Origin of the sequence: Actinomadura chokoriensis (assembly GCF_039529475.1) — a bacterium.
Taxonomy (GTDB): Bacteria; Actinomycetota; Actinomycetes; order Streptosporangiales; family Streptosporangiaceae; genus Spirillospora; species Spirillospora bangladeshensis.
In genome coordinates this window covers 451,403-506,856 of sequence record NZ_BAAAMW010000004.1, presented here as the reverse complement: position 1 = coordinate 506,856, position 55,454 = coordinate 451,403, and the positions used below count along the sequence as shown (strand labels likewise).

Sequence of the window (55,454 nt, the reverse complement as noted above, 5' to 3'; positions counted from 1 at the left end):
ACGGCCCGATCGACCTGTTCATCCTGCGCGCCGGTTCGGGCGTGTGGACGTGGGGCGACATCCACTTCCGTCCCGCCCAGTTCGCCGCAGCGCACTTCACCGTGCGGACGCTTCCCAACGACACCGTGATCGCCATCCGGCGCTGACCCATGGTCGGTGCCCGCTCAGCGGCGTCGCGCCGTGTTGAGGCGGGCGGCTTGCCGGGTGAGGTGGTCGCGTTCGGCGAGGTTGGGAGCCTTGCGCGCTGCTTCCGCATAGAGCCGCGCGGCCGTGGCGAGGTCGCCGTCCCGCTCATGGAGGTAGGCGGCGACGGCGGCATAGCGGGGCAGCATGTCGTCCAGCTCCGCGAGGGCCGCCAGCCCGGCGCGCGGCCCGTCGGCCTCCGCGACGGCGACCGCCCGGTTGAGGCGGACGATCGGGCTGCCGGTCAGCGTCTCGAGCTCGTCGTACCACTCGACGATCTGCACCCAGTCGGTCTCCTCGGCGGCGGGCGCGTCGGCGTGCAGCGCCGCGATCGCGGCCTGCGCCTGGAACTCGCCGAGCCGGTCGCGGGCGAGGGCGGCCTGCAGGATCCGGACGCCCTCGGCGATCGCGGCGGTGTCCCAGCGGCCGCGGTCCTGGTCGGCGAGCGGGACCAGGCCGCCGTCCGGCGCGGTGCGGGCGGCGCGCCGGGCGTGGTGCAGCAGCATCAGCGCGAGCAGCCCGGCCACTTCCGGGTGGTCGATCGCGGCCGCGAGCTGCCGGGTGAGCCGGATGGCCTCGGCGGCCAGGTCGACGTCCCCGGAGTACCCCTCGTTGAAGACCAGGTAGAGGACGCGCAGCACGGTGGAGAGGTCACCGGGCTGGTCGAGCCGCACCCCGGACACGGTCCGCTTGGCGCGGCTGATGCGCTGCGCCATCGTCGCCTCCGGCACCAGGTACGCCTGCGCGATCTGGCGGGTCGTCAGCCCGCCCACGGCCCGCAGCGTCAGCGCCACCGCCGACGACGGCGTCAGCGACGGATGCGCGCAGAGGAAGTAGAGCCGCAGCGTGTCGTCCGCCGAGGGCGCGGGGCCGGGCGGCGGCTCCTCCTCCAGCCGGTCCTCGCGGCGGCGGCGGGACGCGTCGGCGCGGGCGGCGTCGAGGAACCGGCGCCAGGCCCGCGTGATCAGCCAGCCCTTGGGGTCGCGGGGCGGGTCGTCCGGCCAGACGCGGACGGCCTCGACCAGCGCGTCCTGCACCGCGTCCTCGGCCGCCGCGAAGTCGGCTCCGCGGCGGACGAGGATCGCGAGGACGGTCGGGGTGAGGCTCCGCAGCAGGGCCTCGTCCATCAATGGCACTCGGCGGTGGTGCTGGGGGCGGCGCTCAGGAACGGCCGCAGCTCCAGCCATTCGTGGATCGGCCGGCCGCCGGCGCCGGGCGCGGCCGACAGCTCCCCGGCCAGCTCGACGGCGCGCTCGTGGCTGTCGACGTCGATCACCATCCAGCCGGCGATGAGGTCCTTGGTCTCGGTGAACGGGCCGTCGGTGACCGGCGGGCGGCCCTCGCCGTCGTAGCGGACCCAGCTGCCCTCGGGCGCGAGCGCCTGCCCGTCGACGAACTCGCCGGTCTCCTCCAGCCGGGCCGCGAAGTCGTTCATGTACTGGATGTGCGCCGAGACCTCCTCCGGCGTCCACTGGTCCATCGGCACGTCGTTCACCGCTGCCGGCGCGCCGCGGTAGTGCTTGAGCAGCAGGTACTTGGCCATCGTCGTTCTCCTCGATGCTGGTGCGACCCATTCTGGCCGCGTTCGCACCGGGGACGGAGTCGGCGGCGGATTCTCGACATCGCCGCCAGAACTTTTTTGAACTTTCGTGGACGGGCCCGGATCAGGGGCGGGGAGTGGGGACGGTGGCGAGGACCGCGGCGACCGTGGCGCAGGCGGTCAGCAGGAGGAAGAGGTTCGGGTAGCCGCCGAGGGCGGTGGCGAGTGCGGCGCCCGCCCAGGGGGCCAGCGCGGTGGCCGTGGTGACGGGTGCGGCGAGGATGCCGGAGAGGGAGCCGTAAGCGGCGGTGCCCCAGCGGTCGGTGACGGCGGTGGCCTGCAGGAGGGTGGTGATGCCGCGCGGGGCGCCGGCGAGGACGGCGATCGCGGTGAGCAGCGCGACGGGTCCGGGCAGGACGGCCAGGCCCGCCGTGGTGGCCGCGCCGAGGGACAGGATCCAGACCGTCCGGGCCCGGACGCTGGTGCGGCGGGCGAGGGAGCCGTAGCCGAGCCGTCCGGCGACCTGGCCGACCCCGCCGAGGCCGAGCGCCCACGCGGCGGTGGTGGAGTCGGCGCCGCGCGAGGTCAGCAGCGGGATGAGGTTGGTCATGACCGCGTACATCGCGAAGGCCGAGAGGGTGAAGGCCAAGGCGAGGAGGATGAACGGGCGGCTCCGGACGGTCGCGCTCACCCTCTGCGGATCGCCGCCGTCCCGTGGGTGTCCGGTGCGGGCGGGCGGCCAGGGGCGGCGCAGGGCGAAGCAGTGCAGCGGGATCGTGACAACCGCCAGGACCACCGCGAGGACGAGGTAGACGCCGCGCCAGTCCATCACGTTCGCCAGCGCGTCGGTGAGGGGCGCGAAGACGGTGCTGGCCAGCCCGGCGACGAGGGTGAGGGTGGTCAGCGCCGGGACGTGGCGTGGCGCGTAGTAGCGGGTGAGGGCGGCGAAGGCGGGCTGGTAGAGGACGGCGGTCATCGCGACGCCCGCGAGCACCCAGCCGGCGGCGAACCAGGCGAGACTGGGCGCCGAGGCGATCAGGACGAGGCTGAGGGCGGCGACGGCCGAGCCGGTGGTCATGAGGACGCGGGGGCCGTGCCGGTCCAGCAGACGTCCGGCGGGGATGCCGCCGAGCGCGGCCACGACCAGGGCGGCGGAGAACGCGGCGGTGGCGGTGGCCATCGACCAGCCGGTGTCGGCGGCGATGGCCGGCGCCAGCACCGGGAAGGCGTAGTAGAGGACGCCCCAGCTGGTGATCTCGGTGAGGCACAGGGCGATCAGGGGCGCGGGTGACGCGCGCGCCGCCCCGGTCCCGGCGGCGGGAGGCGCCGCGGGGACCGGGGCGGGGAGGTCACGGCTCATCGGGTCAGACGTGGGAGGTCTCTGCGCCGGCGTCCTCGGCGGCTTCGGCGGAGCGGCCGTGCAGGTGACCCGTGGCGAAACCGACGCCGGCCGGGGCGCCGAACCCGATGGAGACCGGCTCCGGGGCCGTCCCACCGCCCCCGCAGCAGCCGCCGCCCGCCTCGGCCCCGCCCGCCTCGGCCTCGCTCGCCGGGTCGGAGGAGCAGACGCCGGTCTCGGGCAGGTCGAGCTGGACGGTGTCGGCGGCCTCGCGGTCCCCCGCCAGCGCGGCGGCGATGGAGCGGACCTGCTCGTAGCCGGTCGCCATCAGGAAGGTGGGGGCGCGGCCGTAGCTCTTCGCCCCCGCGAGGTAGAACCCGGCCTCGGGGTGGGCGAGGTCGCGTTCGCCGTGCGGCGGGACCGTCCCGCAGGAGTGGAAGTTCGGGTCGATCAGCGGGGCCAGCTTCACCGGCGCCTCGGTGGCGGGGTCGAGATCGAGCCGGACCTCGCGGAGCATCGCCAGGTCGGGCCGGAACCCGGTGGCGGCCACGACCGTGTCGACCGTGAGCGTCCTGGCCCCGTCCGGGGTGGTCCCGTGCACCTGGACCTGGGCGCCTCCGGCGTCGAAACGGTTGATGCCGAACCCGCGGACCAACTCGATGGCGCCCGCCTCGACGGCCTGCTTGAGCCGCGATCCGAGCGCGCCGCGCGCGGGCAGGCCGTCGGCGTCGCCGCCGCCGTAGAGGCGGGCGACCGAGGCGCCGCGCACGGCCCAGGTGATGCGGGTGGCGGGGTCCTCGGCGGCGAGTTCGGCGAGGGCGAGCAGGGTGTTGGCCGCGGAGTGCCCCATGCCGACGACGAGCGCGTGCCTGCCCGCGAAGCGGTCGCGGTCGCGTCCGAGGACGTCCGGCAGCGGGCCGGCCAGATGGGCGGCCGCCTCCGCTTCGCCGGGGGCGGGCAGGCCGGAGTGGCCGAGCGGGTTGCCGTGGCCCCACGTCCCGGAGGCGTCGATGACGGCGCGGGCCCGCAGGTCGGTGATCGTCCCGTCCTCGTCCTGGACGCGGACGAGCAGCGGGTGGTCGTCGCGGCCGACGGTCCGGGTGGTGTCGACGCCGTCGCGCGTCACGGCCAGGACGCGGGCGGACGTGCGGACGCGTCCGGCCAGCTCCGGCGTCCGGGCGAGCGGGACCAGGTAGTCGCGCACGAGTTCGGCCCCGGTGGGGAGGACGCCGGCGGGCGGCGCCGTCCAGCCGGTGGGCTCCAGCAGGCGGCGGGCGGCGGCGTCGGTGTCGTACCGCCAGGGCGAGAACAGCCGGACATGTCCCCATTCGGAGATCGCCGCGCCGACGGTGGCGCCGGCCTCCAGGACGAGGAAGTCGAGCCCGCGCTCGGCGAGGTTCGCGGCGGCCGCCAGCCCGACCGGCCCGGCCCCGATGACGACGACGGGGAGCGGTTCTCTGGTCTCGGACACAGTGGTACCTCCAGGCTCAGTCTGCTGCTTCGATGGGCATCAAAGCAAGGGCCAGGTTGCCTCTCGTTTCGATAGATGTCAAATTAGATGTATGTCTAAGTTCTTGCGCATCGACGACGACGTGACCGGTCAGCCGTGCTGCGCACCGCTGAGCGGACCGCTCTTGGGCGAGGCGGAGGCGGCCGAGCTGGCGAAGGTGTTCAAGGCCCTGGCCGATCCGGTGCGGCTCCGGCTGCTGAACATGATCGCCTCGGCGGAGGGCGGCGAGGCGTGCGTGTGCGACCTGAACGTGGCGTTCGAGTTGAGCGCGCCGACCATCTCCCACCATCTGAAGGTGCTGCGCCAGGCGGGACTGATCGAGGGTGAACGCCGCGGGACGTGGGTGTACTACAAGGTCGTCCCGGACGCGGTCGCTCGCCTGTCCGGCCTGTTCGCCATCCCCGTCTTCACCCGGGCCTGACCGGTCAGCCCCCGGCGCGGGTGAGGCGGATCTTGGACTGGCCGTGCGGGAGCCGCTCCCAGTCGTCCATGAAGCGGGCGGTGAAGCCGTGGCGCTCGGCGAGCCCGGTCAGCGTCTCGGTGCGGTAGTAGAAGTCCTCGCGGAGGACGTGGTGCTCGGTCCCTTCGGTGCGGTCGAAGGTGAAGTCGAAGAGGCCGTCGGGCGCGAGGACGCGGCCGACGTGGGCGAAGCACTCGTCGATGACCTGGATCGGCGAGTGGCTGAACACGCTGTGCGCGTGCACCACGGTGAAGTGCCGTGACGGCAGGAACCCCAGCTTCAGGTCGTCGACGAGCGCGAGGTGCGGGAGCTTGTCCTGCAGACCGTGCCGGGTGAGGGTGTTCTGCGCGGCGAGCAGGATGTCGGGCGAGATGTCGATGCCGTAGTAGTTGCCCGTGTCCAGGTAGTCGATGAACCGCCAGCCGGCGCGCAGGTTGCCGCAGCCGATCTCCAGGATCCGGTCGCCGGGCTTGAGCCCGTGCTTGACCAGGTAGTCGAACTGCATCTGGCCGAGCTTCAGCCAGCGCTCGCGGGTCGGGCTGCCGACGGCGGCCTCGGGGCTCCTGGCGGCGTCCGCCCGCATCACGGCCCGGTAGTAGGCGACGTGGCCCCGGTTGGCCACGCGGAGCTTCACGTCGCGGGCCAGCCTGGCGAGGTACGCCTGAACCTTGTCCGGGTTCTGGGCGGCATAGCGGAGTTTGTACGGCAGGCTCGCGCGGTTCCTCTGCACGCGCGGCGGCGGTTTCGTCATCTGGTTCGTCCCCCGTGGGCGTTCCGGCAGGTCCGGTGGGTGCCCTACCCCGGCGGCCGGGCACCCTACCCACGGCGACGGACCCGCTACGGCTGGATGCCATAGCCGGACGGCCCCCGGCTACGGCCGGACGGACTGGCCGTTGCGGAAGACGTTCAGCGGATCCCAGCGGCGCTTCACCTTCTGGAGGGTGGCGTAGCCGTCCTTGTAGTAGAGGGTCGGCGACTTCTGGCCCGAGGTGTTCCATGCCCCGTCGTCGAGGTCGACGTCGGGGTAATTGATGTAGCAGCCGTCGGTCAGCGCGTCGTTCGGAGTGGAGGTCCCCACTTCGGGGACGCCGCCGGTCGCGGCGAAGGTCGCCTGATAGGTCTTGCGGATCCAGTCCAGGTAGGCGGACTCCTGCGGGTCGCCCTTCGTCCAGTAGACCTGGTACTGCATCTTCATGATGGAATCGCGCTGCCGAGCCGCCGTGTCGAAGCGCGGCTTGTTGATGGCGCCGCCGTAGGAGTCGATCTGGATGAGCGACTGCTTGTTGTCGTAGTCGCGGTAGGGCCCGTCCTTGCTGAGATGGGACCACATCGCGTCTATCTGCTTCGGGTCGAACGGCTTGCGCATGTAGGCGGACTTGTACTTTCCGCACTGGTCCTCGCCGCTGCTGTCCAGGACCTGGGTGGCCGTCAGCCACGGCATGTCCCTCGGAATCTTCAGATGCCCGAGGGTGGGGCGCTCCCCCATCGGGGCGTGCATCGACTTCGCCTCGGCGCGTATCCCGCTGTCGATCCGTTCGAGGAATTCGCTCATGGCGGCGCGTCCCCCGGGGTCGTCGACGTCCACCTGTGCGGTGAGCCCGATCTGGCCGTTGCTGTGGTGGTTGAGGGCGAGCAGGGCGAACAGTTTCCCCTGGGGCGTGGACGGGTCCTGGTGGTCGCGGAAGTACGTCCCGAACGCGGTGAGCAGGTGGACGAAGTCGTCCTTGGTGAAGTCGGCCCAGTCCCACGCGATGCCCGCCAGGCGGACCATGCTGGGCGGTTGCGGAAGGTCCCTGAACCAGAACTTGGTGATGAGCCCGAAGTTCCCGCCACCGCCGCCCGTATGCGCCCACCACAGCTCCTTGCGCTCGTCGTTCCAGTCGTCGCGCCGCGCCACGACGAGTTCGACGGTGTGGTCCTTTCTCACCACCGCCACTTCGACCGCGTAGAGGTAGTCGACGGTGAGCCCGAACTGGCGCGACATCAGGCCGTATCCGCCGCCGGTGATGTGCCCGCCGAGGCCCACGGAATAGCAGGAGCCGCCCGGCAGGGCCCGTCCGCTGATCGGGTAGAGGTGGCTGTAGGCGTGCCAGTTGCTGGCGCCGGCCTCCACGCAGTACGCGTCCATGCGCGGGTCGTAGTACATCCCGCACATCTGCGAGACGTCGAAGATGACCCGCACGTCGTCACCGCAGACGAAGTTCTCGTAGCAGTGCCCGCCGGAACGGACGGTGATGCGGGTGCGCTCGGGGTGCTTCGGCTTCTGCCGGACCGCCTCCTCCAGCGCCTCCCTGGCTTCTTCGGCCGTCCGCAGCATGCGGACGTATTCGGGCTGGGCGATCCACCGCTGGTTGAATCCGCGGCTGAGCGACGGGTACCGCCTGTCGTGCGGCTGGACGATCGGCGAGGGCTGGGGGCCGTTGCTGGTCATCGGAACACCACCTTCTCGGGGGAGGTCGGGGGCCGCTCACGCGGACCATCTGACTACCCTCAGCTTCCCGACGCCTACTCTCCGGAAACAGAAAGTGACAGTCATGTGGCGGTGGGCTGATCGTCCAGGCATCGTCCAGGCGGCGCCGCGCACCGGGATGACGGGAATGGGATCTTCGCTAGACTGCCCAATTCGTCTCAGCACGTCCACGATGGCGGAGGTCTTGATGAGTCCCGGGGATGGCGCGGATCGCAAAGCCGCACCGGAGCGGATGACGCAGCACGGTAAGAACCTGCATCGGAACGTCAACGAGTATCTGCAACTGGCGTGGAACAACCTCCAGGGCGCGCGCGGCATCTCCCAGTCGAACTTCACCGCCACCTCCTACGTCCTGTCGATGGCCTATGTCGCCGCCCTCGACGTCGCCGAGGAGGACCTGGAGACGAAGAAGAAGGTGCTGAACAACTTCCGGGACCTGCTCGCCGTGTCGGCGACCAATTGGGAATCCGCCGAGGTAAAGAGCACGCTTTCGCGTCCGTGACGCCGGAGAGGTCCTCCCGCCTCTTCCCGCATTCGCAGCCGTAGCCGTAGCCCTCGAAGTCAGGAGTGTCATGGGTGGCCCCACACCGGGCGGAAGCCCGGTCGCCTTCGCCGGAGCGACCGCGTTGACGGTGACCCAGGTCGCCGCCGCGCTCATTCCCCCCGCCTGGACGACGTCCATCGTCATGTACCTGAACCAGTGCGATCCGCAGGCGATGCTGGACGCCGGCCTGAAATGGGCCGACAACTACGACAAGCTCGGCAACGCCCAGCAGGCCGCCAACAGCACGAACCTGCCGAAGGACGAATGGCAGGGCAAGGACCGCGACGCCTATGACGCGCGCATCGACGAATACCGCTCCCAGATCACCGGTTCGAAGCAGCTCGCGTTCGCGGTGGGCTCCGCGATGAGCATCACGGCCGCGCTGTGCTTCCTCGTCGTCGTCGCGATGGTCGTCATCGCCGCGCTGATCGCCCTGTACGCGGTGTACGTCGCCGCCGCATTGGCCGGGCTGTTCACCTATCCCGCGGTGCTCGCCTCGGCGTCCGCGTTCGCCATCGAATGCACGTCGTTCCTGGAGAGCGTTTCCGGGCTGGTCGCGTCGGTCGCGGCGGGCGGCGCCGCGGTCATCACCGGCGCGATGGCGCTGGACATCGGCTGGCAGAAGGCGCACGGCAACGACGCCGCCCTCGACGATTTCAAGAACGGCCTGCGGGACGCGTCCGACAACATGGTGTGGGGCACCATCTCCCGCCTTGAGCGCATCGCGACCGCCGCGCTCATGAAGGTCGGCGGCGGAACCCCGCTCGGCCGGAACGACCCGGCCCTGCGCATGCCGAGCCCGGTCGGCAACCCGGCGCGCAGCGGCGGCTCGCTCGGCACGAGCGGCGTCTGGACGGGCGGCAACATCACCGACCATTTCGCCGGCGCCGCCGGAGACAGGAACAAGCGCGACGAGGGCCTTTTCGAGGACCCTCCGGCCGAATAATGCCCGGCCCCCGGGGCCGCCGTTTCGTGCGGCGGTTCTTCTTCTCGGCCTGCGTCGCGCTGCTGGCCCTGCCCCTGCTGACCGTGTACACGCACCTGTTCGGCCGGGAGGTGCCGCTGCGGGTCGACCGGTGCGAGCGGCAGGTGCGCTACGGCTACGAATGCCACGGCTCGTGGACGGACTCGGACGGGCACCGGCATTCCGCGAAGGTCGCCCATGTGGGCCCGAAGGACGTCGGCCGGACCGTCAAGGCGAGGCTCGGGCCGTGGCCGCTGAGCGCACACGCCGGCGGCCTCGGGAGCGAGGGGATCATGCTCGCCCCGGGGGCGCTGCTGCTGCTCTGCGTCCCCGGCTATCTCGTGCTCAGGCGGCGGCTCAACCGCGAGGTGGGGGCCACGGCGCGGCACCTGCTGGACGCACCCGAAGATTTCCTGGTGCTGGAGGTGGACCGCGACGGCGCCGTCCGTCCCGGCGGGGAGCCGCATCTGCGCGTCCAGTTCGGTGACGCAGACGTGCCGGTGCCGGTCGGGGCCGATCGACGGCGTTTCGCGTCCGCGCGGCGTCCGGATGGGGAGGTCGCTTTCCTCATCGAGCGGCGCACCGACGAGGTGCTGATGCTCGGCTCCGATGGCCGCCCTGAGGCCGTCATCCCCCATCTGGCGCTCCAGTCCGGCCGTCCCAGGATCGAACAGCAGGACGGAACGCTGCTGGGCGAGATCACCCTGACGCGGGGCCATACCAGCGACGTGCACTCCATCGTCCGCCCGGACGGCCGGGAGGTCGGCCGTTTCGCGCGGCTGCGCCGCCGGACATGGGCGCTGTGCCTGTCACCGGAATGCTCACCCGCTCTCGCCTACACGGTCCTCGCCTATCTCTTCACCGAGGGCCGCGCCGACTGAGGGTTTTCGCCGCTACTGGCCCATCCTCTTGCGGAGTTGGTCCATGAGCGCGGTGGCGTCGCGGGAGACGCCCGCGAAGGCGGCGTTCATGTCGCGGAGCGCGTCCTGCATCACGGCGGGGTCGAGGGGCGTCTTGACCTTTTGCGCGTCCTCTCCGTAGACCTCGTCGGCGGCTTCCCGCTTCTGCCTGTCGAGGTCCGCGACGGCCTCCTTGGAGAGCTGCTCGATCAGTTCCGCGAGTTCCTCGGACCCCATGCGCATGGCGCGCGGGTCGATGCGCACGCCGGTCAGCCCTTTCTCCGGAGAGAAACCCAGACCGACCCGGCCGTCGGGGGATTCCGCGCGGCCGACCATGTCCGCCAGCCGAGCACTGAACTCCGCGGACTTCTCCGCCACGCGCCGCGCCTGCTCCGCATGCGCGCCGAGGTCGATCCCGAGGGTCCGCTCGATGTCGGGGAACTCGCTCACTCTCACCAATCCTTCGGACGGGCTTCGCGTAAACCGCCCACCCTAGGGGTTCCGTCGCCCGTCCGAGGAATCGAGCATGCTCGCGAATCAGGTCGGCAGTGTGGCCGTGTAGTCGGCGAAACGCTCGTCGACCTCTTCCGGGGTGAGGCCGAAGTCTTCGAGCGAGTACCGGTGAGCTGGTTTCGCGGCGCCGGTCGTGCTCTCGTTGTGGAGTTGCGTCATCGCGGTTCTGGCCTCGTCGGTGAACGGGAGGCCGAAGCGGGTGTAGACGGCCTCAACGGTGCCGATCGGGTCGCGGACGAAGTCGTCGTAGTGGACGTCCGCAAACTGGTCGGGGTTATGGCGCGCCCGCACCTCGCGGAATTGGTCGAGGCCCCGGCTCCAGAGGTCCAGTTGGTCGCGGCCGAGGGTGGCGCCGGTGAAGACGTCCGACCATCCGGCGGTGGCGTGCGCGGCGAGGCTGCACATGGACGCCATGGCGGTACGCGGCTTCCGGTGCGTCTGGATGATCAGGGCGTCGGGGTAGACGTCGAGCAGCGCGTCCAGTGCGAAAAGGTGACTGGGATTCTTCAGCACCCAGCGCCGGCCGGCGTCGTTGAGGCCGATGAGCTGAAGGTTGCGGCGGTGCCTGCGATAGGCGGGCGTCCAGTCTTGTTCGGCGAGCCAGGACGAGTAGGTCGGCAGGTGCGCCAGGCTTTCGAAGGAAATGGAGAGCATGCTCTGGCGAAGGAGTTGCCAGCACTCTTCGACGGAGTCCGCGGAGATGTAGTGGACGCCCATGAACTCGGGGTTCTCGACATGGTGACGTCGATATCCGGCGTCGATCGCCTGGAAGACCGCGTTGTCGGCCCAGGTCTCGCGAGGAGGACGCGGCTGCGGCACTTCGGCGAGCCAGAGGTCGAGGCCCTGATGGGTGGGGTCAGCAGTGAGCAATCTGTGCAGTGCAGTCGTGCCGGTGCGGGGCAGGCCCGTGACGAAAATGGGCCGCTCGATGGGGATGTCCGCGTGCTCAGGGTGCTGTTTCCACGCGGCTTCGGAGAACTGCCGGGCGGCGAGCGCGCCCCGGAGCATCGCCCTCTGAGCTTTGTTTCCGAACGGGGTGAGCCCGGCGTCCTTCACGAAAGACTCTAGAAGAACCTTGAGGCCCTCCAGATATTCGTCACCACCGAAGTCGTCCATGCCGGTGACCTTGCTGGCGGACGCGTGGAGGTCCTCGACCGTCCCGACGCTGTCGCGGCCTGCGCTCATCGGTACGCCCCTTCCTAGGGTGCCTAGTGGTGCCACTCGCCGGAATTGACGTCCAGGCATTGCCCGGTGACCGCACGGGCCAGCGGCGACAGCATGAACACGACGGCGTCGGCGACCTCGTCCGGCTCGGGGAGTTTCCGCAGGTCGGTCGTCGCGGCGTTCTCGTCGTAGATGTCCTGCGCCGTGACGCCGCGCTTCTTGGCGAGATGGTTGAAGTACCACTGGAGGTTGTCGGCCCAGATGTATCCGGGGGCGATGGTGTTGACGCGGATGCCGCGCGGGCCCAACTCGGTGGCCAGGTTCTGCGCCATGGCGAGGAGTGCGGCCTTGGCCATCTTGTAGGCGCCGAACGTCCGCCGTGAATGGCGGAGGACGGCCGAGTTGATGATGACGACCGACCCGCCGTGTTCTTCGAGCGCGGGGATGAAAAGTCTGGTGAGGTGCAGGGCAGCGAGCACATTCGTCTCGAAGCCGGCCCGTACCCCGTCGAGATCGACCTTGGTCAGGTCCTTCAGAGGCGGTGTCGCGAAGGCGTTGTTGATGAGGCCGTCCACACGCCCGAAAGCCTCATGGGCCGTCTCCGCGAGCCGCTCGCACGCCGCCGAATCGTTGATGTCGGTCGGGACGGCGACGGCGCGCCGCCCGATGTCCTCGACTTCCTTGGCGACCTCGGCGAGCCGCTGCTCGTTCCGCGCCGCGAGCACCACATCGGCACCGGCCTTGGCGCACTGAACGGCAAGCCCGCGCCCCAGGCCAGGCCCGACTCCCGAAACGACGACGACTTTATCCTTGAGCAGGTCCGCCATCAGCCGAGCATCCTCTTCGCAACGGCGACCTGACGGGTCGCGATCTTTTCCGACCATTCCTGCGAGGTGATCCGCTGTTTCTCATAGAACGGCAGGACGCGGGGCAGTTCGTCGAACTTCACGACCTCGACCTTCGGGCCGTCCTCGGATGTGAGGTCACGGCCGACGCGCTGCCACCGGAACTGGAGGTAGCCGCGCCGATGCCCGGTCCGCTCGATCCAGTTGGCGAGCCCGGGGTCACGCTCGCTGACGACGTACCGGATCATCCCGTCCTCGTCGACGCGGGCTTGGTCGGCGGTCAGGCTCGTCTGATGGTTGATGTAGTCGAGCGAGATGTACCACATGCTGCCGAGCTGGAAGCCCTGGTAGGGCGCCACTTCCCGGTCGGCGGCCGGCGCGGTGATGACCATGACCTCGTCGTCGTCCAGGTCGTAATGCCCGACGGACGAGAACTGCGTGGCCAGGCCGCCCGGGGTGAGCCGCGGCTCGGTCATCGTGTTGACCGGCAGTTGCAGGTAGTGCCATTCGGGGAAGGCCAGGAAGGTGCGAATCCTGGAGACCAGCATCTTCCCGGCGATCTGATACCGCCGAGCCATCCGCTCGGATGGCACCGACAGCGGCGAGGTGCCGAGCGTGTCAGCCCGATGAATACGAATCTCGCCAGGCCGCTCGTTCTCCCAGTCGCTGAACACCTCCCGCACAATGAGCATGGCCGCGCCCGACGGAAGCGTGACGTACCCAGGCCCGGCATCATCCTTCGGCGGCCCGAACCTCAACTGGAACGACCCGTCCTCGGCGATATCCAGTTCGCGGTCATCGAACGCGGTCAGACTGTCGGGCGACTGCGTAGGCGAGTAGTCGCCGTTCATGACCTGGAAGCTCAGATCGGCGGTCGTCCCCCGCCGTCCGGTCACCACGTACTCGGCGTCGTCCCGGATGTAGGCGTGGAAGTACAGCGTGTCCGGGTTGTCGAGCCCCAACTTGGTGTACGGCCCGGTGGACGACGCGAAGAACGGATAGTCCTGCTGGTAGGCGCCGACCATGTGCAGCGAAGCCTTGATGCTGCCGGCGAGGTAGTCGAGCCCCTCGGCCAGGTCCTGGTCGGTCTTGACATGAGGCGCGTTGCGGATGATCCGCTCGGCCTCGACAACGGCGTCCGCGAACGAACGCGTGGCCGCTTCGAACGAATCGGTCTTGCCTTCAGCTGAGTCGGTGGCCACCGGGCTCTCCTGGGGACGCGGGGCGCGAACGCCGTTGAGAACGCGACACTGAGGACCAGAACCTAGAACCCGTTCTAGGCCCTGGTCAACGCTCGGTCCCGATCAATGGGAGGTGGTGAACTTCAGGCTCGGGGCGTCGTCCAGCGAGACCATGTACTCGTACGTCCGCCGGTGCCCGGTCTTCTCGACCAGCCACCGCCCGTCCTCGCCGCGCCGGTAGACGTCGTGGTAGAACGCGGCACCGCGGATCAGCAGCTTGTGCTCCGGGATGATGATCGTGTCGTCCAGCGACCAGATGCCCGTGGCCCGGTCCCCGTCGATGTCGATCTCCGGGCATCCGGCCGTATGCGCGCTGATCTTCCCGCCGTCCAGGTTCTCCCGCATGTACTGGACGATCGCGTCCCGCCCCTCCAGCCTGAGGGTCTTCTTGAGCACCGGGGTGTCGTACTCGGCGACGGCATCCTCAGTGAACACCTCGGCGAACTCGTCCCACAGCTTGAGGTCCACACACCGCAGGTACCGGTGCTTGAGCCGCCGAATCTCTTCCAGAGCAACCAGATCCATGCGCCAAGACTGGCCGCTACAAGCCAATTAGACAAGAACAGGTTCTATTTTCCCCCTGCAGCGCCCACCAACGCCACCGTCCAGATGGTCCTGGTACAGATCGCCGACCACCCCGCGCAAGCATGGCCGCACTAGCCCGCACCGTCATAGCGCGAAGGATTCGGGACGGGTGTAGTACCTCTCCGAGATCCTCTTCGCGGTGGCCCGCGCTGCCGGGTCGGTCCCCGGCGTCGGGACGACGCCCCCGGTCGGGTTCGAGAACCAGCACAGGAAGGCACACCGCTCCCGGGCACCGCCCGCACCCGTCCGCGCGGCGTAGGAGACCTGGCCCTTCATCCACGAAGTGTCGATAAAGTCCACACACCCGAGCTCGGCGATTCCCCAGGGGACATCCTTCGAGGACGCGAACTCCACAGCAGGCCCCCACAGTTCCTCGCCGCTACCGGTGTTGGAGTAGCCGTCCACGGCGTACAGATCGACGTAGTCGTCACCGGGCCACAGATCCTTGTAGCTGGTGCCCTTGGTGGGCCGCTGCCCCGACCAGGCCTCCACGATCTGAGCCGTGTACACCCGCGGTTTCCCCACCGACTTGACGACCTCGCAGAAGCGCCGAAATGCCGGAAGATACTCCGCAAGCGTGAACTGGCCCCTGCGAATCTTCCCGTCCGGCTCATGCCAACAGGTCAGGAACGCCGCATGAGAGTCCGGGACGGACCGCACGAACTCCCGCAGCCTGTTGTCAAGCTTCCTTCCCGAGAGTTGTGCCAGGTCGGGCTTGCACGACCACACGGAGACGCGCTTCCCGACGTCGATCCCCGCGACCGACTCGGCCCAACTCCTGGGCAACCCTCTGTCATACGACCGCCGAACCGTGAACGGCCCCGCCGCCGCGTCCAACTCCCCGAAGTCCTTACCCTTCAGAGACACACTGCTCGCCCCGACGAGCATCCCGTCCCGCTTCGTCATCCCGGCCCTCCCGCGCCACGGACGTAAAACCAGGACCCCCGCCCAGGCCGCCGAACACCGCCACACGGCCGGTTCCGCTTCGACCAGAAGCTCTCCCAACCAGCATCGCAGGCAAGGAAGGGACCGTTCCATAACCTCCCCGTGAGACTCCCGAACACCCTGGCCAACCACCTCTCGCCCCTCCACCACAAAGCCCACTACGCAACGACCGCCCCGGCCCTCCGACCTGAACTACCGAGAAACGGCGGACCCACAACGGGGCCACCCCAGCCACCTGATTCGCCGACACGCGGGCTCATCAACTCCGGCTCCGACAGCATCAGCGGCCACGCAGACTCAACTTCAGACCGTCGGACGACCACTCTGCCGCAGGGGCCGGCAAGCGAAGATTGCGCAGCCAACGCCCCGCCCCTCCGCCCCCCAGAACGTCGGCCGGCGGACGGCAAAACTACGGCGATCGGCGTTGGTGCACCGTCCGGGCTATCCTCGCGGCGGCCTCGGTCGTGTCTTCGTGCTCCCAGACGCGGATGACCGTCCAACCGGCGTCCCCGAGCAGCCGATCGGTCTCGGCGTCGCGCTCGCGATTGCGCTCCACCTTGTCCGCCCAATAGGCGGCGTTCGTGGCCGACTTAGTGTGGTGCTCAGGGCAGCCGTGCCAGAAGCAGCCGTCCATAAAGACCGCCACCTTCGCCTTGGTGAAGACGAGGTCGGCCGTTCGGCGCACCTTGGGAAGCGGACGCGTTGAGACCCGGTATCGCAGCCCGAGTGCGTAGACGGCTCGACGCAAGGCCAACTCCGGCTTCGTGTCCCGACTCTTGTTGCCCTGCATGCTCTTGCGAACGCCGGCGCTCGACGCCCGGGTCGGCCTCTGCACTCCCACGGCCCAACCGTACGCAAAAGGAATGACGGCCGCTGCCGGTCAGGTGATCTCGACGCCGAGGTTCCCACTTGTCCGCGCGACCTCTAACCTCCGTGGTGATGACGACGGGACGGGATTACACGAGTCTGGAGATCTGTGCTGGCGCCGGGGGACTGGCGCTCGGTCTGGAGCAGGCGGGCTTCCATCCGGTGATGCTCTTCGACGAGGACGCGCACGCCTGCGAGACGCTGCGCGGCAACCGGCCCGAGTGGGATGTCAGACAACTCGACCTTTTCGAGTTCGTGGGGCACGAGCACCCGAAGGTCCTGGACGTCGACCTCTTGGCGGGCGGTCTTCCGCGCCCCCGCGCCAGGCGGCCGGTGAGCGAACAACGTGATCCGCTGCGTGCGGCGATCTGGTTGGCGACGGAAGTGCGTCCTCGTGCGGTCATGCTGGAGAACACCCCCGGCCTCGTCACCGACGACGACTTCGCGGACGTGCGCGCCTTCGTCGAATCGGAGCTGGGGGCGAACGGTTACGAATGCGCGTGGAAGGTCCTGGACGCCCAGGACTTCGGCGTCCCGCAACGTCGGCCGCACGGCGTGCTCGTGGCGCTGCGATCGGAGAACATGGCCCGGTTCCGGTGGCCCGACCCGACCGGTGGCGCCGCCACGGTGGGCGAAGTGCTCTGGCGCTCCATGGCGAGCCGGGGATGGGACGGCGCCCTGGAGTGGCGATCACGGGCGAACGAGATCGCTCCGACGATCGTCGGCGGCTCGAAGGACCGAGGCGGAGCCGACCTCGGTCCCACCGGCTCGAAGAAGACGTGGGCTCGCCTCGGCGTCAACGGCGGCAGCATCGCCGACGAAGTCCCCGGCCCCGACTTCCGGATGACGCCCGAGATGAACCCGGCGGACCGCAACGGACTGCCGAAGCTCACCGTCGAGCAGGTGGCCCTGCTCCAAGGGTTCCCGCCCGATTGGAGGATCGCCGGACGTAAGACCTCGCGCTACAGGCAGGTGGGCCACGCCATCCCGCCGCCACTCGCCGCCGCCGTGGGCCGGAGCATTGCCGCCGCACTGGACTGAAGACGTCGACGCGACCGGCCGCGACCGTCACCGGGACGAGATCGTTCGCGACCCTCCCGAACCCCTCGTCTCGCTAAGCTGACCGCATGGCCGCCGATCACATCAACATCGTGGACCTCTTCGCGGGGTGCGGCGGTTTCACGCAGGGTTTCCACGAGTTCGTCCCCGAGGACGGCGACCGATCGCCCTTCCGAACGGTCGGCGCCGTGGAGATGGACGTGGCGGCCGCGACGACGTACGCCGCGAACTTCGCCCAAGAGGCCGGGGGCGCCGGGTACATCTTTCCGGGCGACATCAAGGACTGGAATCCCGGCGACGTCAAGGAGGACGTGGACGTCATCCTGGGCGGCCCGCCCTGCCAGGGCTTCTCCGGGCTGGGCCGGGAGGACCCGGAGGATCCTCGCAATCAGCTCTGGCGCGAGTACATGCGGGTGGTGCAGAAGATCCGGCCGAAGATCTTCGTGATCGAGAACGTCGACCGGTTCTTCTCCTCGATCGAGTACGCCGCCCTCAAGGCCGCGGCGGACGACGGCTCGCTGAAGGACTATCACCTGGAGTCCCGCCATCTGGTCGCGGCGGATTACGGAGTTCCGCAGGCGCGCAAGCGCACCATCGTCCTCGCCACCCATCGGGACCTGATCGCGGCTCACCCCTCATCGCTTCCGTTGATGCATCCGGAGGCCACGCACTCCGAGGTGAAGGGCGGACGCCATGACGACCAGGGAGCCCTTTGGGAGGACGGCGATCCGTCTTCCGGCACCCTCGCGAACGGCCTGCGGCCCTGGACCCCGACCAGCACCGTCTTCGGTACGAAGCGGGAACCCAAGACGCCGCTGAGGCCTCGGACCACTGAACTTCCGGACGCTCGCATCGACCTGTTGGGCAAGTCGATGCCCGGCCCGTTCAAGACGACCGAGTTGCACATCGGCCGGAACCCGACGGAGTTGTCAAGGCTCCGTTACGCCAGCATTCCCGAGGGCGGCAATCGCTGGAACATTCCGCCCGAACTCTCGACCCAGAACTGGCTCAACCACCGCAACGGTTCCGGTGACGTCATGGGCCGGATGTACCTGGACCGCCCGGCCGTGACGATCCGCACCGAGTTCTACAAGCCGGAGAAGGGTCGATACCTCCACCCCTGGGCGGACCGGCCGATCACCCACTACGAGGCCGCATTGTTCCAAGGGTTCCCCGAGGACTTCCTCTGGTGCGGTTCCAAGGTGCAGATCGCGCGCCAGATCGGCAACGCCGTTCCGGTCGGCCTGTCCCGCGCGATCGCGGGACAGGTCTACCGATACCTCGAGGACGCCGGCGAGGTATCGGACGTCCGCTGAGGGTCGCTTCACTCATGCTTCGGCCTCGCCCTGCTCCTTTCCGCGGATCGGGGCTTCGGTGAAGAGGTTCTTGAAGAGGGGTAGCAACGCGTCCACGGCGGCGTCCGGCACCTGAAAGTCGTCCGGGCCGTCCGGCAGCGACTCGTACTGGACGTGCGCGGCGCCCGCCTCCGCGACCCAGGCCCGGTGAGCGTCGGCGTCCCACGGTTCGTCGGGCGCCATCACTTCGAAGAAGAGCGTGCTGCCCGCGGCGTTGACGGCCTTGAAGAAGGCGTTCGCCTCGCGCGTCGTCCGTACGGTGCCGTCCTCCATGAGGCGCGCGATCGTCCGGGCGGTGGCACGGTGGTAGACGATCTCCAACCGGAGGAGGCTGTTGAAGGTCTCCTGGTTTCGGCAGACGATCTCGACCGGACCGTAGTCGGGCCCGTTCCTGAAGAACTCCGCGGCCCACCACAACCGGGAGAACGTCTGCTTGTGGAAGGACCCGATGAAGTGGTTCTTGTTCACCTGGGGCACGGGACTGGTGCCGGACGAGCGCGGAGGGTTCCGCCAGATGACGTAGTCGGGGGCCAAGCGCAGCGCCAGGAAGTTCCACAGCCGCGGATCCGCGGCCTCGCGCCGGCTGAGCCGCAAGGTCGCGTGGAGCCTCGGCGGCAGCCAAGCGTCCGCCCTGGTCGGCTCGTCGTCGAATCGATCCATCGCCTCGTCGAGGAGTTCCCGAACGGGCGCGGCCTCCCAGCGCACATCACCCGGCAGCGGTTCGCACGCCTTCTCCAGGGCGGTCTGCGGGAGACCCTCCAACCCCTGCAGCACGGCCGAAGTGAGATGCTTCGTCGCCTCGCGCTCGGCCAGCAGCGCGAGACGCTCGATCGGTCCGGCGGGCCTCTGCACGGTCACGAGTGCTCCTTACGGTTGGTCGTGCGGATGAACCCGCCGAGTCGCCGCGCGATCCCGGCCTGCCGGCCCGCCGCGTGGACGAGCCTTGTCTGCAGGTCGCCGCCGTCGCCGTTCAGGCGTCGCGTGACCACCTCGATCAGTGCGTCGTCCGGGGAGAGATCGGGGAAGACGTCCGGGAGCATCCGTCTGAGGACGACGCCATGCCAGCCCCCCGGCCACAAGGGCTGCCCGTCCTCGATATCGGCCGAATAGACGGCCGCGTTGAACAGCGCCGTCCAGGCGTCCGCGGCGATCTGCGCGGCCAGTGCGTCGCGCGCGACGCGGTCTCCGCCGTTCAGCAGCGGCACCAATCCTTCGAACCTGGAGTTGAGGTAGACGACGGGCTCCTCCCCCACCGCCTCCACCGTCCACGGGTCGTCCTTGTAGGGGTGGAGATGAGGGTGTTCGGCGTCCCCGAAGTCGATCGTGCGGATCTTGATGCCGTGCTGGCGGGCGGGCGTTCGGGCCTGCAGGTCCACCGTCCAGGCCCGGTCCGTGGTGCCGATCGCCCTTCCGGCGACGCCGTCGACAGTGGCGATCACGTGCCCGCTGAGCTGCGCCTGACCGAGGTGCCGGTCGCCGTGCAGGACGATCGCGCCGGTCCATGTGCCGTCCGGCTCCCGTGAGAGGGGCGTCACCGACCTGGCGTTGGTGCGGCGTTCCGCGAGCACGGCGACACAGGCCACGTCCGACCAGACGGAGTTCTCCAATTCGTGCCGCGGCGGGTGGAGCCGAACCGAGAGCCTCGCCTCCTCCCACCCCTCGCGCTCGACCTCGTGGAGGGCCACGACACGGCGCGCGGCCGAGATCATGTTGAGGTTGAGCGGCACGCCGTCGAGCCGGACCTCCCGTACTTCGAGGGAGATCTCACCGGCCAGGGTCGGGTACGGGATCAGCCTGTTCACGCCGACGTCTCCTTCACGCGTCGCAGGTCCACGTCGGCGGCGGCCATCGTGGCGGACACCGGGTGGCTGGAGACGTCGCTGACGCCTCGGAAGGCGGCGGTGCGGGCGCCCGCCGCGAACCGCAGATGTCCCGCCTCGGTGAGTTCGCAGTTCGACTCCGGGACGAGCTCCGCCCATTCCGCCATCGGCTTCGGTCCCGAACGGGTGGCGAATCGGAGAGTCGGGCTGAGCAGCCACGGATCGTCCCGCCGCGGCAGCTTGACCTCGACGCGCACCCGCCAGGCCCCGGAGGCGTCCACGGTTCCGTCGACGTGCTTCACCGTGGGGAAGCCGGGGCTGCGCGGTGCGGACGGCGGTTCCAGGCTGAGGAGTTCGCGCAGGGCGGCCGGCCCCTCGTCGCTCTTCTGCTCGTGGGGGCGGAGCAGTCGACGGACCTCCTCCATCATCGCCGTACGGAAGTTCCTGATGGCGGTGGCCGCCCCTCTGGCGTAGGTGGCCGTCAGATCGTCGGTGCGTTTCCAGTCGTTGTGCTCCGGGGGTTCGGCCGTCCGGAGGAAGTGTTCGGCCGCGTCCGCACCCTGGGCTCCGGCACCGGCGGCGTGCCCCGCGAGCAGGACGCCCTGCACCCGCTGCGCTCCGAGCGGCAGATCGGTCATGGGACGGGCCATGACGACCATGCGGTTGCTGCGCATGCAGACGAGCTGGTTGGCGTCCACGTCCTCCTCATCCGTCGGAGTGATCAGCAAGACCGCCCGATGTTCGATCTTGGGCGTCTTCCCCGCGCTCTTCAACGGCGGCACGTAGAGCGGCACGGAGGCCTGAAGGACGTCCTCCGTGGACGTGAGGGTCTCGGTCGTGGCCCCTTCGAGGAACGCACGGAGCGCCCGAGATCTTGCGGGCTCGTACCGATACGGGTCTACGTGCTCCTCCTCCACGACGACCACGCCGTCCCGTTTGGCGACCACGGACGCGTCGAGCATCGCCCGCGTGTCCGCGGTCGACACCATCGACGCCCAGAAGCTCCGCACGAGCCCCTTCACGAGAGCGGCGTGCATGCTCTCCAGGTCGTCGGCCTCGCCGCTCGGGTCGTGCGCGCCCACGATGAGGAAGCTCGTCCCGGGCGCACCGCTGTCGCGTCGGATGTGAAGTCGCTCGGCGGTCTGCTCGTCCGCCCACCACGAACGGGTCGCGCCGTTGCGCTCGGGGTCCGGCTCCCCGAACCATGCCGGCCCGGCCCATTCATCGCCGGCCGCTCGACGCCACGGAAGCTCCAGGCGACCGATCATGCGCCGCTCGCTGCGTCCCTGATGCGGAGTCGACAAAGTGCTGTTGATCAAGACGAGACCGAGTCGACTCGTCGCCCACAGCGTGGCCTTGCCGAGCCCGTACGAACCTCCGGCGCCCGGACCCTCCTTCCGGCTCTCCAACTGACGGCGGACCACGGCGGCGAACCGACCGTCGTCGTAGTCGGGCCCGGTCAGGCCGGAGGCGTTGTAGTCGTCGATGCGGAGGAGCAGCAGCCGCCCGGTGTTGCGGAGGTCGTCGAGACCGTCCGCGATGACGCGCCCCACCTTGTTGTCGGCACCCGCGGACGCTTCGAGGTGCGGCTCGATCTCGCTCCACCGAAGCACCTCGAGAAAACTGTGGAGCCGTTCGCCCGTCAGCTCGTGGAGCGTGTACCGGACGCGAACGGGCTCGTCCTCGCCGAGGCGCTCGTCGAGGCTGTTCTGCGTCGCCTCCCGCGCGAGGACGCCCAAGTCCGCGTCGAACGCGAAGGCGGCCGCGTTCCCGAACTCCCGCCCGCCGTCCTCGTACGCCGGCCGGTGGTACCAGGTGAGCCCCTCCACCGGGGTCCCCGGATCCTGTCGGGTCACGAGTGACCCGGACGACAACTCGAGAACCTCCTCGATCGCCTGGATCTTGTCCATCCGCGGCTGCGCCCGCCCGGTCATCCACGCGGACACGGCCGCGCGGGTCACACCGATCTGCTCGGCGAGATCCGCCTGACTCAGCCCGCGACGCCGCAACTGCCGCCCGAGCCACGGCCCGAACTCCTCAGCCTCGCTCACAGGGCCTCCCACCTCGAAAAATTGACATCAGCAGGGTACGACAATTCTCTTAGACAAGACACCACCTTAACCCTCCCTATAGGGACCACAAGGTTTGGTTGACGACAGTGCGTATACGATCACACACTCACGGTGACGTTCATTACTTCCAGTAATTGAGATATTACTTTGAGAAGTATTACGAGGTAATCAGGCATTTAGCCGCCGCGCGTCGGAGTTTCTGGGCTTTTACCTTGCGCCGGAGCACATCTCCGGTTTATCTTCGTTCATCGAACGGCTCCACGAGCGGAGACCGGAACGGCGGTAAATCCGTCGACAAAGGGGTGAGGTGTGTCCCGACCCCGGGAACGCCCCATCCTCTTCAGCACGACCTCATTCGTCTGCACCGTCGAGTCCTCGGCTCGCATGACCTGCGTGACGCGGCGACGAGAGCGGAGGGCGGGGAACGTAGGTGTTCGGGGCTTGACTTGCGTTCTATGAGTAGTAGTACGGTCCTGAGACTGATCGTCGAGCGAGGACCGATCAATCCGACACTTCTCACCTAGAAAGGTGAATGGGATGAACCGATCCCACGGGGGCAGGCGGACCCGGCGCACCTTCCCTGTGCGCTACAAGGAGACAGTGGTCCAGGCCTATGACCTGGCTCTGCAGGTTTCCCCGTCCGCCGCGGAGGCCCTCCTTCGCGCCGAGGACATCTCCCTGGCGTACGTGAACCGCTGGCGGCGGGAAATGCGGGACGGCGGCGCCGCGTCGCCGATGTGCGCCGCTTGCCACGGCTCCGTCCACTACCCGAGGGCGGGAACCCGGCGCAACAAGAGGAACAGGCCCTCCTAACAGACTTCACAGAGCGAGGGCGTTCAGCCACGGGGTACATGTAGGACACCCTCAGACCCGGGCGGTCGTCACCGACAAAAGAACCGTCTCGGCTCTCGTTCTGTGGCCCGACGTTCGGAGAGTCCCGGCAATCTGCGGCCAGGGGCGAGGCGCGAGCCTCGACTATGAATCGCGTTTCGCCCTTGGCCGGCTCATCGCTCCCCACGCCGGCCGGTAAACCCCCAACGCTCCCCGCCGTCCTTTCGCGTTTCAAAGGAGTCGATCGATGTCCGAGCCCTCTCCCCGACAGTCCGTGCTGGACGTGGTGATCGAGCAGTCACGTCGAGTGTTGGAGACCTACAAGGTCGATCCGCGGCTGATCGAGGAGCACGCCAACGGGGAGCGCCGCATCAGTCAGGGCGGCTACGGCGACCGCCAGGTCTATGAACTGGTGCAGAACGGTGCCGATGAACTCCGCGCCGACCCGGGCGGCGAGATCGCCGTGATCCTGACGGCGACGCACCTGTACTGCGCCAACCAGGGCGCGCCGATCACCCCCGAGGGTGTCGACACCATTTTGCGGATGGGTGTGTCGCGTAAGCGAGGCGGCCAGATCGGGCGTTTCGGCGTGGGCGTCAAATCTGTGCTGAGCGTGTCCGACTCCCCCCAGTTCTTCAGCAGGACGGGATGCGTCGGGTTCGACCGCGACTGGTCCATGGAACAGATCAGATCCGTCCACCCGGGGGCCGAGGAGATCCCCGTGCTGCGCATGGGACGGCCGTTGGACCGTGACGAGGCCATGGCCGCCGACCCGGTCCTCGCAGACCTCCTCACCTGGGCGACCACGGTGGTTCGGCTTCCCCTCAAGCCCGAGAGCGTGAAACGGCTCGGCGCGGACCTCAAGAACTTTCCCGCCGAGTTCCCCCTGTTCTCCTCGCACGTGGGGACGGTCACGCTGGAGGACCGTCGGGTCATTCCGGCCGCCCGGCGCATCATCTCGCAGGCGGTGGACGGGAACCGTCACACGATCCAAGAGGAGAAGAGCGACGGGTCGGACATCACGGCCGAGTGGCGCGTGTTCACTCGGACGGTCCGCCCGAGCCGCTCGGCACTCGCGGCGGCCGGCGAGCTCCACGATCGCCCGGAGATCGACCTGTCCTGGGCGGTGCCCGACGGACGGAGGATTCGTAAGCTCGGCAGGTTCTGGGCTTACTTCCCGACCAATTACAACACGCTGCTCCGCGGCATCCTCAACGCACCGTGGAAGACCAGCGAGGACCGCCAGAACCTCTACAAGAACAACGCCTTCAACGACGAACTGATCAACGAGGCCGCGACACTGGTGGTGGAGTCTCTTCCGGAACTGGTTCCGGTGGACGACCCGGCGGCGTACATCGACCTGCTTCCCGGACGTGGCAAAGAGGCGCCCCAATGGGCCGACGAGCAACTCACCCACGCCATCTGGAAGATCGCGGGGCAGAAGCCCTCGTTGCCGGATCAGAGCGCGGTTCTGCGTCACCCGAATGAGATCCGTCTCCACCCGGACGAGTTGAAGGACGAGTGGCTCAAGCTGTGGGCGAGCCACCCAGGCCGTCCGGCCGCCTGGTGCCATCACTCCGTCCAAACGCGCGAGCGGCGAGCGCGGGCAGAGCGCATACTCTCGGCGGCCGACCTTCACCCCGCCTCTGTACGCGAGTGGTTGGAGGCTCTCGTCGAGGACGGGTCGCCCGAGGCGTCGGTGTTGGCGATCCGCATCGTCGCCGACATGCGCCGCGACCAGAGCAAGTTCGCGGAGGAGGCGGCCAAGGCCCGGATCCTCTTGACCGAGTCGGACGGTCTGGTGGCACCGGTGCGAGGCAAGATCTTCCGCCGTAGTTCCGGCGACGCCCTCGGCGACAATCTGCTCTACGTGCACTCGGACGTGGCCGCCGACTTCGAGGCGTCCCATGCCCTCGACGCGCTCGGCATTCACGAGGCCGACCCCGCCGGGCGGCTCTCCGCAGTGCTCGAGCAGGGGTTCCACGGCTACTCCGATGCCAAGTGGGAGGCCTTCTGGGATCTGTCTCGCCAGGCGGACCCCACCGATGTCCTCGCGGTGCTCCAAGAGCACGTGAAGAAGCCGACCAACGAACTCAAAGTGCGTACCGTGGCCGGTGAATTCCGGAGCATCGCCGAGTGTCTCGCACCGGGGCCCGTTGTTCCGGCGGACGGCTCACGCGACGCACGGATCGCCGTCGACATGCGGTTCCACGACCACGACCGGCAGATCCTTCGCGCCCTCGGCCTTCTCGACCGTCCCGTGATGAGCGTTGACCCACGTGAGGAGCCGTGGTTCGAGTCGTACGTCGAGGCCGGCTGGAAGAAGTACCTCAAGGGCCTGCCCACCGATGCCTCTCGGCCTCAGTTGAAGACGATGCGGGCGCAAGGCGCCGACCCCGCCGGCCCGCTGCACTTCCTCACGGAACTGTCCAAGGAGGGACGTGCGGCCTTCCTGAAGAGCCTTCCGCCCACGGGCCACGTGACCAACTGGACTCTCCAGGTCGGTGCGTTGCCGTCCACCCGCCACCACAGGATGTCGCCCCTGGTGTGGATGGCGCGAATGCACGGGTTCCTAGAGACGTCCCGCGGTCTGCGGCGCGTGCCGCTGTCCGTCGGCCCCGGGCTCGGGGCCCATCGGGACCTGCTTGCCGTGGCCGACGTGCCGACCGGCATCGCTGAGACGCTGAAACTGCCCGGAAGCCTCGGGGAGATCCGCGAGGGCACCTGGACCAGCCTTCTCAAAGAGGCCGAGTCGAGTGAGGACGACGCGTTCCCGGGCAAGGTCTACGCCTTGATCCTGGAGGCCGAGGCCGAGTGGCCGGCCGACATCACCACCCGCTGCCGGGTCGGCGAGAGCTGGTCGAACGACCACCCGGACGAGGAGATCGCCGTGACGGCGATCCGCTCGGAGTACGACGCCCTCGTCCGGGAGGGCCTCCCGGCGCTACTCGCGCCGACCGTCGAGAGCGCCGAGCTGATGATCGAGACGTGGGGGATGATCGCCCCGTCCGACGTCATCCAGAAGGAGCTCCGGTACGTCCTGGAGACCCAGCCCGCCTTGCTCGTGGACGAGTTCCCGCATCTCAAGGTCTCGCATCGGGCCAGAGTGGACGGCTGGTCCCTCGGCCGCTGCACGGAGCTGGAGGAGATCACCCGGTCGCCCAACGGTGAGCGTCCCATCCCGATTCCGGAGGCGTCCCAGGACCAGGTCGTACTCGTCAAGAGTCCGGAGAACGACCTCGCGGCGCTGATGTCCGTCGATCGGGTGCTGAAGCTGGGCTTGGGCCGGGCGGGCTGCGAGTCGATCTTGAGTCGACGCGAACAGATGCGCAATCACGAGCGCGTTCAGCGGGCGCGCAAAGCGCAGAGCTCCGCCGAAAAGGTCCTCCAGATCGTCGGTGTCGAGAACCTCAAGAGCCGGCTCCCGGAGGGGCTCATCGAGAGCGAGAAGGCGCGCACCGGGCAGGCGCCCGACGACAAGAGGATCGCCGAACTCGCGGTCAACGCCCATGGCGCGGGTCTGCTGCGAACCCACAGCAAGGACATCGCGGCCCGCATCCCGGACGCCCCGTCCCGCTTCAGCGGCGACAACACCGCCCGTCAGTTCGTGAACGAACTCGGCCTGCCCGAGGAGTACGCCGGGACGAAGGTCGAGTCACTCGATCCGACGGAGGTCGTGGAGGGGCCGACGATGTTCCCCCGTCTCCACGACTATCAGGAGCGGCTCGCCACGAACATGTACGACCTCCTGACCCACGGCGAACCCGGCCGGGCCATGCTGAGCATGCCCACCGGCGCGGGCAAGACGCGGGTCGCGGCCGAGTCCGTCATCCGAGTCTTCAAGGAGCGGGGCCTGACCGGCCCGGTGCTCTGGATCGCGCAGACGTGGGAACTGTGCGAGCAGGCGGTGCAGAGCTGGAAGTTCGTATGGCAGAAGGTCGGCCCTGGTGAGCCGCTCACGATCAGCAGGCTGTGGAGCAGCTTCGAGGCCGCCGCGCACAAGAGCGGTCCGCATCTCGTGGTGGCCACCGACGCGAAGCTCGAAATGGTCCTGGAGAAGGACGAGTACGCGTGGCTGCGCGAGGCCGCGGTCGTCATCGTCGACGAGGCCCACAGCTCGTACACCCGAATGACGTCGATCCTCCGGTCGCTCGGGCTCACGTCGAGCATGACCTCCCGTCCTCTGGTGGGCCTGTCGGCGACGCCCTACCGTGGCTTCAACCAGGACGAGACTCGGCTCCTCTCCCAGCGATACGGGAAGCGGCGGCTCGACCACGGGGTCTTCCCGGACGGCGATCCGTTCACCCACCTGCAGGAGTTGGGCGTGCTGGCGCGGGTCGAGCACCGGGAACTGCGGGGCGCGACGATCAGCCTGTCCGACGACGAACTGCGGAACATGGCCTTGCTCCGCGGTCTTCCCACCACCGCCGAACAGCGGCTCGCCGCGGACGAGGAGCGCAACAGGATGTTGGTCGACGAGATCGAGGCCATGCCGGCCGACTGGCCGGTCCTGTTCTTCGCGACATCGGTCAACCATGCACGGCTGATGACGGCGGTCCTCAACGGGATGGGCATCAGATCCGCGTCGATCGACTCCGGAACGCCGACGGCGGAGCGGCGCAGCAGCATCGACCAGTTCCGCAGTGGCAAGATCAGGGTCCTCACCAACTACAACGTGTTGGCGCAGGGCTTCGACGCCCCGGCGACGAGGGCCGTGATCGTCGCCCGTCCGACCTACAGCCCGAACACCTACACGCAGATGATCGGGCGCGGCCTGCGAGGTCCGCTCAACGGCGGCAAGGAGGTCTGCAGGATCCTGGACGTGCACGACAACATCGTCAACTACGACAGAAAACTGGCCTTCACGGAATTCGAGGACCTGTGGAGGAGCCGGTGAACACCCCCTATGAAGGTGCGCCGCCGCTGACCGAAGAGCAGCAGGCCGTGGTGGACCTCCCCGCCGACGAGATGACGCTGGTGATCGCCGGTGCCGGTGCGGGCAAGACCCACACGCTCGTCCGCCGTCTGGACGCCCTCGTGGACCGTGAGGGACTGGGCGCCGGTGAGATCCTCGTGCTGAGCTTCTCCCGGGCCGCCGTCCGCGAACTGAAGGAGCGTCTCGCCCGGCACGGGGACGCCGCACGCCACGTCCGAGTGCGGACGTTCGACTCGTGGGCGCTCGAACTGCTGACGCAGGTGGACGCGGCCGGCGATTGGCAGTCGCGCGATTTCGACGCGCGCATCGTCGCGGCCGCGGGACTGATGGGTGACGACGCGGTGAACGACCTCTACGAGGACCTGCGCCATGTGGTCATCGACGAGGTGCAGGACCTGGTCGGCGCGCGCCGAGAGCTGGTCGAGGCCCTGCTGGACACCTACGACTGCGGCTTCACCGTCGTCGGCGATCCCGCCCAGGCCATCTACGGCTTCCAGGTGAAGGATCCCGACGAGCGGGCCGGGGAGACGAACCGGTTCTTCGACTGGCTGCGAGTGAGGTTCGGCGAGGACCTCACGGAACTGCGGCTCAGCCGGAACTTCCGGGCCGCGACGGACGAGGCGAGGACCGCCCTGCCCTTCGGACCTCGCCTGCAGGCGGGGGCGGAGGGGCGGGGGAAGGTGGCGGGCGTCCCGTACGAGGAGCTTCGCACGGCCTTGCTCGACACTCTCCTGATCGGCGACCTCGAAGACGAGTTCGTCTGCGCCGGGCTGCGCGGCCACGACGGGACCACGGCGATCCTGTGCCGGACGAACGGTCAGGCCCTGCTCGTATCGGAGTTGCTGCACGCGGGCGATGTGCCGCATCGGGTGCAGCGGTCCGCACGCGACCGCGCCGTTCCCGCCTGGGTGGCGCTGTTGTTCCACCGTGCCGAATCATCGATCGTCACGCGCGGCGCCTTCGACGAACTGGCGAAGGACCTGCCGCTGCCGCACGACGCCGAGCCGGAGACCGTGTGGAGGTCGTTGCTCCGGGTGATGCCGGGCCGGTCGAACGGCCTGGACCTGTCGCGGCTCAGGACGTTGTTGTCCGAGGGGCGCATGCCGGACGAGCTGACCGCGCAGCCGCCCTCCCCGCTCGTCATCTCCTCCATGCACCGGGCGAAGGGCCTCGAATTCGACCGAGTGCTGGTCATGGATCCCGAAGTGCTCCGCGAGGACGCGCAGGACCCGGACGAGGAAACGCGGATGCTCTACGTGGCGATGACCCGTGCGCGCCACGAGCTCATGCGGTTGGCGCCTCTGAAGACCTGGCCCATGTACCCGTCCAAAGATCGGTCGGGCCGCTGGGGCCGCTATCAGGTGCGCAAGCGCTCGTGGCGGTTGGGAATCGAGGTCATGGGGGGCGACGTCGACGCCGACCGTCCCGCCGGCTCGCATCTCATCCTGCCGGACGAGGTCTTCGACAGGACCGCCTCGGATCTGCAGCAGTTCTTGGCCGAACGAGTTTCGCCCGGCGACGAGGCCGTGTTGAAGCGCTTGGAGGACGCTTCGCCGCATGAGCTTCAGGCCCCGCGATACGTCGTCGTGCACGGCGGTTCGGGGGTCGCGGTCGGGCTGACCTCGGAGCGGTTCGCCAAGGAGCTGTACTCCCATATGCAGTGGTCGAGAAAACACGTTCCGGACAGGTGGCCTGCGACCATCACCGGAATACGCATCGATGCCGTCGAGACCGTGGCGGGCAGTGCGTCCGCCGGGTCTCTGGCGGGTCTCGGCGAGCGAGGGGCCTGGTTGGCTCCGCGGCTGGTCGGCCTCGGCCGCTTCACCTATGACCCGTACACCCACGGCGGGGAGGAACAAGGTGCCTGACCACTCCGATCACTACCGCTTCCGGGAAGAACTCCTCGAACGGTTGCGCCGCGATCTGTCCGGCCCGGCGGGCGGCGATGAGGAGATCATCGACGATGCCCCGGTGACGGCGTACTCCGCGGGCGTCCTCTTTCCGCGTCGCCGGGACGACGAGGTCGTCGCGCTCGACCAGGCCGAGAAGGACACCGATCTCACGACGGCCGAGGTCTCCGTCGACGAGGTGCCCGACATCGGGGTCTCCCTCGCCAACGTGCAGACGCCCTCGTCCATGGGCCTGACGTTCGCGGTCGACCCGACCGTCTCGGCGACGGTGACCGCCACGGTCACGGCCGCGATGTACGACCCGATCGACGAGGCCGGCAACATCGTCGCCGCCAGGCGGGCGGAGCGGCGCACGACGGAGAAGCTGGATCTGCGCTGGCGTCGTCGCCCGCTTCTGATCGCGCCGGTCACCATCGACGTCACCGTCCCCGGCCAACGCGTCGAAAGCCTCCTCGACGGGTTCGAACTGCGTCTTCGCGTCCGCAGCCCCCGCGACGGCGCCGTCGCGGTCACCGTGACGCTCATCAACGTCCACGAGGTCTCCCGGTTCGACTTCCAGGACGCACGCTGCTTCTTCCAGCCGCAGCTGCGCATCGCCGGACCGGGCGGTGTCCCGGCGCTCGTCGAACGTCCTGTTCCGGTCGGCGCGGACGAGGACGAGGTCAAGCTCAATCGACTTCTCCATCGACACGCTCCCACCTTCGCCACGGGCCATGGCTGCGCGGCCGAGTGGGACTGGTCTCCGCTCCCGCCTCGCGGTTCGGTGGCGGAAGGGACTCACCGGTCGGCCGTATCCGCCGTCTGGACGGAGTTCGTCCCCTCCCACGAGGTTCTCCTCGCCGATTCGAATCCCGACATCGACACTCGCTCCCTGGGCATGCTCCATTTGGCGGAGGCGTCGGATGCGGACGTGTTCGGCGCGCTCACCGCGTTGGTCGACGGCTATCGGGCCTGGATCGCCGAACGATCCGATGAGGTCGCACTGCTCCGGGACACCGAATTCGGCACGGTCGCCCGCGACCAGATCGACCAGTGCCGGATAGCGGCCGAGCGGATGGCGGCCGGAATCGGAGTACTGGAAAGAGAGCCCGATGCGCTGGCGGCATTCCGCATGGCGAACCGTGTCATGGCCGAGCAGCGCGGCCGGACGTCATGGATCAAGGGCGGCTGCTCCGGCGAGGTGACTTTCGACGGACGCTGGCGTCCGTTCCAGATCGCCTTCCTGTTGCTCTGCCTCCAAGGGATCACTGATCACGACCACCCCGACCGCAAGCTCGCGGACGTCCTGTGGTTCCCCACCGGCGGTGGGAAGACCGAGGCCTATCTCGGACTCATCGCCTACACGACCTTCTTGCGTCGGCTCCGCCTGGGCGAGGCGGGCGGTGGTGTCACGGCCCTCATGCGGTACACCCTGCGCCTGCTGACGCTGCAACAGTTCGAACGGGCGGCCTCGCTGATCTGCGCGATGGAGATGCAGCGCCTCCGGGACCCGGCGAGGCTGGGATCGGAGCCGGTGTCCATCGGCATGTGGGTCGGCAGCGCCGCGACGCCGAACCGGTTGAAGGTAGCGGCGACCAGCCTGAAGAAGCTTCGGAAGGGCGAGGACCTTCAGGAGGAGAATCCCGTGCAACTCGGCGTGTGCCCCTGGTGCGGCAGCACGCTCGATGCGCACGACTACCACATGTCGCCCGACGACACCGAGATGACCGTCCGGTGTCCGAACGGCGAGTGCGACTTCCACGACGGGTTGCCCGTCCACGTCGTGGACGAGCAGATTTATCGGGTCCGTCCGACGCTCGTCATCGCCACGGCCGACAAGTTCGCGCAGATCGCCTGGCGAGCGGACGTCGCGGCGCTGTTCAATCGGGACCGTCCGGGCACGCCGCCTCCCGAGCTGATCGTCCAGGACGAGTTGCACCTGATCTCCGGGCCCCTCGGCACCTTGGCGGGCCTCTACGAGACCGCCATCGACATCGCCGCGGACAGGCCCAAGGTGATCGCGTCGACCGCGACGATCCGTAGGGCCGCGGAGCAGGGCAGGGCTCTCTTCGACCGTGAGGTCCACCAGTTCCCGCCCGCCGGCCTCGACTCGCGGGACTCGTGGTTCGCGGTCGAGACGCCGCGCGAGAAGAAGGCGTCTCGGCTCTACGTCGGGCTGATGACGCCCAGCACCAGCCAGGCGACGCTGCTGATCCGGGCCTACGCGGCGCTGTTGCACCATGCCGGACGCATCGAGGGCGACGATTCCGTCCGGGACGCCTACTGGACGCTGATCGGCTACTTCAACAGCCTGCGCCTGCTCGCCGCCGCCGAACTCCAGGTTCATGACGACGTGCAGGAACGCCTCGGACTGCTCGCCGAGCGAGCCGGCGTCGGCGCGCGCGAGGCCGACCGGTATGCCGAGCTGACCAGCCGCGTGAAGTCCAGTGACATTCCCACACGTCTGAAGGAACTGGAGCGGAGCCTGCCCGGTGACGCGTTCGACACCGTCCTGGCCACGAACATGATCTCCGTGGGCGTGGACGTCGACCGGCTCGGCCTGATGGCCGTCATGGGACAACCGCAGACGACGGCCGAGTACATCCAGTCGACCAGCCGGGTCGGCCGGCAACATCCCGGGCTGATCGTCACCCTGTTCAACGCGGCCCGGTCCCGAGACCGGTCCCACTACGAGCAGTTCGCCTCCTACCATTCGGCGCTCTACCGTCAGGTCGAATCAACGAGCGTCACACCGTTCTCGTCGCGGGCCCGGGACCGAGGGTTGCACGCCGTCCTCGTCGGACTCACCCGGCTGATGGTCGAGGAGGCTAGGGACAACACGGCCGCCCAGAACATCGGGGAGTTCCTCGACGGAGTCGAGGAGATGCGCGACCACATCCTCGACCGGGTTCGGAGCGTTGCACCGGAGGAGGAGTTGGGCACCGAAGACGACCTCGACTTCATCATCGGTCACTGGCGGAAGCTCGCCGAGCACCGCAGCCCGGACCTGGGCGACGCCCCCCTCGTCTATGAGGCCAAGTACTCCTTCAAACGCAGCGAGCCGCGGCCGGCCGATACCGCACTGTTGTGCTCCTATTCCGACGAGGACCTGCTGGACGCCTTCCCCACCCTGTGGAGCCTCCGCGACGTCGACGTCGAGTCCGACCTTTACCTGGAGAAGTGACATGGCTCTGCGCAGCACCTCCAACCGGCGCCCGCGCCGCGAATCGCGGGAGACCACGCGCACCCGTGAAGGCGCCGTCCGCCGCACCCAGATGATCACCACCTACGGGGTGGGCTCCATGGTGGCGCTCGGCGACCGCTCCTTCATCGTCAGCGGACTCGACACCTGGAACGCCGACCGGGCCGAACGGATCTACGAGCCGAACCTGCAACGATGGCTCGGCGTGCACGAGTTCCGGCTACCGCCCGCCGCGAGCCCACCGGCCGGTGACGGCGTCAGGATCCGGCTGTTCCCGGAGTGGTACTCGTGCGGGACGTGTCGAGACCTCCAGCCCTTCGGTCGTTTCGGCTCGCCGGCGGGTAAGAGCGTGTGCGGTGCCTGCGGGTCGGCGCTGACCCCGTCCCGTTTCGTCGTCGCCTGCGCGAACGGGCATCTGGACGACTTCCCCTACTTCGACTGGGTGCACAAGAGGACGACCCCCTCCGACGACACCGTCCAGAAGCATCGGCTGACTCTCCACAGCACCGGCGGAAGCGCCTCCCTACGTTCCATCATCATCAAATGCTCCTGTGGCAAAGACGCCTCCATGGAGGGGGCGTTCGGCAAGGCCGCGATGCCGTCCATCGGGGTGAAGTGCAGCGGCCGACGCCCATGGCTGGGCAGGTACTCCGAGGAAAAGGGCTGTGACGAGCCGCCGCGAACGCTGCAACGAGGCTCGTCTGCGGCGTGGTTCCCCGTCCAGCGCTCCTCCCTTTCGATCCCGCCCTGGTCGCAGGGCCTCCAGCGCCTGCTCAACAAGCACATGGACAAGCTCGCCAAGTACGAGGAGAACGAGGCCGCCCGGCTGGCCGTGATCGAGACCTTCATCGACGGGACGGGATTCAGCGTCGATCAGGTCTTGGGCGCGCTCGAGGAGCGGAAGAAACTCGCCGGTGAAGAGCCCGAGGACGAAGACGTCAGACTCGACGCCTCCAGTCGCCTCCGGCACAAGGAGTACGAGCAGCTCTACAACGGCACGTCGGAGGTGACGCGGGACGACGACTTCGAATGCGAGGCGGCGCCGGCGGATCCCTCCGCACCGCCTCCCGAAGGCCTCACCAAGGTCATGCTCGTCAAGCGGCTGCGTGAGGTCCGCGCGCTCCAGTCGTTCACTCGGATCGAGATGCCGGACCCGGCCGCGACCGTCCGTCGGGCCGAACTCTCCCTCGAGGAACTCGACTGGCTTCCCGCCATCGAGGTCAGCGGCGAGGGCGTCTTCCTGTCGCTCAACAGGGACCGGCTGCATGAATGGGAGAACACTCCGGGACCGCGCGACCGAGCGCGGCGCATCAGCGAGAACCACAGCGCGCAGTTGCTCAAACGGGCCCAGATCGCGGGCCGCAACCCGACCAGGGAGGACGTGACCTCCCCGATCGACGCCCGCTTCGTCCTCCTCCACACCCTCGCGCACGCACTGATCAATGAGTGGAGTCTCGACTCCGGGTATCCGGCCGCGGCCCTGCGCGAGCGCATCTACTGCTCCCCCGGCCCGAAGGGCATGGCGGGAGTGCTCATCTACACGGCCACAAGCGACTCCGCCGGCAGCCTCGGCGGCGTCGTGGGCCAAGGCGAACCCCGCCACCTGCGCGCCTCCCTCGCCTCCGCGCTGAACCGCGTCTCCTGGTGCTCTCAGGACCCGCCCTGCATGGAGACGGAGGCGGGCGGCACGGACAGCCTGAATCTGGCCGCGTGCTACGCCTGCGTCCTCCTGCCCGAAACGAGCTGCGAAACGAACAACACCTTCCTCGACCGAGCCCTCCTGATCGGCACCCCGGACAACCCCGAAATCGGCTACTTCGACACGTCCGACTGAAGGCCCGAGCAATGGCCCTCGTGCAGGCGGTACGACGACACGGGACCGCCGTACCGCTTGCGGGCATGGCTCTATAGGCCCCGTTCCAGGCCGCGGCCACCACGATGCTCGAGTTCACTTCGCACCACCGCACCCGCGTTGGAAGCCGACGTTCCGACCTCGTCACGAACACTGCCGAAAAGTCGGCTGGACGTCATATATTTCTTTCGACCTGCAAACCTCTGGCTCCCAGGGAGGAGAGGCGCCGATGGGCACCTCGATCAGCCGTGTGGATCTCGCGTGGGACGATGCCGATGGCCAGGTGTCCCGGGTCGTACTGGAGCAGTCCGAAGGGTACCTGCGGTCTTACGAGGCCAAGCCCTCTTTGATCGAAGAGCACGCGAACATCGAACGCTCGATCACTCAAGGCGGCTATGGGCGCCGCCAACTTTATGAGTTGGTCCAGAACGGCGCCGACGAACTTCAGCACGAGCCCGGCGGGCGGATCCAGGTCGTCCTGTCGCAGGACGTGCTGTACTGCGCGAACCTTGGAAGACCGATCACGCCTGAGGGCGTCGAGACCATCCTCGCATCGCACATGTCCCGCAAGAGGGGCACCGAAATCGGGCGGTTCGGCCTGGGCTTCAAATCGGTTCTGACCGTCTCAAGCCGGCCACAGTTCTTCAGCCGAACAGGTTCGTTCGGCTGGGACGCGGCCCGCGCCGAGGAACGAATCCGGGAGAGAGTTCCCGGAGACGGTCCCACTCCCGTCCTCCGCTTGGCGGGCCTGCTGGATCCCCTCGCCGAGAGGGCCGGTGATCCGATCCTTGCGGAACTGATGTCATGGGCCACGACGGTGGTGAAACTGCCGTTGCGCGAGGGTCAAGCAGACCGTCTGGCGGACGACCTGAACGATTTCCCTGCCAGATTCGCCATCTTCTCACCGCACGTCGGGAACATCATCCTCGAGGATCGTCGGCGGTCGACAGAGCCCCTGCGCCGGGAGATCTCCGTCCAAAAGAAGAGGAACAAGCGAATACTGGTCACCGTGGAGGGCGGGCACACTGATAAGTCCGAGTGGATGGTCTTCCAGACGGTGCACACACCCACCGAACATGCCAGACAGGACGCAAGTGAATATCACAACCGCGACGAGATCCCCATTGCCTGGGCCGTTCCCGTCAGCGGCCAGCAAGGTCTGGGAGAGTTCTGGGCGTTCTTCCCAACGATGTGGGCGACCACGCTGCGCGGAGTACTGAACGCCCCATGGAAAACGAATGAGGATCGACAGAACCTCATCAAGAACAACCGTTTCAACGATGAACTCATGGAGGTCGCAGCAGACCTCATCGTCACCTCTCTCCCACGTCTCGCCACGGCCTCGGACCCTGGCCGGCCACTCTCGTTGATAACGGCGCGCGGACGAGAAGCGAGAAACTGGGCCGACGAGATGCTGACGGATCTCGTCTACAAGAACGCCGCTCAAAAGCCGTCCATACCAGATCAGAGCGGCACGCTTCGCAGACCGATCACGCTCAACCTGCATCCGGAGCGGCTTCGCAAAGAATGGCTTGAAACGTGGTCGTCGTACCCGGGACGGCCGACGAACTGGTGTCACCCTTCGGTGGAGGATCCGACTCGACGCTCCCGCGTAGAGACCATCTTGGACCTCGCGGGCCGGCGACCCGCGGACGTGCGCACCTGGCTGGAGGCGCTCGTCTCCGACGGAACCGCGGCCGCCTCCGCCGCGGCACTGTCGATCGTTGCCGACATGGTGCGCCAACGACACCAACTGGCGGCCGATGCACGTCAGGCCCGGGTACTGCGCACCGACCGAGGACTCATGGTCGCTCCGCTCGCCGACACCGTCTTCCGGCGCACCCCGCTGGACACCAGCGACGATCTCAGGTTCGTCGATCCCGAATTGGACCGGGACGACACGGCGGGAGACGCACTGACCGTCCTCGGCATTCGCGAAGCGGACGCCGTGGGCCGATTCGCCGCCATCGTCAGACCGGGATTCCTCGGCTACGGGCCGGCTCAATGGGAGCAATTCTGGCGCCTGGCTCGCGCGGCGGGGCCGGAACCGGCCATAGAAATATTGAAAGAGCAGAAGGTGGACGTCCGTGACCTCTGCGTCCGCACTGGTGCAGGGTCATTCCGTCCACTGCGTCAGTGCCTGCTGCCCGGACGCGTCATTCCACCTGGAACACAGGACGATGCCCAATTTGTCGTGGACCTGTCGTTTCACCATGCGGACATCGGCATGCTGCGCACCTTTGGACTCGCCGACGTTCCGGAGAGCGGCGTCGACCCCACGTCGGAAGCCTGGTATCAGCGCTATCGCAAGTATGCCCTCGACATCTACTATCACACCATTCCGGCAAATGAAAGGCGCCCCCAAGAAGGCAACATCATCATCGAAGGGGCCGCCCCGGTAGGCTCATTGGGACTTCTTTCCGAGCTCAGCCCCGGCGCCCGGGCCCGCTTCCTGGAAGCGATCCCCACAATGGGAATGAAGTCACTCTGGCATGTCTGGGCCAGGACGCGCCGGGATGACTTTCCGGTGGCGATCGATTCACCGCTCGTCTGGATGGCGAACGAACACGGCCTTCTTCATACCTCACTCGGGTTACACGCCGTCAGGGAATGCGCCGGTCCGGCACTCTCCAATTACTCGTCTTTTCTACCGGTGGCACATGTCGATGCCGGCCTGGCTACCGTCCTGAGCCTTCCCGAGCAACTGAGCGGGATATCCCGGAGGGCATGGGCAGCCTACTTCGAGAAGGCGAGGTCGTCGGAGAACCATGAGTTCGTCGGCGGCATCTGTGCGGTGGCCGCAGAGGCCGGCGTCCCGGCGCCCGAACGGCTTCGATGCCGTGTCGGGAAGGGGTGGTCGGAGCGCAGCGCCGGAGAGGTCGCCGTGGCAGCGGACGAAGCGCAGTACGCCCGACTCACCGCACACGACGTCCCGGCGATCCTCGCGCCCGGCATGGACGCCGCACGTCGCCTCGTCAGCGACTGGTCGATGCGTTCCTTCGCCCAGTCCCTGGTGACCGAACTACGGGCCATGCCACTCGGCCCTCCGACGCCTTTGGAGGACACCTTTCCCCAGCTGCGGCTCTTGCCGGGCAGACCCCTGCGAGCACTGTCCCTGGTCCGGTGCAGTCGCCTGGACGAGTTGATCCGAACTCCGTCCGGGCAGATCGCCCAACCGCTGAACATCGGACGTGATGAACAGTCCGTCTTCTGGCGCGAAGTCGAAGACGATTTCGCACTGCTGCAAGAGCTGAGTGCACTGATGCATCTCGAGCTCACGCCGGAGCGCTGTCGACAGGTGCTCAGGCATCGTGAGGAGATCCGCAAGAACCAGCGCATGGTCGAGGTTCGTCGACAGAAGGACGATGCCGACCGGCTGACGAGCATGCTGCCGGCGGCCACGCTCCAAGAGAAACTTCCGCAAGGGCTCGTGGAGTACGTCGAGAAGGCAGAGGGAAAGGCGGACGACCGAACGATCGCCGAACTGGCGATCTCGGTATATGGGACGGCTGTTCTTCGCAAGTACCGCCCCGAACTCGAGAAGGCGGGTTTCGTTCTCCCAACACAGATGGCGGGCGGGCATCGCGCTCGCTCTTTCGTTGCGGATCTGGGCTTTTCCACAGAGTTCGCAGGCTACGCCACGCCCGCCCTTGACCCGATGCTCACCGTAGAAGGTCCTGTGGACTTCCCTCCTCTCCACGACTACCAGGAGCGCATGGTCGGTCGTATGACCGATGTCCTTCGAAGTTCACCACCACAGCGAGGGATGCTCAGTCTGCCCACCGGCGCCGGCAAGACTCGGGTCGCGGTCGAGGCGGCCATCCGTCTACTCACCGGCCTGCCCGAAGAAAGGGTGTCCGTCCCGGTTCTCTGGATCGCGCAGACCGAGGAACTGTGCGAGCAGGCCGTGCAGAGCTGGCAGTTCGTCTGGAGGGCGATCGGCCCGGAACGTCGCCGCCTCACCATCAGCAGATTGTGGACCGGCCACGAGGCAGACCCGGTCTCCGCGGGCTTCCACTTGGTCGTCGCCACGGACGCCAAGTTGGAAAAGGTCGTGAGCGAACCCGAGTACGAATGGCTGCGTCGGGCACAAGCGGTCATCGTCGATGAGGCGCACACGTCGTTGAGCCCCCGCTACACCAAGGTCTTGTCAGCGCTCGGCTTGACGGCACGTCGAACCAGGTGCCCACTGATCGGGCTCAGCGCGACACCGTTCCGGGGCGTCGACGAAGACGAGACCTCCCGCCTGGTGGCTCGTTACGGCGGGATTCGCCTCGATCACGACCGTCATGGGCGGGAAATCCTCGGCGAGAATCCCTACCCGCCGTTGCAGGAACTCGGGGTGCTCGCCCGAGTGAACCACGAGGAACTCGCCGGTGCGAACATCGAGTTGGATGCCGACGAGCGGGCCAACCTGGTGCGGCTGCGAAGGTTGCCGCCGACAGCGGAAGATCGGCTCGGCCGGAACCATGACCGCAACGAGATTCTCCTGCGAAAGATCCGCTCTCTGCCGGAAGACTGGCCGATCCTCCTGTTCGCAACGTCGGTTGATCACGCACATATGATCGCCGCGCTGCTCACCCGAAAGGGGGTGCCGGCCGCAGCCATCTCCGGTGACACGGACATCGGCGTCCGACGTCGGGTGATCGAGCAGTTTCGCAATCATCGGATACGCGTCCTGGCCAACTACGGAGTTATTTCACAGGGCTTCGATGCGCCCGCGACACGCGCGGTCATCGTGGCGCGCCCCACCTACAGCCCCAACGTCTACCAGCAGATGATCGGCAGAGGACTACGCGGCCCGAAGAACGGGGGCAAGGAGGAATGTCTGATCATCAATGTCGCCGACAACATCGCCCAGTACGGCGAGGAGCTTGCCTTCCGCAAGTTCGAGCACCTCTGGAAGCGGCGCTGACCCCGAGGACGCACGTCACGCGTGTTACGTGTTCTGACCCCTTCCTCATCCGCTCGATGTTTGATCGGCTCATTGTTCGAATCGAGGTCGACCGCCCGCCTGACGCCCGCTAAGGCTCTACGCCCATGAAGTCGGCGAGGTCGAGCGTGGCTCGTGAGGGCATTCTGGGACGCGCGTCCAGTAGTTCGCGGGTGATGTCGCGGGCATACTGCTGGTAGCGCAGCCATTCGGGGTGTTCCGCGCGGATCGTCTGAACGATTTCCGTGCCTTTTTCCGGGTCGCCGGTTTGTGCTTTCGCGCGCGCGATGTCGAGACGATGCCGGTCCCAACTGGAGGTGTTTCCGGTACCGACATCGCGTGGTATGTCCCGGGCAAGGTCCAGGGCGCGATCAGGGTGGCCGTCCAGCATCTCGATTTCTGTCATCATCAGCGCCGGAGTCAGAGGCCCAAAGGCCCTGTGCCCCACAAGATCTTCGTGTTGTCGGCCGAGGCGGGCACCTGCCGCTCCGGCAGCACGGGCGTACTCGCGCGCCTCCTCGGGGCGATTGTTGCGGGATGCGGCAGCCGCGGCCCTCAGCAGCAGGTAGCCCCATCCCGAGAGCTCGTCCGGCGATGCCTTGCTCATCTTCGGTTCGATCTGTCCCGCGGTGTCGACACATAGCCGCTCAACCTCGGCGAAGCGTCCTTGGCGCAGCATGGCCCACGCCTGCGAGCTGACGGACGCGGCAGCGAGCGGGATGTCGCCGATCTCCATTGCGTCTCGCAACGATGCGTGGAGTGCGATCAGCGATAGGTCATGTGCGCGAACTTGGATGAGGTACCGTCCCGCAAGGCCAAGGACGTCCGCGCGAAGCCGGAGGGCGTCCCGATGCTCGTCCCCCGTGTCGTGGACTTCCACATGGTGGTGGGCCGACCGCACGAGAGCCGGCATGAGCTGCGCAAGATCGTCGTAGGCGTCGGCATGGTATTTGGCGGCGACGGCGGCCACTGCGCCGGCGAGGCGCGCGAGGTCGGGCTGATCAGCGTCGGCGGTCCCGTAGAGGGGACGGCCCGTCAACCCGACGGGCGGATTGATCGCCGAGCGTATGTCCGCGAGGACGACCTCATCGACGGTCGCTTCAGTCGGTTCAGGGGATCCGGCGGAGACGAACCAGACGGTGGTGACGCCGAGCGCGCGGGCGAGTTGGTGGTAGGTCTCCATGCGGCAAGTGCCGCCCTGCTCCAACTTCTTGATCACCGCGAGCGACAACGCGGCCCGTTCGGCGAGTTCTTCCTGGGTCATTCCGCGTCGGCGTCGCAGCTCTCGGACGCGGTCGCTGATGCTGGCGTCCTGCATTTGCCCTGCCCTTCTTCGAGCGTCTCGACAATCTCAGCGTAAGTCGCCGCAGCGGCCATGTAGGCGTCTGTAGTCAAACGACTACGCCTCATATCCCTTTTGATGCCACCCCATCGAACGACTGCGCAGCGTGACTGTATCGACACGTTGAGCCAACGTAGCGTCTCCGGCGTCCGAGCAGCCAGGCAGCGAGATGAAGGGGTCACTGTGGAAGCGCCTCGTCCCTCACCTGCCGAAATGTTGCGTGCCAGGCATGGGCACGCGTGGGACATCTGGCGTGAAGTCCTGCCCGACGGTCGGCACGGAGACTGGCTCGCCCAGACCCTGCCCGGCGGGTCACCGCAGCAGTTGCTTCGAGCGCGAACGGTCGAGGAGATGGACGCGCGACTGCGTGAGCTGGAGGCGTGATGGCGACGTCGGACGCGACCACCCGCATAGACGTGGGCCCCATCCATCGTGCGGAGGTCCGTGAGCTGGAGCAGCGTTTCGGGGTGGTCGCCTGGTTCGGTTTCCACACGCGCCGTTGGTGGGCGCTGGTCGGAGACCGTCTCGTCGAGGCCGCCACCCCGGCCGGTCTTGCCGACGCGGTCATGGCGGTGCGCGGAGCTACGACTCCTCCGGCGGCCTTGGCGAACGAGTCCAACACGGCCTGGTCCGCATCAGCGGGCCCGCCGGCAGGGCCGGTCGCTGCGCCGGAGCGGTGGGACACGCCCCAAGGCATAACGAATGAGGAAGGTGGGACGCGTTGGGCGGCCACATTGAGGACGAAGAGGTGATCACCGCGGTGGGTGATCTGGAGCTGCTCGTGCGGGGAGCGGACAAGCAGGCGCCCGCGGCCGCCCGGCGCTTCGTCGGCGAGTGGTTCCAGGACCACGGCATCGGCGACGCCTACACCGCGCAGCTCGTCGCGTCCGAGCTCGTCACCAACTCGATCCTGCACGGCGACCCGCCGATCGTCGTCCGGGTGGTGGTGGACGAGGCGGACGGGCTGCCCGTCATCGAGGTCGAGGACGGTGGCGACGGCTCCCCCGTCGTCCAGCCGGAGAGCGACACGGCGACCGACGGACGCGGGCTCGTCCTGGTGTCCGTGCTCGCGAAGGAGTGGGGCACCCGACCGCTGCACAGTGGGGGGAAGGTGACCTGGGCCAAATGCGCACTCTGAGCGTCCAGGCCGAACGTCAGGTGCTCCGCCTGCGGACGCGGTTGGGCAGGCGGACCACCACCCGCTACCTGGATGCGCTGGCGATCGCGCTCCAGGCACGGGGATGGCGCTTCACGAAGCTCTACCGACCCGACGAGTTCCCGACGCCGTTGCCCATGCTTTGGGTACACGCCGGTCTCACCAAAGACGTCGGGCTCGTCGTGTCCGTCCGGGCCACACCGGGCGGTACGTGGGGCTACTACGAAGCACTGCGTGGACGTCAGGGCTACCTCTGGCCATGCGGGGACGCCAAGTCGGCGGCCGAGCAGATCGATCGGCTCCTCAAGCACCAGATGTTCCCGGGCACTTGGTAGCCCATGGCATGAACATGCACACGTCCTAGCGCCGGGACGCCCGCAGGCGTGGAGTGCATGAGCCACCCCTGCTGCGGCCGTGTCCGGCTGGCCGCAGCAGGGGTCTGGCGGGGTCAGGGGACGTCGAAGAGGGGCAGGTTGAGGGTGGCCAGGCGGGCGGGGTCGGCGTAGATGTCCAGTTCGGCGATCTTGTCGTTGACTACCGTGAAGGCCATCACGGCTATGGGTTCGTCTTCGGTCGCCACTACCAGGCCGGCGGTGCCGTTGATCAGGGCCGGGCGGGCGAACTCCGCGCGGAACGAGAAGGCGATCGCGCGCTGGGCGATCTCCCGGGCGCCGCGCAGGTGCAGGAACTCGCCCTCGGCCTCGGCGCGCAGGACGATGTCGGGTGCGAGGGTCGCGACCAGGGCCTCCAGGTCGCCGTTCTTGGACGCGGTCAAGAACGCGTCCACGACGGCGCGTTGGCGGCTCATGTCCGGGTCCGGCACGGGGGCCGCGCGGACGCGGCGGCGGGCCCGGCTGGCCAGTTGGCGGGTCGCCGTCGGGCTCCGGTCGAGGATGCGGGCGATCTCGTCGAACGGCATCTGGAACAGGTCGTGCAGGACGAAGGCCAGGCGCTCGGCCGGTGTGAGGGTGTCGAGGACGACGAGCATCGCGACGCCGACCGCGTCCGCGAGCAGCGCCTGTTCTTCGGGATCGGAACCGTCCTGGCTGATCAGCGGCTCCGGTAGGCGCTCGTCGAGCGGGTCTTCCCGGCGGGACGTCCGGGTCCGCAGCATGTCTATGCAGATGTGGGCGACGATCGTCGTCAGCCACCCGTTGAGGTTCTCGATCCGGTCGGTGTTCGTCCTGGACAGGCGCAGCCACGCCTCCTGGACGGCATCGTGCGCCTCTGTCGGCGAGCCGAGCATCCGGTACGCGAGCGCGGCCAGGCGCGGGCGATTGGCCTCGAACCGTTCCGCGAGCTGCTCGTCGTCCACGGTCACATCCTTCCCCCGGGATCCGTCGTGTCTATGACGGATTGCTCAGGGCAGATGTGACTGCATCGGGAGGAGACATGACCGCCTTCGTGAACAGCATCGAGATCAACCGGCCGGCGGACGAGGTGTTCGCCTACGTGGTCGATCCGGCGAAGTTTCCCGAGTGGCAGCGGGATGTGACGCGTGTGAGCGTCCAGGGGGACGAGGTCGGGTCGCGGTTCACCACCGTCCGGAAGATCGGTGGTGCCGAGAGGTCCATGACGCAGGAGATCACCGAGAGCGTTCCGCCGCGCACCTGGGCTGCCCGGGGCGTGGACGGGCCGATCCGTCCGAACGCGACCGTCGACATCGAGCCGATCACCGACGACCGGTGCCGGGTGACCTTCGGGCTCGACTTCGACGGACGCGGGATGGCCTCGGCCCTGGTGCCGATGGTCCGCCGCATGGCCGCGAAGGCCGCCCCCGCGAGCCACCAGCGGTTGAAGCTGCTGCTTGAGGGACGCGGGTAGCAGGACGATCGTCGGGCTACCGACTGGGCGCTGCGGTGTCTGCGGGTTGTTTCAGGTGGCGGCCGCTTGCATCACGGCGGCGGGACGTGCGTGCTGATCGACGACCATGCGGTTCTCTTCGGACTGGCACCTGCGGCCCTTCACGCAACCGTCGGCCCCTTTCCCCGGTGACGGACGGTTCTTAGGGTTGGGACGGAGGTGGCTGCGGTGTTGACACCTGAGGAGGTGCGGCGGCTTTCAGCCGAGCAGCGCACCGAATTGTTGCGGACGCTCCTCGCGGCAGAAGACCTCGACCCACTGGAAGACCCTCGGAACCGGCGGCGGCGCGTCCTGGCGCTCGTCCTGCTAATCGCCTGCTGCGTTTGGCTCGTCCCCTGGACGGTCGTACTCGCCTTCACGCTGCCGCAGCATTTCACCGCCGGGCAGTGGGCGGTCGCCTGGATCGGCTTCGACGTCGGACTGACGCTGGCGATCGCGGCCACCGCGTTCGCCATCTGGAAGCGCCTGCAGATCGCCATTTTCGGGCAGATCGTCGCCGGGACACTCCTCATCTGCGATGCCTGGTTCGACGTCTGGCTCTCCTGGGGATCGGGAGAGTTCCCGCTGAGCCTCATCACAGCGCTAGTGGGCGAGTTGCCATTGGCGGCGCTGCTCTTCTTCGGGGCACGGCAACTCGTATTGCTGACCGTCCATGCCCTCTGGGTGCGCGAGGGCCGGATCGGTCCCGAGCCCAGGCTCCGGCAGGTGCGGCTCTTCGCCGCCGACCGGCCCGCCCGGCGTCGATAAGGCCATCTTCGGGCAGGTGTCCAGCCGTCCCCCGTTCACTTGCCGGTTCATTCGTGTCGATAGCCAGGGAGTGTGCGGCACTTCCTGATGAGTCTGGCCCTCGTGATCGGCCTTGCGGGGTGCGCTACCGCGAGTGCGTCCATTCCCGGCGGGGATGTCATCGTGGTCGGGGTCAAGGCCGACCAGCCCGGACTCGGCCGCGAGGAGAACGGCGTCTTCCGCGGCTTCGAGGTCGATGTCGGCTCCTACATCGCCCGCCGGCTCGGTGCCTCCCGCGTGACATTCAAAGAGGTCAGGTCGGACAACCGCGAGGAGAAGCTCGACGAGCATTCGGTCGATCTCGTGCTCGCCTCCTACTCCATCACTCCCGATCGCGCGCATCTCGTCACGTTCGCCGGTCCCTATTACGTCGCGCATCAGGACGTCATGGTCCGGCGCGGCGCGGTCGGCATTCGGAGCGTCCGCGACTTGGCCGGACGGCGGATGTGCCAGGCGAGCGGGTCGGTTTCGACAGAGCGCGTGGTCAGCGGCCTCGGCATTGCCGCCGAACTCGTCCCCGCCTCGTCCTATAGCGATTGCGTGGCGAAGCTGCGCGCGGGCGCGGTTGACGCGGTTTCCACCGGCGACCTGGTGCTGGCCGGGTTCGCGGCACCGGATCTCGAAATCCTCAACACGCCGTTCACCGACGAGCGTTACGGGATCGGCATGCGGAAGGGCGACATCGACGCCTGCGAGAAGGTGAACCGGGCCGTCACCACCATGTACCAGGACGGGACGGCGGGTTGGCTGCTGCGCAAGTGGTTCGGGTCCAGCGGCCTCAAGCTCGTCGATGAGGTGCCGCAGTTCGAAGGCTGCTCGTAGCGTCACGCGCACCGGCGTCACCCGTAATGTCAGTGCCCCTCCCTACAGTGGAGGCGTGGCTGAAGACCGGGATGCTTGGGACGAGCTCTTGGCGGCGGGCTTCCTGCACGGCGTGCGGGAGGCGCACCGCGAGGCGACGCTTGCCCTGTTCAACGGACTGAGCCGTGAGGCGGGCTTCAAGGAGCGGACGTACGGCGTCGGCGCGTTCGAAACGCTGGCGCACCACCTCGACCGCGTCTTCGGGCGCGGCGAGCTGGCGAAGCAGGTCGTCCGGGACGACTTGAACGGCTCGCCCGGCTGGCGTTACGGGCGTTACCGCGTCCTGCTCAAGCGGCACGAGTTCGGCAACGTCCGAGCGATCCGGTGGGACCGGGACAGCCCCACCAAGCAGGCCGTCGCCCGCCAGGGATACGTCGAAGACCCGCAACTGACGCTGCCCCTCGGCCTCGACGTCCACGACACGCCCGGCGTCGTGACCTTGGTCCTCGCGCACAGCGCCACCGAGGACCCTTTCGAAATGGAGCTCTTCCTGGGCCGTCCCCGATGGAACGCGGACGGCGGCACCGCCTGGCACTGGGTGAAACAGCTGGACGACGCCATCGGGCCCGATCCACGTCGTAAGCTCGTCGAGCGGACGATGCCGCTCTGGGACGACAAGGAAGACGACGTCCCCATGCGGCTCCGCGGGGAGACGAAGACGGCCTAGCAAAGGGTGGCGCAGGGTGCTGTTCGACTGCGAGCGGCTGACGCTGGCCCGGCGGCTCAGAGGCTTGCGGAAGAACCAGCTCGCGGACGCCGTCGGGACGACGCCGAAAGCGATCGGACGGTACGAGGCGGGCGTCCAGCCGCCGGACGAGCTGACGCTGAAACGGCTCGCCATCGCGCTCGGCGTCCCGGCCGAGTTCTTCCAGGCCGGGCGCAGTCCCGTCTCCATGGACGGCGCCCATTTCCGGTCGCTCAGGTCGACCAGCCAGATCGAGCGCGACCAGGCGCTCGCCTACGGACGCATCGCCACCGACGTCGTCGCCGCCCTCGAAGACCTCGTCGACTTCCCCGAAGTCGACCTGCCCGAATACCCGGTGTCGCCGGACGAGATCGCCGGCCCCGGGCCCGTCGAAGCCGCCCGGCTGACCAGGAAGGCGCTGCTGGCGCAGGCGGGGCCGGTGCCGCACGTGGTCCGGCTGCTCGAACAGCACGGCGTGATCGTCCTCGTCCTGCCGCAGGCGGCGGAGCGGGTCGACGCGTTCAGCGTGGGCGTCCACCCGCGGCCGATGGTCTTCTTCAACCCGGCCAAGGGCGACTACTGGCGCAACAGGTTCGACGCGGCCCATGAGCTGGGGCATCTGGTTATGCACGCCGACGCCGAACCCGGCGAGAAGGTCGTCGAAGACCAGGCGCACCGCTTCGCGGCCGAATTCCTCATGCCCGAACAGGACATCGCCGCCGAACTGCCCGCCACCCCCGACTGGGACCGCCTCGCCCGCCTCAAGACGACCTGGGGTGTCAGTCTGGCCGCGCTCCTCTACCGTGCCCGCACCCTCGGCATCATGAAGGAGACCGCGTACCGGAACGCGATGAGCGCCATGAGCTCGCGCGGCTGGCGCCGCCACGAACCGGGCCCGGCGAAGCCGCTGGAGCAGCCGACGATGCTGACCCGCGCGATCGAGATCGTCGCCCACGCCGGTACCGACCGCGACGCCGTCGCCGACCGAGCCCGCGTCCCCCGGGCCGACCTGGACCTGCTCGTCCCCCCGCGCTAACCCTGCTCGGGGCTAACCTGCGCGCACCACCTCGCCACGGCAGGCGAGGCGTCATTCCTGGCCACAAGCACTGAAACCCGGCATGGCGCCGTCCCGCCCGCCGCCACCGCTCATGCCGGACCGCAGGCTCCGGGCGCCACCCGATTGGGGACGGGAAGGAACGTGCCCTATGCCGGAATCAGACCGAGTTGTTTCATCTGCGCGAGGACGTCAACGATCCCCCAGGTCTCGGCGATCCGCCCGTCCGCGAAGCGCACGATCATGATCTCCCTGTAGGTGATGGATCTGCCGGTCGGCGCGACGCCCATGTACTCGCCCCGATGGGTCCCGGTGACCGTGTTCCGGAAGACGATCTTGTCGCCTTCGGCGATCACGTCCTCGACCTCGACGTGAAGGTCGGGGAACGCGCGCAGGAGCATCGCGCCCACCTGCTTGAGCGCTTCGGCGCCCGTCGCCTCGATCGGCAGCGACGTGCGGATCAGCACGTCCGGCTGGACGACCTCGTCGACCACCTTCCGGAAGACCTCCACGTCACCGCTGCTCTGGGCCTCGTGCAGACGGCTGAACGCCGCCTTGTTCCGGGCTATCTGATCTGCTGACATGTCCCCCTCCAAGGTCAACCCACCGTCCCTGCTCCCCGCCAGATACCGATCGGTCGGCGGCTCATCGTCGGTACTCCCCGTCCCAGAGGTGCAGAAGGCGCGCCCCGGCTGCGAACGCACGCCACCGGTTCAAAATCCGATGGCTTCGCGGAGCAGCAGGACGGTGCCGCGTCCGGGACGAAGTTCGGCGTTGAGGACGAGGAGGCGGTTGATGGCGCTGGGCGACCCATAGGCCGCCTGGGTGCGGGTGCTCTCCAGCCGGAGGCAATGGTCCTCGATACGGCGCAATGCGGTGCTCAGATCAGGTACCACTTTCTGCGCGCCGACGATCCAGATCGCGCGGGCGGCGCCACCGGCGTAGCCGGGCAACTGGCTCCCGCTCCCCGAGGCGACCACGAGCGAGCCGGTTTCGGTGACCGCCTGCACGCTGCCCACGATGACGTCGGGGGTGGCGCTCAGCCGCCGGATGTCGTCCATCTGCGTGGCGCGGTCCATGGCCAGGAGGAGTGGCCTGCTGGCCCGGTACCGTCCGCTGGCGTTGATGTCCTCGTCGATCCCGGACAGGCGGAGGGTCTCGCTGGCCCCGGTGAACACCTCCGCGCCCTCGGGGATCAGTTCCTTGATGCGGGCACGCGCTGCGGCCACATCATCGAGGACTTCCACCGTGAAACCATTCGCAACCAGCGCGGCGGCCGCCCGCTCCAAGCGCTGCGCGGGAGCCGGGTCGACGAACGCGGTGTCGTGCATTGAAGTGGTCATGATGTCGCTGAGCTCCCCGTTCACTGGATGATGTGTTCGTCTCAGCAGTTCGACAACGCAGCCCCCGGGAATGTGAGGCGGGCACGTCGCCTCACATCCCATCCCGCTGTCTTGTCGAACTGGTGAAGGCGAAAGCAACCGAGGGGAGGCGGCGGGCCATGACCACCCGGTCCACACCGGACGCGGCCGACTCGGGCGGAGACCGGGCCGAGCCGGGCCTGGACGCGATCATGAGCGAGCGGCGCCACCTGATCAATCTCGCGTACCGTCTGCTGGGCTCCCTCGTCGAAGCCGAAGACGCCGTCCAGGAGACCTACACCCGCTGGTACGCCATGTCCCGGCAGCAGCAGGGCGCCATCGCGTCCCCCGGCGCCTGGCTGACGACGGTCGCCAGCCGCATCTGCCTCAACCTGCTCAAGTCGGCACGGGCCCGCCGAGAGACCTACGTCGGCGAATGGATCCCCGAGCCACTCCCCGGAAGCACGGAATGGGTCACCGGACGCCCGGCCGGCACCGCCATCGACCCCGCTGACCGGGTCACCTTGGACGAGTCGGTCAACCTGGCCTTCCTCGTCGTGCTCGAATCGATGACCCCGGCCGAACGCGTCGCGTTCATCCTGCACGACGTCTTCTGCCACTCCTTCGCCGAGGTGGGCGAGATCGTCGGCCGTTCCCCAGCCGCGTGCCGCCAGCTGGCGTCCTCGGCCCGCCGCCGCATACGCACCTCGCAGCCCGCCGCGACCCCGCCCGCCGAGCGCGCCGGCATCGTCCGCGACTTCAAGCAGGCGTGGGAGGCCAAGGACATCAACGCCCTCCTCGCGCTCCTCGACCCCGACGCCACGGCCATCGCCGACGGCGGCGGACTCGCCTTGACCTTCCTGGACCCCATCGAAGGCGCCGAGCCGATCGCACACGCCTGGATCGACCTCGCCGGCCGAAGGCCCGACAACATGCTCGTCCTGGAGCGAACGGTCAACGGCCAGCCCGGCCTCGTGGCCCAGCAGGACGGCGTCACCGTAACGGTTTTCGCCTTCGATATCGCGGACGACCGAATCAAGCACATCTGGGTAATGCGCAACCCCGAAAAACTCCGCCCCTGGACAACGGACTAACGTCACACCACACCCGGCCAGCCCATCCCCAACGCTGCTGACGCCCAACACCCAATGCCCTAAGCCCGCCGCACCGGCATGCACCAAAAATCCTTGCCGCAAACGCCGCACACGATGCCGCGCCACGCACCACCGATCTCCCCCGCTCCACACACGCTCCGTAACCACGCGCAGTTCGCCACCGCGCAGGGTTCGGAGCCGGACAGCCGGTGGTCTGCCGCCGTACTGCGCACTGTGTGTCACGACGCCGCAGGGTTACTCGTCGTGCAGTGGGCGGCTCCCCCACGCCGCGCGGCATCCGGCAGCACGCACCGTGGGCGCCACATGGGGGCTTTGGTCACGCTGGGTGCGGTTTGCCCGGCATGCCGAGCGGGGTTGGCTGGGTGTCCCTGCGGGGTTCTTGGGAGGGGTGGGTGGTTCGGTCTCTGGGAGTGGTGGCGCTGCGGCTGGTGAATCTTGGGGGTGGGTTGCGTCGGGCGGTGTGTGAATCGACCAATTTCTCCTTGCCGGTGGGCGTCGGGAGTTACATATCTCTGGCCGGAGGTTTCCTGCGCTTCCGGGATTCGCTGTGAGACCCTCCGAGGGTTGTCGGGACGTACGGGACGCTGGAGATCTTGTGCTGGACAATCGGCAGGCAGGTCCGCGCGCGCAGGCGGGGCCGACCGCGCTGCGCATGCAGATCGGGGCGCGGCTTCGGCGGATGCGGGAGGACAAGGGCATCGGACGGGCGGAGGCGGGCGACGCGATCCGTTCGTCGGCGTCCAAGATGAGCCGGCTCGAGTTGGGGCGGCACGGGTTCAAGGTCCGGGACGTCCTCGATCTGCTCGACCTCTACGGCGTCCACGACGAGGACGAGCGTGCCAGCTTCCTTGAGCTCGTCCGGGAGGCGAAGAAGCCCGGCTGGTGGCAGAGCTACGGCGATGTCGTGCCGAGCTGGTTCGAGCAGTACCTCGGGCTGGAGCAGTCGGCGGCGACGATCCGCAGCTACGAGGTCCAGTACATCCCCGGCCTGTTACAGACGCGCGACTACGCGCGGGCCGTCATCGGGCTCGAACACCATGACGCCCCGTACGACGGGCTCGAGCGGCGGCTCACCGTCCGGATGACGCGGCAGCGGATCCTGCACCGGCCGGTCGGGCCGGCGACGCTGTGGGCGGTCATCGACGAGGCGGCGCTGCGGCGGCCGTTCGGCGGGCCGGAGACGATGCGCGGCCAGATCGAGCACCTCATCGCCGTGTCGGAGGGCATGCCGAACGTGCGGCTACAGGTCCTGCCGTTCGCCGCCGGCGGGCATCTGGCGCTCGGCGGGCCGATCACGGTCGTCCGGTTCGCCGAGCACGACCTCGACGACGTCGTCTACCTGGAGCAGCTCACCGGCGCCCGCTACCCCGAGGGGGGCGAGGCCGCCCGCTACCAGAAGATCATGGACCTGCTCGCGATCCGCGCCGCGCGCCCGGCCCGCACCACCGCCTTCCTCAAGGACCTCCTCAACGACTACTGACGGCGGTCCGGCCCGGCGCAGGAAGGCCGGGGTCAGCAGGAACCCGGCCGCGCCGACCGGCATCGCCGCGCCCGCCAGTGCCACCAGGCCCGGGACGGCGAACTGGGCGACGCCCCACGACGACCCGAAGAACGCGAACCAGCGGGGTCGTTCCATCTCCGGCGCGACGTCGGCGATCACCGCCTGCCAGCGCCCCATCAGGACGCTGTCGACGGCCGCCCAGGCCAGGTAGGCCGCGACCGTCAGCGGGACGGCCCGGCCTGCGGCCAGCACCAGCGCGAGCACTCCGAGGACGCCGCTCCCGACGGCGAGGACGCGCTCGTGTGCGAACGCGTTCAGGCGGCGCCGCCCCAGGCGTCCGGTCAAGGGGGCGAGCAGTGCGGCGGCGGTCAGCGTCAGCCCGGGGAGCCAGGCGGGCGCGCCGCGTTGGAGCAGCATCAGCGGCATGAACATCAGCACGGCCAGGTAGCCGCACGCGAACGCCGTCCCGGCGATGGTCAGCCGGAGCAGCTGCCGGGACGGGCGCCATGGGACGGCCTGTGTCCGCTTTGTCGGCCGCTCCCGTTCCAGGAATGCCACGGCAACGGCTGCCGCCAGTAGGCACGTCGTCCCGTCCACGACCGCGAGCCAGCGCGTGCCCAGCGGCAGGAGGACGGCGGCGAGCAGGCCGCCGAGCGCTCCGGCGGCGACCAACGACGTGCCGAGCACCCCATAGATGTCGTCGCGGCGGCCGCCGACCCTGGCCAGCGCCTCCTGCGTGGCGGGTTCCTGGATCTCGAAGGCCAGGCCGACCACGGCGACCGCGGCCAGTACCTGCACGCTCCCCTGCGCGGCGGCCAGGAGCAGGAGAGCGGCGCCCGTCGATGCCAGGCCGACGACGACGAGCGTCCGCGGCGCGAACCTGTCGAGCAGCACGCCGCCGAGCCAGCGCGAGACCAGCGCGGCGACCCCGAAGACGGCCAGCGCCGCCGCCGCGAGGTCGGCGCCCGCCAGCACGGCGAGGAACGCCATCACATACGCGCCGAGCTGGTTGATCACTCGGACGCCCACGAGCGCCTTCGCCGGACGCGGCAGATCTCTCATCACGAGCGAAGGCTACGGTCCGCCACCGACAGAACACGCTCCCGCACCATGATCGAACACATGTTTGAGCGAAAAGGGTACAGTGGCGGCATGTTCCAAGGCTCGCTACTGGACTTCACGGACGAGCACGGCCCGCGTCCGCTGGCCTCGGCGCGCCGGACACGCCTCGCCCGCGGCGCCTGGGTGGACGTCCTGCCCGGCTGGATCCCCGGCGCGGACGCGCTGTTCGAGCGGCTGCTCACGTCCGTCCCGTGGCGCGCGGAACGGCGGCGCATGTATGAGCGGGTCGTGGACGTGCCCCGGCTCCTGGCGTTCTACGACGAGAACACGCCGCTGCCCGATCCCGTCCTGGACGAGGCCAAGGCCGCGCTCGACGACCACTACGCCGACGAACTCGGTGAGCCGTTCCGTACCGCCGGCCTCTGCCTGTACCGGGACGGCCGCGACAGTGTGGCATGGCACGGCGACACCATCGGACGCGGTGCCACGCACGACACGATGGTGGCGATCCTGTCCGTCGGGACGCCGCGAAGCCTTCTGCTGCGTCCGCGGGGCGGCGGCCAGACGATCCGCCATGAGCTGGGACACGGCGACCTCATCGTGATGGGCGGAAGCTGCCAGCGGACATGGGAGCACGCCATCCCGAAGAGCGCCCGCGTCACCGGCCCCCGCATCAGCATCCAGTTCCGCCCTCGCGGCGTACGCTGACCCGAGTCGACGCAGGGCGTCGTGACCATTCCGGGGGGCGGCCGAGACCAACCTGTACGGGCCCTGGCGCCTCACGCAGGCGATGCTCCCGCTGCTGCGCCGCAGCGCGCACGGCCGGATCGTCAACGTCTCCAGCGAAGTCGCCTCGCTGACCGGCATGGGCGGCGGTATTCCCGCCTACACCGCGTCCAAGGCCGCCCTCAACGCACTGACCCGCATGCTCGCCGCCGAACTCCATGCGGACGGCATCCTCGTCAACGCGGTCTGCCCCGGCTGGGTCGCCACGGACATGGGCGGCCCCGGCGGACGTCCCGTCGCCGATGGCGCGGCGAGCGTATTCTGGGCCGCGACCCTCCCCGACAACGGCCCGACCGGCGGCTTCTTCCGCGACGGCCGGCCGCTCCCCTGGTGAAGGACTCCAGATGATCCTGGTGACGGGCCCTTTCCGCCGGTGGGCCGACATCCACGCGGGCGCCTTCGCATGATCTCCCTCGCCGAGATCAGCGCCGCGACGCAGGCCCTCCTGGCGACCGCGGCCCGGCTCGACGACGCCGACGTCCGCGGGCCGTCCCTCCTTCCGGGCTGGACGCGCGGACACGTCCTCACCCACGTCGCGCGCAACGCCGACGGCGGGACGCGCCTGCTCACCTGGGCGCGCACCGGCGTCGAGTCCTACGAGTACGCGAGCCTGGACGCCCGCGCCGCCGAGATCGAGGAGGGCGCGAACCGTCCCGCCGACACGCTCGTCGAGGACGTCCGCCGATCCGCCGACCGGTTCGCCGAGGCGTTCGCGCTCATGCCGGACGAGGCCTGGGAGCGGACCGTCCAATGGACGACGGGCGCCCGCCACCCGGCCGCCCGCGCCGCCGACGCCCGCCTCACCGAGGTGCTCGTCCACCACGTGGACCTGGACGCCGGCTTCGCTCCCGGCGACTGGCCCGCCGATTTCACGAGCCGCATGCTGGCCGGCGTCACCGCCTCCTTCGCACGCCGCGACGACGGCCCGGCCCTCCGCCTGCACGCCACGGACACCGGCGAAGACCACGGGACCGGCGACCACCTGGTGACCGGTCCCGCACCATCTCTCCTGGCCTGGCTCTTGGGCCGCTCGCCCGCCACGGGCCTGAGCGGTGCCACGCACCTCGAAATCCCTTTCCTCTACTGACCGTCCCGTCCTCCACTTGACGGGACGGCCGACCCAGTACCGGACCGAACCAGCGCCGGCACCGGGCGCGGTTTTGTCAAAGATCGCTGGTAAAGGTGTCGACGGGGTGCAATGGTCGACAATTATTGAGAGTGGCGCGGAAAATGAGTCACGGGACTCAAACCAGATCCAGGTCGCCGCCCCGGACGGCGTCCATCAGCGCATTCCACTGCGTGCGGCCGAGAGCGATGACACCGGCGGAGTGATCGCGCGAGTCGCGGACCAGCACCGACGCGTCCAGGGCGGCGACCTCCACGCAGTTGCTGTCACTGCCGCTCGCGCTGCTCTTCCGCCAGTTCAGCACGTCTCCCCGAGTCGACCGGTAGACCATCCAGCAACCTCCGTCCATTGCCGGCGGGTGCCGTCTCGCCAACCGATCGGCCGAGAACACCCGCCGGATGAGCACCGAGCAGGGCACAACAAACCACGACCTTGTGGATAATTTCCCGATCACGAGTGTAAACGGTTCTAGTTATTCCGCCTACAAGGGAACACAAGATCACGCTGTGTGCTATGACGGCCACTCGCCTTGTCGGATGTCCGCTGCGGCCTTCACCTCCGGTCGGGTCGAGTTGCGGTTCCTCAGTCAGGCCATGAGGTCTTCGGCGGCCTGCCGCATCAACGCGATGGACTGATCGGCGGGCAGCGCCTGTTCCAGGAGGAGCTCGAAGGTGTCGCGGTACTCGATGACCGTGTCGTCCTCACCGCTGATCATCACGCTGGCGCCCGACCGTCCCT

The 55,454-nt window shown here is 68.4% G+C and carries 44 protein-coding genes and 2 pseudogenes (1 of these 46 cut by a window edge); 23 read left to right on the top strand and 23 right to left on the bottom strand.

What is annotated here, in order from left to right; genetic code table 11:
* Positions 1-164 precede the first annotated feature (164 nt).
* The 4 genes from ABFX46_RS13005 to ABFX46_RS12990 form a co-directional block, all read right to left on the bottom strand.
* On the bottom strand, positions 165-1,310 hold the full coding sequence (locus ABFX46_RS13005; RefSeq protein ID WP_346042130.1) for an RNA polymerase sigma factor: 1,146 nt from the start codon (positions 1,308-1,310) through the stop codon (positions 165-167).
* Positions 1,310-1,726, bottom strand: a complete 417-nt coding sequence (locus tag ABFX46_RS13000) for a YciI family protein (RefSeq protein WP_346042129.1) — start codon at positions 1,724-1,726, stop codon at positions 1,310-1,312. Before ABFX46_RS13000 ends, ABFX46_RS13005 begins: the two co-directional genes overlap by 1 nt.
* A gap of 121 nt (positions 1,727-1,847) precedes the next feature.
* Complete coding sequence (locus tag ABFX46_RS12995; protein ID WP_346042128.1) at positions 1,848-3,083, bottom strand: MFS transporter; 1,236 nt, start codon at positions 3,081-3,083, stop codon at positions 1,848-1,850.
* A 4-nt stretch (positions 3,084-3,087) separates the two neighbouring features.
* Complete coding sequence (locus tag ABFX46_RS12990) at positions 3,088-4,533, bottom strand: FAD-dependent oxidoreductase (protein WP_346042127.1); 1,446 nt, start codon at positions 4,531-4,533, stop codon at positions 3,088-3,090.
* Positions 4,534-4,624: 91 nt separating this feature from the next.
* Between ABFX46_RS12990 and ABFX46_RS12985 the strand changes: the two genes are divergently transcribed.
* On the top strand, positions 4,625-4,993 hold the full coding sequence (locus ABFX46_RS12985; RefSeq protein ID WP_346042125.1) for a metalloregulator ArsR/SmtB family transcription factor: 369 nt from the start codon (positions 4,625-4,627) through the stop codon (positions 4,991-4,993).
* A gap of 4 nt (positions 4,994-4,997) precedes the next feature.
* Here the strand turns inward: ABFX46_RS12985 and ABFX46_RS12980 are convergent, their stop codons facing one another.
* Both ABFX46_RS12980 and ABFX46_RS12975 read right to left on the bottom strand, forming a co-directional pair.
* A complete protein-coding gene (locus tag ABFX46_RS12980) occupies positions 4,998-5,783 on the bottom strand; it encodes a class I SAM-dependent methyltransferase (protein WP_346042124.1) in 786 nt (261 codons plus the stop codon).
* Positions 5,784-5,903: 120 nt separating this feature from the next.
* Positions 5,904-7,463, bottom strand: a complete 1,560-nt coding sequence (locus ABFX46_RS12975; RefSeq protein ID WP_346042122.1) for an FAD-binding oxidoreductase — start codon at positions 7,461-7,463, stop codon at positions 5,904-5,906.
* Between the two features lie 271 nt (positions 7,464-7,734).
* Between ABFX46_RS12975 and ABFX46_RS12970 the strand changes: the two genes are divergently transcribed.
* The 3 genes from ABFX46_RS12970 to ABFX46_RS12960 all read left to right on the top strand — a co-directional run bounded on the left by ABFX46_RS12970 (position 7,735) and on the right by ABFX46_RS12960 (position 9,891).
* Positions 7,735-8,004 carry a hypothetical protein gene (locus tag ABFX46_RS12970; RefSeq protein ID WP_346042121.1) on the top strand — a complete coding sequence of 90 codons (270 nt, stop codon included), beginning with the start codon at positions 7,735-7,737 and terminating at the stop codon, positions 8,002-8,004.
* 70 nt (positions 8,005-8,074) lie between these two features.
* The gene (locus tag ABFX46_RS12965; RefSeq protein WP_346042119.1) at positions 8,075-8,992 is read left to right on the top strand and encodes a hypothetical protein; all 918 of its coding nucleotides are present in this window, start codon (positions 8,075-8,077) and stop codon (positions 8,990-8,992) included.
* Positions 8,992-9,891, top strand: coding sequence for a hypothetical protein (locus ABFX46_RS12960; protein ID WP_346042117.1), 900 nt, complete (start codon positions 8,992-8,994; stop codon positions 9,889-9,891). Before ABFX46_RS12965 ends, ABFX46_RS12960 begins: the two co-directional genes overlap by 1 nt.
* A 12-nt stretch (positions 9,892-9,903) precedes the next feature.
* Here ABFX46_RS12960 and ABFX46_RS12955 read toward each other — a convergent pair whose 3' ends face one another.
* The 7 genes from ABFX46_RS12955 to ABFX46_RS12925 all read right to left on the bottom strand — a co-directional run bounded on the left by ABFX46_RS12955 (position 9,904) and on the right by ABFX46_RS12925 (position 16,043).
* The gene (locus ABFX46_RS12955) at positions 9,904-10,359 is read right to left on the bottom strand and encodes a YbaB/EbfC family nucleoid-associated protein (protein WP_346042116.1); all 456 of its coding nucleotides are present in this window, start codon (positions 10,357-10,359) and stop codon (positions 9,904-9,906) included.
* 87 nt (positions 10,360-10,446) lie between these two features.
* On the bottom strand, positions 10,447-11,538 hold the full coding sequence (locus ABFX46_RS12950; protein ID WP_346042114.1) for a sulfotransferase family protein: 1,092 nt from the start codon (positions 11,536-11,538) through the stop codon (positions 10,447-10,449).
* A 92-nt stretch (positions 11,539-11,630) separates the two neighbouring features.
* Positions 11,631-12,413: an SDR family oxidoreductase gene (locus ABFX46_RS12945; RefSeq protein WP_346042113.1), complete on the bottom strand. Its 783-nt coding sequence runs from the start codon at positions 12,411-12,413 to the stop codon at positions 11,631-11,633.
* On the bottom strand, positions 12,413-13,633 hold the full coding sequence (locus ABFX46_RS12940) for a hypothetical protein (protein WP_346042112.1): 1,221 nt from the start codon (positions 13,631-13,633) through the stop codon (positions 12,413-12,415). The genes ABFX46_RS12945 and ABFX46_RS12940 overlap by 1 nt, the downstream gene beginning before the upstream one ends.
* Before the next feature lie 102 nt (positions 13,634-13,735).
* Positions 13,736-14,197 (bottom strand): nuclear transport factor 2 family protein, encoded by a 462-nt coding sequence (locus tag ABFX46_RS12935; protein WP_131936650.1) that lies wholly within the window; start codon positions 14,195-14,197, stop codon positions 13,736-13,738.
* A gap of 144 nt (positions 14,198-14,341) precedes the next feature.
* A complete protein-coding gene (locus ABFX46_RS12930) occupies positions 14,342-15,163 on the bottom strand; it encodes a glycoside hydrolase family 26 protein (protein ID WP_346042110.1) in 822 nt (273 codons plus the stop codon).
* A gap of 448 nt (positions 15,164-15,611) precedes the next feature.
* The gene (locus ABFX46_RS12925; protein WP_428831243.1) at positions 15,612-16,043 is read right to left on the bottom strand and encodes a very short patch repair endonuclease; all 432 of its coding nucleotides are present in this window, start codon (positions 16,041-16,043) and stop codon (positions 15,612-15,614) included.
* Between the two features lie 98 nt (positions 16,044-16,141).
* On the opposite strand from ABFX46_RS12925, the gene ABFX46_RS12920 reads away from it, so the two are divergent.
* Positions 16,142-17,110 (top strand): DNA cytosine methyltransferase, encoded by a 969-nt coding sequence (locus tag ABFX46_RS12920; RefSeq protein ID WP_346042109.1) that lies wholly within the window; start codon positions 16,142-16,144, stop codon positions 17,108-17,110.
* Positions 17,111-17,196: 86 nt separating this feature from the next.
* The gene (locus tag ABFX46_RS12915; protein ID WP_346042107.1) at positions 17,197-18,444 is read left to right on the top strand and encodes a DNA cytosine methyltransferase; all 1,248 of its coding nucleotides are present in this window, start codon (positions 17,197-17,199) and stop codon (positions 18,442-18,444) included.
* Between the two features lie 12 nt (positions 18,445-18,456).
* Here the strand turns inward: ABFX46_RS12915 and ABFX46_RS12910 are convergent, their stop codons facing one another.
* The 3 genes from ABFX46_RS12910 to ABFX46_RS12900 are packed head-to-tail and all read right to left on the bottom strand — an operon-like array spanning position 18,457 to position 22,354.
* Positions 18,457-19,341, bottom strand: a complete 885-nt coding sequence (locus tag ABFX46_RS12910) for a DUF6339 family protein (protein WP_346042106.1) — start codon at positions 19,339-19,341, stop codon at positions 18,457-18,459.
* Positions 19,338-20,285, bottom strand: a complete 948-nt coding sequence (locus ABFX46_RS12905) for a hypothetical protein (RefSeq protein ID WP_346042105.1) — start codon at positions 20,283-20,285, stop codon at positions 19,338-19,340. The genes ABFX46_RS12910 and ABFX46_RS12905 overlap by 4 nt, the downstream gene beginning before the upstream one ends.
* Positions 20,282-22,354, bottom strand: coding sequence for a helix-turn-helix domain-containing protein (locus ABFX46_RS12900; RefSeq protein ID WP_346042104.1), 2,073 nt, complete (start codon positions 22,352-22,354; stop codon positions 20,282-20,284). The genes ABFX46_RS12905 and ABFX46_RS12900 overlap by 4 nt, the downstream gene beginning before the upstream one ends.
* Before the next feature lie 1,099 nt (positions 22,355-23,453).
* Between ABFX46_RS12900 and ABFX46_RS12895 the strand changes: the two genes are divergently transcribed.
* The 5 genes from ABFX46_RS12895 to ABFX46_RS12875 all read left to right on the top strand — a co-directional run bounded on the left by ABFX46_RS12895 (position 23,454) and on the right by ABFX46_RS12875 (position 40,000).
* The gene (locus ABFX46_RS12895; RefSeq protein ID WP_346042102.1) at positions 23,454-28,103 is read left to right on the top strand and encodes a DEAD/DEAH box helicase; all 4,650 of its coding nucleotides are present in this window, start codon (positions 23,454-23,456) and stop codon (positions 28,101-28,103) included.
* The gene (locus tag ABFX46_RS12890) at positions 28,100-30,010 is read left to right on the top strand and encodes a UvrD-helicase domain-containing protein (RefSeq protein ID WP_346042100.1); all 1,911 of its coding nucleotides are present in this window, start codon (positions 28,100-28,102) and stop codon (positions 30,008-30,010) included. Before ABFX46_RS12895 ends, ABFX46_RS12890 begins: the two co-directional genes overlap by 4 nt.
* Positions 30,003-33,215, top strand: a complete 3,213-nt coding sequence (locus ABFX46_RS12885) for a helicase-related protein (protein ID WP_346042098.1) — start codon at positions 30,003-30,005, stop codon at positions 33,213-33,215. The genes ABFX46_RS12890 and ABFX46_RS12885 overlap by 8 nt, the downstream gene beginning before the upstream one ends.
* 1 nt (position 33,216) lies before the next feature.
* Positions 33,217-35,067, top strand: a complete 1,851-nt coding sequence (gene drmB / locus ABFX46_RS12880; RefSeq protein WP_346042097.1) for a DrmB family protein — start codon at positions 33,217-33,219, stop codon at positions 35,065-35,067.
* Between the two features lie 247 nt (positions 35,068-35,314).
* On the top strand, positions 35,315-40,000 hold the full coding sequence (locus ABFX46_RS12875; RefSeq protein ID WP_346042096.1) for a DEAD/DEAH box helicase: 4,686 nt from the start codon (positions 35,315-35,317) through the stop codon (positions 39,998-40,000).
* Between the two features lie 109 nt (positions 40,001-40,109).
* On the opposite strand, the gene ABFX46_RS12870 is transcribed toward ABFX46_RS12875, so the two are convergent.
* Positions 40,110-41,336, bottom strand: a complete 1,227-nt coding sequence (locus ABFX46_RS12870) for a helix-turn-helix domain-containing protein (RefSeq protein WP_346042094.1) — start codon at positions 41,334-41,336, stop codon at positions 40,110-40,112.
* Positions 41,337-42,081: 745 nt separating this feature from the next.
* Between ABFX46_RS12870 and ABFX46_RS12865 the strand changes: the two genes are divergently transcribed.
* The gene (locus tag ABFX46_RS12865) at positions 42,082-42,498 is read left to right on the top strand and encodes an ATP-binding protein (protein ID WP_346042092.1); all 417 of its coding nucleotides are present in this window, start codon (positions 42,082-42,084) and stop codon (positions 42,496-42,498) included.
* On the top strand, positions 42,486-42,851 hold the full coding sequence (locus ABFX46_RS12860) for a hypothetical protein (RefSeq protein WP_346042091.1): 366 nt from the start codon (positions 42,486-42,488) through the stop codon (positions 42,849-42,851). The genes ABFX46_RS12865 and ABFX46_RS12860 overlap by 13 nt, the downstream gene beginning before the upstream one ends.
* A 113-nt stretch (positions 42,852-42,964) precedes the next feature.
* On the opposite strand, the gene ABFX46_RS12855 is transcribed toward ABFX46_RS12860, so the two are convergent.
* Entirely contained in the window at positions 42,965-43,831 is an 867-nt protein-coding gene (locus tag ABFX46_RS12855; protein WP_346042089.1) for a sigma-70 family RNA polymerase sigma factor, read from the bottom strand.
* Positions 43,832-43,908: 77 nt separating this feature from the next.
* Here ABFX46_RS12855 and ABFX46_RS12850 point away from each other — a divergent pair, with 77 nt between their 5' ends.
* From ABFX46_RS12850 to ABFX46_RS12830, 5 genes are all read left to right on the top strand, one after another.
* A complete protein-coding gene (locus tag ABFX46_RS12850; protein WP_346042087.1) occupies positions 43,909-44,340 on the top strand; it encodes an SRPBCC family protein in 432 nt (143 codons plus the stop codon).
* Positions 44,341-44,547: 207 nt separating this feature from the next.
* Entirely contained in the window at positions 44,548-45,126 is a 579-nt protein-coding gene (locus ABFX46_RS12845; RefSeq protein WP_346042086.1) for a hypothetical protein, read from the top strand.
* A gap of 72 nt (positions 45,127-45,198) precedes the next feature.
* Entirely contained in the window at positions 45,199-45,987 is a 789-nt protein-coding gene (locus ABFX46_RS12840; protein ID WP_346042084.1) for a glutamate ABC transporter substrate-binding protein, read from the top strand.
* A gap of 55 nt (positions 45,988-46,042) precedes the next feature.
* Positions 46,043-46,693, top strand: coding sequence for a hypothetical protein (locus ABFX46_RS12835; RefSeq protein WP_346042083.1), 651 nt, complete (start codon positions 46,043-46,045; stop codon positions 46,691-46,693).
* Between the two features lie 16 nt (positions 46,694-46,709).
* Positions 46,710-47,747 carry an XRE family transcriptional regulator gene (locus ABFX46_RS12830; protein WP_346042082.1) on the top strand — a complete coding sequence of 346 codons (1,038 nt, stop codon included), beginning with the start codon at positions 46,710-46,712 and terminating at the stop codon, positions 47,745-47,747.
* A gap of 167 nt (positions 47,748-47,914) precedes the next feature.
* Here ABFX46_RS12830 and ABFX46_RS12825 read toward each other — a convergent pair whose 3' ends face one another.
* Positions 47,915-48,349, bottom strand: coding sequence for an ester cyclase (locus ABFX46_RS12825; protein WP_346042081.1), 435 nt, complete (start codon positions 48,347-48,349; stop codon positions 47,915-47,917).
* Positions 48,350-48,478: 129 nt separating this feature from the next.
* On the bottom strand, positions 48,479-49,132 hold the full coding sequence (locus ABFX46_RS12820) for an LUD domain-containing protein (RefSeq protein WP_346042079.1): 654 nt from the start codon (positions 49,130-49,132) through the stop codon (positions 48,479-48,481).
* A gap of 134 nt (positions 49,133-49,266) precedes the next feature.
* On the opposite strand from ABFX46_RS12820, the gene sigJ reads away from it, so the two are divergent.
* On the top strand, positions 49,267-50,220 hold the full coding sequence (sigJ, locus tag ABFX46_RS12815) for an RNA polymerase sigma factor SigJ (RefSeq protein WP_346042078.1): 954 nt from the start codon (positions 49,267-49,269) through the stop codon (positions 50,218-50,220).
* A gap of 616 nt (positions 50,221-50,836) precedes the next feature.
* Positions 50,837-51,721: a helix-turn-helix domain-containing protein gene (locus tag ABFX46_RS12810; protein ID WP_346042077.1), complete on the top strand. Its 885-nt coding sequence runs from the start codon at positions 50,837-50,839 to the stop codon at positions 51,719-51,721.
* A gap of 102 nt (positions 51,722-51,823) precedes the next feature.
* Here the strand turns inward: ABFX46_RS12810 and ABFX46_RS12805 are convergent.
* A pseudogene (locus tag ABFX46_RS12805) lies at positions 51,824-52,732 on the bottom strand (MFS transporter); the annotation flags it as partial.
* Positions 52,733-52,894: 162 nt separating this feature from the next.
* Here ABFX46_RS12805 and ABFX46_RS12800 point away from each other — a divergent pair.
* The 3 genes and pseudogenes from ABFX46_RS12800 (at position 52,895) to ABFX46_RS12790 (ending at position 54,677) form a co-directional block, all read left to right on the top strand.
* The gene (locus ABFX46_RS12800; RefSeq protein WP_346042075.1) at positions 52,895-53,512 is read left to right on the top strand and encodes an alpha-ketoglutarate-dependent dioxygenase AlkB; all 618 of its coding nucleotides are present in this window, start codon (positions 52,895-52,897) and stop codon (positions 53,510-53,512) included.
* 40 nt (positions 53,513-53,552) lie between these two features.
* A pseudogene (locus ABFX46_RS12795) lies at positions 53,553-53,924 on the top strand (SDR family NAD(P)-dependent oxidoreductase); the annotation flags it as partial.
* Positions 53,925-53,993: 69 nt separating this feature from the next.
* A complete protein-coding gene (locus tag ABFX46_RS12790) occupies positions 53,994-54,677 on the top strand; it encodes a maleylpyruvate isomerase family mycothiol-dependent enzyme (protein ID WP_346042074.1) in 684 nt (227 codons plus the stop codon).
* A gap of 157 nt (positions 54,678-54,834) precedes the next feature.
* Here ABFX46_RS12790 and ABFX46_RS12785 read toward each other — a convergent pair whose 3' ends face one another.
* Positions 54,835-55,020 carry a DUF397 domain-containing protein gene (locus ABFX46_RS12785; RefSeq protein ID WP_346042073.1) on the bottom strand — a complete coding sequence of 62 codons (186 nt, stop codon included), beginning with the start codon at positions 55,018-55,020 and terminating at the stop codon, positions 54,835-54,837.
* Between the two features lie 282 nt (positions 55,021-55,302).
* Positions 55,303-55,454 carry the 3' portion of a helix-turn-helix domain-containing protein gene (locus ABFX46_RS12780; protein ID WP_346042071.1) on the bottom strand. Its footprint extends 721 nt past the window's final position, so the window shows 152 of its 873 coding nt (coding positions 722-873); its start codon lies off the right edge, out of view; it ends in the stop codon at positions 55,303-55,305.

What these genes read in the sequence shown, in the direction of transcription:
- ABFX46_RS12850 (WP_346042087.1), top strand. Translation starts at nt 43,909, where the DNA reads ATGACCGCCTTCGTGAACAGCATCGAGATCAACCGGCCGGCGGACGAG.
- ABFX46_RS12995 (WP_346042128.1), bottom strand. Translation starts at nt 3,083, where the DNA reads ATGAGCCGTGACCTCCCCGCCCCGGTCCCCGCGGCGCCTCCCGCCGCC.
- ABFX46_RS12965 (WP_346042119.1), top strand. Translation starts at nt 8,075, where the DNA reads ATGGGTGGCCCCACACCGGGCGGAAGCCCGGTCGCCTTCGCCGGAGCG.
- ABFX46_RS12980 (WP_346042124.1), bottom strand. Translation starts at nt 5,783, where the DNA reads ATGACGAAACCGCCGCCGCGCGTGCAGAGGAACCGCGCGAGCCTGCCG.
- ABFX46_RS12895 (WP_346042102.1), top strand. Translation starts at nt 23,454, where the DNA reads ATGTCCGAGCCCTCTCCCCGACAGTCCGTGCTGGACGTGGTGATCGAG.
- ABFX46_RS12950 (WP_346042114.1), bottom strand. Translation starts at nt 11,538, where the DNA reads ATGGACGACTTCGGTGGTGACGAATATCTGGAGGGCCTCAAGGTTCTT.
- ABFX46_RS12870 (WP_346042094.1), bottom strand. Translation starts at nt 41,336, where the DNA reads ATGCAGGACGCCAGCATCAGCGACCGCGTCCGAGAGCTGCGACGCCGA.
- ABFX46_RS12915 (WP_346042107.1), top strand. Translation starts at nt 17,197, where the DNA reads ATGGCCGCCGATCACATCAACATCGTGGACCTCTTCGCGGGGTGCGGC.
- ABFX46_RS12985 (WP_346042125.1), top strand. Translation starts at nt 4,625, where the DNA reads ATGTCTAAGTTCTTGCGCATCGACGACGACGTGACCGGTCAGCCGTGC.
- ABFX46_RS13005 (WP_346042130.1), bottom strand. Translation starts at nt 1,310, where the DNA reads ATGGACGAGGCCCTGCTGCGGAGCCTCACCCCGACCGTCCTCGCGATC.
- ABFX46_RS12975 (WP_346042122.1), bottom strand. Translation starts at nt 7,463, where the DNA reads ATGACCAGCAACGGCCCCCAGCCCTCGCCGATCGTCCAGCCGCACGAC.
- ABFX46_RS12960 (WP_346042117.1), top strand. Translation starts at nt 8,992, where the DNA reads ATGCCCGGCCCCCGGGGCCGCCGTTTCGTGCGGCGGTTCTTCTTCTCG.
- ABFX46_RS12825 (WP_346042081.1), bottom strand. Translation starts at nt 48,349, where the DNA reads ATGTCAGCAGATCAGATAGCCCGGAACAAGGCGGCGTTCAGCCGTCTG.
- ABFX46_RS12920 (WP_346042109.1), top strand. Translation starts at nt 16,142, where the DNA reads ATGACGACGGGACGGGATTACACGAGTCTGGAGATCTGTGCTGGCGCC.
- ABFX46_RS13000 (WP_346042129.1), bottom strand. Translation starts at nt 1,726, where the DNA reads ATGGCCAAGTACCTGCTGCTCAAGCACTACCGCGGCGCGCCGGCAGCG.
- ABFX46_RS12970 (WP_346042121.1), top strand. Translation starts at nt 7,735, where the DNA reads ATGACGCAGCACGGTAAGAACCTGCATCGGAACGTCAACGAGTATCTG.
- ABFX46_RS12875 (WP_346042096.1), top strand. Translation starts at nt 35,315, where the DNA reads ATGGGCACCTCGATCAGCCGTGTGGATCTCGCGTGGGACGATGCCGAT.
- ABFX46_RS12945 (WP_346042113.1), bottom strand. Translation starts at nt 12,413, where the DNA reads ATGGCGGACCTGCTCAAGGATAAAGTCGTCGTCGTTTCGGGAGTCGGG.
- ABFX46_RS12935 (WP_131936650.1), bottom strand. Translation starts at nt 14,197, where the DNA reads ATGGATCTGGTTGCTCTGGAAGAGATTCGGCGGCTCAAGCACCGGTAC.
- drmB (WP_346042097.1), top strand. Translation starts at nt 33,217, where the DNA reads ATGGCTCTGCGCAGCACCTCCAACCGGCGCCCGCGCCGCGAATCGCGG.
- ABFX46_RS12800 (WP_346042075.1), top strand. Translation starts at nt 52,895, where the DNA reads ATGTTCCAAGGCTCGCTACTGGACTTCACGGACGAGCACGGCCCGCGT.
- ABFX46_RS12790 (WP_346042074.1), top strand. Translation starts at nt 53,994, where the DNA reads ATGATCTCCCTCGCCGAGATCAGCGCCGCGACGCAGGCCCTCCTGGCG.
- sigJ (WP_346042078.1), top strand. Translation starts at nt 49,267, where the DNA reads ATGACCACCCGGTCCACACCGGACGCGGCCGACTCGGGCGGAGACCGG.
- ABFX46_RS12930 (WP_346042110.1), bottom strand. Translation starts at nt 15,163, where the DNA reads ATGACGAAGCGGGACGGGATGCTCGTCGGGGCGAGCAGTGTGTCTCTG.
- ABFX46_RS12860 (WP_346042091.1), top strand. Translation starts at nt 42,486, where the DNA reads ATGCGCACTCTGAGCGTCCAGGCCGAACGTCAGGTGCTCCGCCTGCGG.